The sequence below is a fragment of the Halobaculum sp. EA56 genome, from assembly GCF_051195075.1.
In the GTDB taxonomy this organism is placed as follows: Archaea; Halobacteriota; Halobacteria; order Halobacteriales; family Haloferacaceae; genus Halobaculum.
The window spans coordinates 52,859-107,161 of record NZ_JBNTJX010000007.1; the positions used below are offsets into that span (position 1 = coordinate 52,859).

The 54,303-nt window shown below is 74.1% G+C and carries 57 protein-coding genes (1 of these 57 running past the window's edge); 28 read left to right on the forward strand and 29 right to left on the reverse strand.

Annotated features, from left to right (window positions below; genetic code table 11):
• Nucleotides 1-168: 168 nt before the first annotated feature.
• The 3 genes from ACQUQ1_RS13065 to ACQUQ1_RS13075 all read left to right on the forward strand — a co-directional run bounded on the left by ACQUQ1_RS13065 (nt 169) and on the right by ACQUQ1_RS13075 (nt 3,522).
• Nucleotides 169-1,065 (forward strand): DUF2797 domain-containing protein, encoded by an 897-nt coding sequence (locus ACQUQ1_RS13065; protein ID WP_435064742.1) that lies wholly within the window; start codon nt 169-171, stop codon nt 1,063-1,065.
• Nucleotides 1,066-1,156: 91 nt separating this feature from the next.
• On the forward strand, nt 1,157-2,743 hold the full coding sequence (locus ACQUQ1_RS13070; RefSeq protein ID WP_435064743.1) for a methyl-accepting chemotaxis protein: 1,587 nt from the start codon (nt 1,157-1,159) through the stop codon (nt 2,741-2,743).
• Nucleotides 2,740-3,522 carry a bacteriorhodopsin gene (locus ACQUQ1_RS13075; RefSeq protein WP_435064744.1) on the forward strand — a complete coding sequence of 261 codons (783 nt, stop codon included), beginning with the start codon at nt 2,740-2,742 and terminating at the stop codon, nt 3,520-3,522. Before ACQUQ1_RS13070 ends, ACQUQ1_RS13075 begins: the two co-directional genes overlap by 4 nt.
• A gap of 52 nt (nt 3,523-3,574) precedes the next feature.
• Here ACQUQ1_RS13075 and ACQUQ1_RS13080 read toward each other — a convergent pair whose 3' ends face one another.
• From ACQUQ1_RS13080 to ACQUQ1_RS13090, 3 genes are all read right to left on the reverse strand, one after another.
• Nucleotides 3,575-5,314 carry a MutS-related protein gene (locus ACQUQ1_RS13080; RefSeq protein WP_435064745.1) on the reverse strand — a complete coding sequence of 580 codons (1,740 nt, stop codon included), beginning with the start codon at nt 5,312-5,314 and terminating at the stop codon, nt 3,575-3,577.
• A gap of 58 nt (nt 5,315-5,372) precedes the next feature.
• Nucleotides 5,373-5,663 carry a UPF0058 family protein gene (locus tag ACQUQ1_RS13085; RefSeq protein ID WP_435064746.1) on the reverse strand — a complete coding sequence of 97 codons (291 nt, stop codon included), beginning with the start codon at nt 5,661-5,663 and terminating at the stop codon, nt 5,373-5,375.
• A 154-nt stretch (nt 5,664-5,817) separates the two neighbouring features.
• Entirely contained in the window at nt 5,818-6,222 is a 405-nt protein-coding gene (locus tag ACQUQ1_RS13090) for a CopG family transcriptional regulator (RefSeq protein ID WP_435064747.1), read from the reverse strand.
• 218 nt (nt 6,223-6,440) lie between these two features.
• Here ACQUQ1_RS13090 and ACQUQ1_RS13095 point away from each other — a divergent pair, with 218 nt between their 5' ends.
• A complete protein-coding gene (locus tag ACQUQ1_RS13095; protein WP_435064748.1) occupies nt 6,441-7,862 on the forward strand; it encodes an MFS transporter in 1,422 nt (473 codons plus the stop codon).
• A gap of 57 nt (nt 7,863-7,919) precedes the next feature.
• On the opposite strand, the gene ACQUQ1_RS13100 is transcribed toward ACQUQ1_RS13095, so the two are convergent.
• The 5 genes from ACQUQ1_RS13100 to ACQUQ1_RS13120 form a co-directional block, all read right to left on the reverse strand.
• Nucleotides 7,920-9,080: an acyl-CoA dehydrogenase family protein gene (locus tag ACQUQ1_RS13100; protein ID WP_435064749.1), complete on the reverse strand. Its 1,161-nt coding sequence runs from the start codon at nt 9,078-9,080 to the stop codon at nt 7,920-7,922.
• 91 nt (nt 9,081-9,171) lie between these two features.
• On the reverse strand, nt 9,172-11,040 hold the full coding sequence (locus ACQUQ1_RS13105) for a class I adenylate-forming enzyme family protein (RefSeq protein ID WP_435064750.1): 1,869 nt from the start codon (nt 11,038-11,040) through the stop codon (nt 9,172-9,174).
• An 83-nt stretch (nt 11,041-11,123) separates the two neighbouring features.
• Nucleotides 11,124-13,331, reverse strand: a complete 2,208-nt coding sequence (locus ACQUQ1_RS13110; protein ID WP_435064751.1) for a DUF4350 domain-containing protein — start codon at nt 13,329-13,331, stop codon at nt 11,124-11,126.
• A gap of 96 nt (nt 13,332-13,427) precedes the next feature.
• The gene (mce, locus tag ACQUQ1_RS13115) at nt 13,428-13,814 is read right to left on the reverse strand and encodes a methylmalonyl-CoA epimerase (RefSeq protein WP_435064752.1); all 387 of its coding nucleotides are present in this window, start codon (nt 13,812-13,814) and stop codon (nt 13,428-13,430) included.
• Nucleotides 13,815-13,853: 39 nt separating this feature from the next.
• Nucleotides 13,854-15,533 (reverse strand): acyl-CoA mutase large subunit family protein, encoded by a 1,680-nt coding sequence (locus ACQUQ1_RS13120; RefSeq protein WP_435064753.1) that lies wholly within the window; start codon nt 15,531-15,533, stop codon nt 13,854-13,856.
• 122 nt (nt 15,534-15,655) lie between these two features.
• Here ACQUQ1_RS13120 and ACQUQ1_RS13125 point away from each other — a divergent pair, with 122 nt between their 5' ends.
• Nucleotides 15,656-16,117, forward strand: coding sequence for a CopD family protein (locus ACQUQ1_RS13125; RefSeq protein WP_435064754.1), 462 nt, complete (start codon nt 15,656-15,658; stop codon nt 16,115-16,117).
• 66 nt (nt 16,118-16,183) lie between these two features.
• Here the strand turns inward: ACQUQ1_RS13125 and ACQUQ1_RS13130 are convergent, their stop codons facing one another.
• Nucleotides 16,184-16,858 carry a DNA methyltransferase gene (locus tag ACQUQ1_RS13130; RefSeq protein WP_435064755.1) on the reverse strand — a complete coding sequence of 225 codons (675 nt, stop codon included), beginning with the start codon at nt 16,856-16,858 and terminating at the stop codon, nt 16,184-16,186.
• Between the two features lie 125 nt (nt 16,859-16,983).
• Here ACQUQ1_RS13130 and ACQUQ1_RS13135 point away from each other — a divergent pair, with 125 nt between their 5' ends.
• Nucleotides 16,984-17,643, forward strand: coding sequence for an O-methyltransferase (locus tag ACQUQ1_RS13135; RefSeq protein WP_435064756.1), 660 nt, complete (start codon nt 16,984-16,986; stop codon nt 17,641-17,643).
• A 202-nt stretch (nt 17,644-17,845) separates the two neighbouring features.
• Here ACQUQ1_RS13135 and ACQUQ1_RS13140 read toward each other — a convergent pair whose 3' ends face one another.
• Both ACQUQ1_RS13140 and ACQUQ1_RS13145 read right to left on the reverse strand, forming a co-directional pair.
• Complete coding sequence (locus tag ACQUQ1_RS13140; protein ID WP_435064757.1) at nt 17,846-18,604, reverse strand: 2-keto-4-pentenoate hydratase; 759 nt, start codon at nt 18,602-18,604, stop codon at nt 17,846-17,848.
• Complete coding sequence (locus ACQUQ1_RS13145; RefSeq protein ID WP_435064758.1) at nt 18,601-19,395, reverse strand: creatininase family protein; 795 nt, start codon at nt 19,393-19,395, stop codon at nt 18,601-18,603. Before ACQUQ1_RS13145 ends, ACQUQ1_RS13140 begins: the two co-directional genes overlap by 4 nt.
• A gap of 114 nt (nt 19,396-19,509) precedes the next feature.
• On the opposite strand from ACQUQ1_RS13145, the gene ACQUQ1_RS13150 reads away from it, so the two are divergent.
• The 5 genes from ACQUQ1_RS13150 (at nt 19,510) to ACQUQ1_RS13170 (ending at nt 22,275) form a co-directional block, all read left to right on the forward strand.
• Nucleotides 19,510-19,914: a nascent polypeptide-associated complex protein gene (locus ACQUQ1_RS13150; RefSeq protein ID WP_435064759.1), complete on the forward strand. Its 405-nt coding sequence runs from the start codon at nt 19,510-19,512 to the stop codon at nt 19,912-19,914.
• Nucleotides 19,911-20,654, forward strand: coding sequence for a methyltransferase domain-containing protein (locus ACQUQ1_RS13155; protein ID WP_435064760.1), 744 nt, complete (start codon nt 19,911-19,913; stop codon nt 20,652-20,654). Before ACQUQ1_RS13150 ends, ACQUQ1_RS13155 begins: the two co-directional genes overlap by 4 nt.
• Nucleotides 20,655-20,711: 57 nt before the next feature.
• Nucleotides 20,712-21,554: a transcriptional regulator TbsP domain-containing protein gene (locus tag ACQUQ1_RS13160; RefSeq protein WP_435064761.1), complete on the forward strand. Its 843-nt coding sequence runs from the start codon at nt 20,712-20,714 to the stop codon at nt 21,552-21,554.
• 72 nt (nt 21,555-21,626) lie between these two features.
• Entirely contained in the window at nt 21,627-21,860 is a 234-nt protein-coding gene (locus ACQUQ1_RS13165; protein WP_435064762.1) for a hypothetical protein, read from the forward strand.
• A gap of 7 nt (nt 21,861-21,867) precedes the next feature.
• Nucleotides 21,868-22,275: a hypothetical protein gene (locus tag ACQUQ1_RS13170; protein ID WP_435064763.1), complete on the forward strand. Its 408-nt coding sequence runs from the start codon at nt 21,868-21,870 to the stop codon at nt 22,273-22,275.
• An 85-nt stretch (nt 22,276-22,360) separates the two neighbouring features.
• Here ACQUQ1_RS13170 and ACQUQ1_RS13175 read toward each other — a convergent pair whose 3' ends face one another.
• Entirely contained in the window at nt 22,361-22,963 is a 603-nt protein-coding gene (locus ACQUQ1_RS13175; RefSeq protein WP_435064764.1) for a DUF6517 family protein, read from the reverse strand.
• A 214-nt stretch (nt 22,964-23,177) separates the two neighbouring features.
• On the opposite strand from ACQUQ1_RS13175, the gene ACQUQ1_RS13180 reads away from it, so the two are divergent.
• The 4 genes from ACQUQ1_RS13180 to ACQUQ1_RS13195 all read left to right on the forward strand — a co-directional run bounded on the left by ACQUQ1_RS13180 (nt 23,178) and on the right by ACQUQ1_RS13195 (nt 26,034).
• Nucleotides 23,178-23,717, forward strand: a complete 540-nt coding sequence (locus ACQUQ1_RS13180; RefSeq protein WP_435064765.1) for a transcription factor — start codon at nt 23,178-23,180, stop codon at nt 23,715-23,717.
• Nucleotides 23,718-24,389, forward strand: a complete 672-nt coding sequence (locus ACQUQ1_RS13185; RefSeq protein WP_435064766.1) for a DUF2110 family protein — start codon at nt 23,718-23,720, stop codon at nt 24,387-24,389.
• 14 nt (nt 24,390-24,403) lie between these two features.
• Entirely contained in the window at nt 24,404-25,222 is an 819-nt protein-coding gene (locus tag ACQUQ1_RS13190; RefSeq protein ID WP_435064767.1) for a DUF5803 family protein, read from the forward strand.
• A gap of 86 nt (nt 25,223-25,308) precedes the next feature.
• Entirely contained in the window at nt 25,309-26,034 is a 726-nt protein-coding gene (locus ACQUQ1_RS13195) for an HAD-IIB family hydrolase (protein WP_435064768.1), read from the forward strand.
• 58 nt (nt 26,035-26,092) lie between these two features.
• On the opposite strand, the gene cutA is transcribed toward ACQUQ1_RS13195, so the two are convergent.
• The 3 genes from cutA to ACQUQ1_RS13210 all read right to left on the reverse strand — a co-directional run bounded on the left by cutA (nt 26,093) and on the right by ACQUQ1_RS13210 (nt 27,361).
• Nucleotides 26,093-26,428 (reverse strand): divalent-cation tolerance protein CutA, encoded by a 336-nt coding sequence (cutA, locus tag ACQUQ1_RS13200; RefSeq protein WP_435064769.1) that lies wholly within the window; start codon nt 26,426-26,428, stop codon nt 26,093-26,095.
• 10 nt (nt 26,429-26,438) lie between these two features.
• A complete protein-coding gene (locus ACQUQ1_RS13205) occupies nt 26,439-26,642 on the reverse strand; it encodes an HEWD family protein (RefSeq protein ID WP_435064770.1) in 204 nt (67 codons plus the stop codon).
• A gap of 107 nt (nt 26,643-26,749) precedes the next feature.
• Nucleotides 26,750-27,361 (reverse strand): GNAT family N-acetyltransferase, encoded by a 612-nt coding sequence (locus ACQUQ1_RS13210; RefSeq protein WP_435064771.1) that lies wholly within the window; start codon nt 27,359-27,361, stop codon nt 26,750-26,752.
• Between the two features lie 100 nt (nt 27,362-27,461).
• On the opposite strand from ACQUQ1_RS13210, the gene ACQUQ1_RS13215 reads away from it, so the two are divergent.
• Nucleotides 27,462-28,016: a class I SAM-dependent methyltransferase gene (locus ACQUQ1_RS13215; RefSeq protein ID WP_435064772.1), complete on the forward strand. Its 555-nt coding sequence runs from the start codon at nt 27,462-27,464 to the stop codon at nt 28,014-28,016.
• Between the two features lie 48 nt (nt 28,017-28,064).
• On the opposite strand, the gene ACQUQ1_RS13220 is transcribed toward ACQUQ1_RS13215, so the two are convergent.
• The 7 genes from ACQUQ1_RS13220 to ACQUQ1_RS13250 all read right to left on the reverse strand — a co-directional run bounded on the left by ACQUQ1_RS13220 (nt 28,065) and on the right by ACQUQ1_RS13250 (nt 35,886).
• Nucleotides 28,065-30,563 carry an ATP-dependent DNA helicase gene (locus tag ACQUQ1_RS13220; protein ID WP_435064773.1) on the reverse strand — a complete coding sequence of 833 codons (2,499 nt, stop codon included), beginning with the start codon at nt 30,561-30,563 and terminating at the stop codon, nt 28,065-28,067.
• Between the two features lie 86 nt (nt 30,564-30,649).
• Nucleotides 30,650-31,039 carry a hypothetical protein gene (locus ACQUQ1_RS13225; RefSeq protein WP_435064774.1) on the reverse strand — a complete coding sequence of 130 codons (390 nt, stop codon included), beginning with the start codon at nt 31,037-31,039 and terminating at the stop codon, nt 30,650-30,652.
• A 25-nt stretch (nt 31,040-31,064) separates the two neighbouring features.
• Nucleotides 31,065-31,742 carry a hypothetical protein gene (locus ACQUQ1_RS13230; protein ID WP_435064775.1) on the reverse strand — a complete coding sequence of 226 codons (678 nt, stop codon included), beginning with the start codon at nt 31,740-31,742 and terminating at the stop codon, nt 31,065-31,067.
• A gap of 65 nt (nt 31,743-31,807) precedes the next feature.
• Nucleotides 31,808-33,091 (reverse strand): S8 family serine peptidase, encoded by a 1,284-nt coding sequence (locus ACQUQ1_RS13235; protein ID WP_435064776.1) that lies wholly within the window; start codon nt 33,089-33,091, stop codon nt 31,808-31,810.
• A gap of 9 nt (nt 33,092-33,100) precedes the next feature.
• Nucleotides 33,101-33,898 (reverse strand): ArsR/SmtB family transcription factor, encoded by a 798-nt coding sequence (locus ACQUQ1_RS13240; protein ID WP_435064777.1) that lies wholly within the window; start codon nt 33,896-33,898, stop codon nt 33,101-33,103.
• Between the two features lie 154 nt (nt 33,899-34,052).
• Nucleotides 34,053-35,327, reverse strand: a complete 1,275-nt coding sequence (locus ACQUQ1_RS13245; RefSeq protein ID WP_435064778.1) for an MFS transporter — start codon at nt 35,325-35,327, stop codon at nt 34,053-34,055.
• 91 nt (nt 35,328-35,418) lie between these two features.
• Complete coding sequence (locus ACQUQ1_RS13250) at nt 35,419-35,886, reverse strand: GNAT family N-acetyltransferase (protein ID WP_435064779.1); 468 nt, start codon at nt 35,884-35,886, stop codon at nt 35,419-35,421.
• A gap of 153 nt (nt 35,887-36,039) precedes the next feature.
• On the opposite strand from ACQUQ1_RS13250, the gene ACQUQ1_RS13255 reads away from it, so the two are divergent.
• Both ACQUQ1_RS13255 and ACQUQ1_RS13260 read left to right on the forward strand, forming a co-directional pair.
• The gene (locus ACQUQ1_RS13255) at nt 36,040-37,110 is read left to right on the forward strand and encodes a glycosyltransferase family 4 protein (RefSeq protein WP_435064780.1); all 1,071 of its coding nucleotides are present in this window, start codon (nt 36,040-36,042) and stop codon (nt 37,108-37,110) included.
• 72 nt (nt 37,111-37,182) lie between these two features.
• Entirely contained in the window at nt 37,183-38,304 is a 1,122-nt protein-coding gene (locus tag ACQUQ1_RS13260) for a glycosyltransferase (protein ID WP_435064781.1), read from the forward strand.
• Nucleotides 38,305-38,525: 221 nt separating this feature from the next.
• Here ACQUQ1_RS13260 and ACQUQ1_RS13265 read toward each other — a convergent pair whose 3' ends face one another.
• A complete protein-coding gene (locus tag ACQUQ1_RS13265; RefSeq protein WP_435064782.1) occupies nt 38,526-38,939 on the reverse strand; it encodes a hypothetical protein in 414 nt (137 codons plus the stop codon).
• 89 nt (nt 38,940-39,028) lie between these two features.
• On the opposite strand from ACQUQ1_RS13265, the gene ACQUQ1_RS13270 reads away from it, so the two are divergent.
• The 3 genes from ACQUQ1_RS13270 (at nt 39,029) to ACQUQ1_RS13280 (ending at nt 41,897) form a co-directional block, all read left to right on the forward strand.
• The gene (locus tag ACQUQ1_RS13270; RefSeq protein WP_435064783.1) at nt 39,029-40,432 is read left to right on the forward strand and encodes a CRTAC1 family protein; all 1,404 of its coding nucleotides are present in this window, start codon (nt 39,029-39,031) and stop codon (nt 40,430-40,432) included.
• A 63-nt stretch (nt 40,433-40,495) separates the two neighbouring features.
• A complete protein-coding gene (locus ACQUQ1_RS13275) occupies nt 40,496-41,581 on the forward strand; it encodes an AIR synthase-related protein (RefSeq protein ID WP_435064784.1) in 1,086 nt (361 codons plus the stop codon).
• Nucleotides 41,582-41,660: 79 nt separating this feature from the next.
• Nucleotides 41,661-41,897 carry a hypothetical protein gene (locus ACQUQ1_RS13280; protein ID WP_435064785.1) on the forward strand — a complete coding sequence of 79 codons (237 nt, stop codon included), beginning with the start codon at nt 41,661-41,663 and terminating at the stop codon, nt 41,895-41,897.
• Between the two features lie 54 nt (nt 41,898-41,951).
• On the opposite strand, the gene ACQUQ1_RS13285 is transcribed toward ACQUQ1_RS13280, so the two are convergent.
• Nucleotides 41,952-43,004: an alpha/beta hydrolase gene (locus ACQUQ1_RS13285; protein ID WP_435064786.1), complete on the reverse strand. Its 1,053-nt coding sequence runs from the start codon at nt 43,002-43,004 to the stop codon at nt 41,952-41,954.
• A gap of 25 nt (nt 43,005-43,029) precedes the next feature.
• On the opposite strand from ACQUQ1_RS13285, the gene ACQUQ1_RS13290 reads away from it, so the two are divergent.
• Both ACQUQ1_RS13290 and ACQUQ1_RS13295 read left to right on the forward strand, forming a co-directional pair.
• Entirely contained in the window at nt 43,030-44,469 is a 1,440-nt protein-coding gene (locus ACQUQ1_RS13290) for an MFS transporter (protein ID WP_435064787.1), read from the forward strand.
• Nucleotides 44,470-44,517: 48 nt separating this feature from the next.
• Entirely contained in the window at nt 44,518-45,900 is a 1,383-nt protein-coding gene (locus ACQUQ1_RS13295; protein WP_435064788.1) for a kynureninase, read from the forward strand.
• Between the two features lie 71 nt (nt 45,901-45,971).
• On the opposite strand, the gene ACQUQ1_RS13300 is transcribed toward ACQUQ1_RS13295, so the two are convergent.
• Entirely contained in the window at nt 45,972-46,097 is a 126-nt protein-coding gene (locus tag ACQUQ1_RS13300; RefSeq protein ID WP_435064789.1) for a hypothetical protein, read from the reverse strand.
• A 91-nt stretch (nt 46,098-46,188) separates the two neighbouring features.
• Here ACQUQ1_RS13300 and ACQUQ1_RS13305 point away from each other — a divergent pair, with 91 nt between their 5' ends.
• Nucleotides 46,189-46,365: an AN1-type zinc finger domain-containing protein gene (locus ACQUQ1_RS13305; RefSeq protein WP_435064790.1), complete on the forward strand. Its 177-nt coding sequence runs from the start codon at nt 46,189-46,191 to the stop codon at nt 46,363-46,365.
• Nucleotides 46,366-46,407: 42 nt separating this feature from the next.
• Here ACQUQ1_RS13305 and ACQUQ1_RS13310 read toward each other — a convergent pair whose 3' ends face one another.
• The 4 genes from ACQUQ1_RS13310 to ACQUQ1_RS13325 all read right to left on the reverse strand — a co-directional run bounded on the left by ACQUQ1_RS13310 (nt 46,408) and on the right by ACQUQ1_RS13325 (nt 50,849).
• Nucleotides 46,408-47,286, reverse strand: a complete 879-nt coding sequence (locus ACQUQ1_RS13310) for an SDR family oxidoreductase (RefSeq protein WP_435064876.1) — start codon at nt 47,284-47,286, stop codon at nt 46,408-46,410.
• Between the two features lie 136 nt (nt 47,287-47,422).
• Entirely contained in the window at nt 47,423-49,060 is a 1,638-nt protein-coding gene (locus ACQUQ1_RS13315) for a lipopolysaccharide biosynthesis protein (protein ID WP_435064791.1), read from the reverse strand.
• A 129-nt stretch (nt 49,061-49,189) separates the two neighbouring features.
• Entirely contained in the window at nt 49,190-50,098 is a 909-nt protein-coding gene (locus ACQUQ1_RS13320) for a diacylglycerol/lipid kinase family protein (RefSeq protein WP_435064792.1), read from the reverse strand.
• Between the two features lie 145 nt (nt 50,099-50,243).
• The gene (locus ACQUQ1_RS13325) at nt 50,244-50,849 is read right to left on the reverse strand and encodes a class I SAM-dependent methyltransferase (RefSeq protein ID WP_435064793.1); all 606 of its coding nucleotides are present in this window, start codon (nt 50,847-50,849) and stop codon (nt 50,244-50,246) included.
• Nucleotides 50,850-50,965: 116 nt separating this feature from the next.
• Between ACQUQ1_RS13325 and ACQUQ1_RS13330 the strand changes: the two genes are divergently transcribed.
• The 4 genes from ACQUQ1_RS13330 to ACQUQ1_RS13345 all read left to right on the forward strand — a co-directional run.
• A complete protein-coding gene (locus ACQUQ1_RS13330) occupies nt 50,966-51,424 on the forward strand; it encodes a metalloprotease family protein (RefSeq protein ID WP_435064794.1) in 459 nt (152 codons plus the stop codon).
• A 68-nt stretch (nt 51,425-51,492) separates the two neighbouring features.
• On the forward strand, nt 51,493-52,917 hold the full coding sequence (locus ACQUQ1_RS13335) for an MATE family efflux transporter (RefSeq protein WP_435064795.1): 1,425 nt from the start codon (nt 51,493-51,495) through the stop codon (nt 52,915-52,917).
• 96 nt (nt 52,918-53,013) lie between these two features.
• Complete coding sequence (locus ACQUQ1_RS13340; protein ID WP_435064796.1) at nt 53,014-53,658, forward strand: hypothetical protein; 645 nt, start codon at nt 53,014-53,016, stop codon at nt 53,656-53,658.
• An 85-nt stretch (nt 53,659-53,743) separates the two neighbouring features.
• Nucleotides 53,744-54,303, forward strand: partial view of a 3-hydroxyacyl-CoA dehydrogenase family protein gene (locus ACQUQ1_RS13345; protein WP_435064797.1) — the 5' portion only. The gene runs 376 nt beyond the window's last position; 560 of the gene's 936 nt are visible here — the first part of the coding sequence; the start codon lies at nt 53,744-53,746; its stop codon lies off the right edge, out of view.

The following is a 54,303-nucleotide window of genomic DNA, read 5'->3' on the forward strand; positions in this document are numbered from 1 at the left end:
CCACACAGTTAAAATTCTATCGAATTTTCTCTAAAATTACTCCTCCAGATTTCGGTTGAACGTGATACGAGTCGTAGTTAGCCACGCGGGTCGACGGCGACGCCGTCCGCCCCGGCGACCTCGGCCCGAGAGGACACCGCTTTATTCGCGGGGCGGCTACGAGTCCGCGTGCAGGTCGTGGGGTACGAGACGCCGGCCGGCGCGCTGTTCGTGAGCGACGGCGCGCCGGATCCGGACGCCCCGCCCGGAACCGCGACCGGGGAGGTCGACCGGGTCGCGCTCGACCCCGGGACGGAGCTGTCGTGGCGCCTCGGCGACCGACGCTGTGCGGGCGTGGTCCACGAGGACGGCCACGTCGCCTGCGGGAACGAGGCGGCCCCCTACTGCGAGGACCACCGCTCGACGTGGGTCTGTGCGCGCTGTACCGGGACGTGCCTGAAGGACGAGATGGACTGCCTCGACGACCACGCGGTGTACGTCGCGGCGTTCGCGCCGGACACGTTCAAGGTGGGCGTGACCAGGGAGTACCGCCTCGACACCCGCCTGCGCGAGCAGGGGGCCGACCGCGCGGTCCACCTCCGGACCGTCGAGAACGGCCGGATCGCCCGGGAGAGAGAGGCCGCCATCGCGGCCCACGGGCTGGACCGCGTCGCCGGGAACGGAACGGGCGACGCGGCGGACGACGGCGCCGACCCCGGCGGCCGCGCCGGCGGGCCCGGCGGCGAGGGTCGCGCGCCCGACGACGGGGGCCTCACCGACCGGGTCCGCGTCCCCACGAAGGTCGCCGGCCTCGCCGAGTCGGTCGACGAGGACGCCTGGGAGCGGCTCCTCGCCGGCGTCGACTACGAGGCGTCGTTCGCGTTCGACTACGGCCTCGACCTCGCGGAGCGGCCGGTGGCCGAGACGCTCGCCTCCGGCACCGTCGTCGGGACGAAGGGACGGGTCCTCGTGCTGGAGAACGGCGGGACGACGTACGCCGTCGACATGCGCGACCTGGTCGGCTACGAGCTCCGGGAGGGCGAGGTCGACCGCGACCTCCAGTCGAGCCTCGGCGCCTTCGGGTGAGCCGCCCCGGGATCGCCGGACCGCCCCGAGATTCAGTATCGATATTTCGCGACCAGCCTTCATACGTCTGTACGCCTTGCGGCTGTGTGAGATGGTCCAAGTGCTTCGACGGAGTTTCGCGGCGAAGCTCCTGGTCGGCTTCGCGCTCACGACGGGCGCGGTCGTCGGCTACGGGCTCGTGACGCGCAACGTCGTCGGGACGATACTGATGGCGACGGCCGGACAGGTGGTGCTCGGCGCGTACCTCGGGACGAACACGGTCGTCTCGATGCGGACGCTGGAGGAACAGACGGAGGCGATCGCCGACGGCGACCTCGACGTGACCGTGCGCACCTCGCGGGTCGACGAGCTGGGCCGGGTGTACAGCTCCGTCGACCGGATGCGCCGCTCGCTGGCACAGCGGATCGAGGACGCCGACGCCGCGCGCGCCGAGGCCGAGGCCGCCGAGGAGCGCGCCCAGTCGCTGGCGGAGGACTACCAGCGGACGGCGACCGAGTACGCCGAGACGATGCGGGCCGTCGCCGACGGCGACCTCCGCCGGCGGGTCGAGGTCGACCACGAGCACGAGGCGATGGAGACGGTCGGCGAGGCGTTCAACGACGCCGTCGACGAGCTGGAGGCCGCGCTCGCGCGGGTTGACACGTTCGCGACGGACGTGGCCGACGGCGCCGCGGACGTCCGCACCGCCGCCGAGCGGATCGACGACCGCACCGAGGACGTGCTCGCGGCGACCGACGACATCGACGCCGCCACCGACGAACAGCGCGCGACGGCGCGGGCGGGCGCCGAGGAGACGGCCGACCTCTCGGCGACCGCCGAGGAGGTGGCCGCGACGACCGAGTCGCTCGTGGAGACGACCGACGAGGCCGCCGCCGCCTCCACGGACGCGCGGGCGGCCGCCGGCGACGCCATCGAGACGATGGGCGAGGTGGACGAGACGATGGGCGAGGCGGTCGACCGGATCGAGACGCTGGACGAGGCGACCGCCGAGATCACCGAGGCGGCCGAGCTCATCCGCGACATCGCCGAGCAGACGAACATGCTCGCGCTCAACGCGAGCATCGAGGCCGCCCGCGCCGGCGGCGACGGCGGCGCCGAGGGCGACGGCTTCGCGGTCGTCGCCGAGGAGGTCAAGGGGCTCGCCGAGGACACCGGCGACCGCGCGGACGCCATCGCCGAGATGATCGACGACGTGCGCACCGAGACCGAGCGCGCCGTCGAGGCGATCCGGGCGACGAGCGAGCAGGTGAGCGACGGCTCCGCCACCGTCGCGGAGGCGGTCGACCGCCTCGACGACATCGCGGAGGCGGTCGAGGACCTCGACCGGGGGGTCGGGGAGATCAGCGACGCGACCGCCGAGCAGGCGGAGGCCGCCGCCGGCGTCTCCGAGACCATCGACGACCTCGCGGAGAACAGCGACCGGACCGCCGACCGCGCGGCCGAGGCCGACGCCGCCGCCAGCGAGCAGTCGGCCGCCGTCGACGCGGTCGTCGAGGAGTCGGAGGCGTTCCGCGAGCGCTCGGCCGGGCTGATAGACGTGCTCTCGGAGTTCGAGGTGCGCGAGTCGGCCGCCGGCGGGACGCCGGCGGGCGCCGGGTCCGGCGGCCGAGGAGGGGCGGGCAGGACGGCGATGAGCGACGGCGGGGACGCCGTCGGCGACGGGGGTGAGGGCCGGTGATCGGAGACCTCCTCTCGCCGTCGGTCGGCGGCGTCGACTCCGCGGTCTACGGCGTCGGCACGCTCGGGATGCTGGTCGGCGTCGTCGTCGTGACCTGGCTGCTGCGCGACGACGCCCTCGACGCCGAGGCCGGTCGCTTCCGGTACCTGATGGTGATCCCGGCGTTCGCGGCGCTATCGTACGCGGCGATGACGGCGGGTATCGGCGTCTTCAGCGTCAACGGCTACGAGGTCGAAGGGGCGCGCTACCTCGACTGGCTCGTCACGACGCCCGTCCTCGTCGGCTACGCCGGTCACGTCGTCGACGTCGACCGCTCGGTGGTTCTGGGCGCCGTCGGCCTCGACGCGACGATGATCCTCACGGGCTTCGTCGCCACCACCACCGCCGGAACGCTCCGGTGGGGCGCGTTCGCGGTCTCGTCGCTGGCGTTCCTGGTCATGCTGTACGTCCTGTTCGTCCAGTACCCCCGGCGGGCGAACACGACGACGCCGGAGCGGAAGCGGCTGTTCCTCCGGCTCCGCAATCAGGTCGGCGTCCTCTGGCTGCTGTACCCCGTCATCTGGCTGGCGAGCCCCGTCGGGTTCGGCCTCGTCTCGACGCTCGGGACGGCGATGCTGGTGACGTTCATGGACGTGGCGGCGAAGGTGCCGTACACGTGGGTCGTTCACGAGCACCGCGGGATCTTCCGGTTCGACCGGGAGGCGACCTCCGACGACCACGACGCCGGCGGGCTCGGCGACCGGGCCGGACGCGACGCCCCCGCCGCGACAGCGGACTGACGCCTCCTGCCGGACGCGACGTCCCCGCCGCGACCGGACCGGCCGGTTCGACTTACTCCTCGCCGACGGTCCACTCGGCGTCCGAGAGCGTCCGCTGGACGGCCTCCTCGCCGACGGCGGCCGCCAGCTCCTCGAAGCCCTGGCGGACCGCGCGGTCCGAGGCGTTCGCGACGAGCCGCGAGACGATGAACTCCGGGGTGGACTTGCCGACGACGCCGAAGCGCGGCTGGTAGTCGACCAGCAGCTCCAGGTCGTTGGTGAGCCCCTCGGCGAAGATGCCGTCGACGCGGGCGGCCTCCGGCAGCGGCGACAGGTCCGCCGCGAGGTGGGTGACGTACACGCCGACGGCGCCGCGGTCGACCGTCAGCTCCACGAGCCCGTTGAGCAGGTCCGCCGCGCGCCCGGGCTCGGTGATCGCCTCGAACTCGTCGACGAGCATCAGCGTCCGGCCGCCGCCGACCAGCGGGGGGACGACCGACTTCAGCGTCGACTCCAGCACGCCGGCGTTGAAGGAGGCGTGCCGACGGTGGAACACGACGGTGTCGAAGCGGCCGACCTGGGCGGCCTCGGCCGGGACGGGCAGCCCCATCGACGCGAGGATCACGACCTGACACACCGTCTCCAGGAGCGTCGTCTTCCCGCCGGAGTTCGCCCCCGTCAGCACCGCCACGCGGTCGCCCGCGGGCGCCTCGACGTCCAGGGAGTGGTCGCCGACGCCGTAGGTGACCGGCTGGACCTCCCCCGAGAGGAAGAGGTTTCGCGCGCCCGCGACGGCGACGCCGTCGCCCGCGAGGTCGGGGCGCGAGAGGTCGTGGGCGACGGCGAAGCGCGCCAGCGAGAGGAGGAACGCGATGTCGCCGACCGCCGAGACGACGGCCTCGACGTCGGCGCCGCCCGCCTCGACGTCGGCCTCCAGTTCGGCGCGCACCTCGGCGGCGCGCTCGTCGGCCTCGGCCTCCAGTTCGTCCGCGAGCGTGCGCAGCGTCGACCCGACGAAGTCCGCGGAGTCGACGGCGCCGTCGGGCGCGGCGGCCTCGACCCGGCCGCGGGTCAGCCCCGTCTCCTCTGCGACGTACTCGACGACCGCCGAACGGAACGCGTCCGCGTCGCGGGCGCCCCGCTCGCGCACCGTCTCCACCACGTCGAACGCCGAGTCCGCGAGGTCGCGGGCGGCGGACGCGCGCTCGCGCAGGCGGTCGAGGCGGTCGTCGGCCCCCTCGGCGACGCCGTCGCCCGACAACGCCGCGAGCGCGTCGGCCGCCTCCCGGAGGGCGCCCTCGTCGACGCCGTCGAGGGCGGCGAAGGTGCCGCCGCGCAGGCCGGCCGCCCGGAGCGCGAGCGCGCACTCGAGGGCCGCGCGGTCGGTGCCGCCGGCCCCGTCGTACTCGGCGAACGCCGCCAGCACCGCCTCGCGGTCCGACTCGCTCAGGCCCGCCCAGGCGCCACGGGCCTCCAGCACGTCGTCGAGGCGCTCCTCCCTGCGCTCGTCGGTCGCCAGCGGGGTGAGCACGCGCACCCGGTCGGCTGCGTGGTCGGTGACGGCGTAGCCCGCGGCGATGTCGAGCAGGTCGTCGTACACGTCCCTGGCGTCGGGCGTGCCGAAGAGGTCCATCGCCTCCGTCCCGTTGGCCCGGCGGAGCACGCGGGTCGCGCGCCCCCGGGGGACGCCCGCGTCGACGAGCGCGCGCACGTCCGCGGACTCGATGGCGGCGATCGCGGCCTCCTCGCCGAGGGACTCGCGGAGCGTCCCGGCCGTCTTCGGGCCGACGCCCCAGTACTGCTCCAGTCGCATACCGATCTCTGCGGACGGGGGGATGTAGACGGTACCGGTCGCGGCCGCCCGGGCGCGGTCACTCGGACGACGGGCCCGGCGGCGGCTCCTCGACTGCCGCCGGCGACGCCCCAGACGGGGCGGCGTCCCCGGACCCCGCGGCGTCGTGCCCGGCGACCGCCGCGAGCGCGGTCGCGAGCGCGAGCACCGCCGCCTCGTGGTCCTCGCGGCCGGCTCGCATCGACATCGGCGTGACCCCGAGCGACTCGTACGCGTCGAGGGCGTCGCCCGGGAGGTCGCCGCGGGCGGAGAGGTAGCCGGCGGCCGTCCGAAGGAGCGCGTGGAGGTGGACCAGTTCGTTCTTCCGCATCCGCGGGAGCTAGGGGCGGACGGCGGCTAACCCTGTCGGCGAACACGTTCGCGCGCTCCCTCCGACGACCGGGGAATCCGAAGCCGTCGCTCGCGGGCGTTGTCGTCGGTCGGGGTACGGAAGCGGCGCGGCGTGGTCGCCCGGCGGATCGGCGTCAGGCGCCTGAGGCGGAGCCGCCCTCGGCGCGGTCGCGGTAGACGCGCAGCAGCTCCTCGAGGATCATGCCGGACCGGTCGGTGGTCTCGTAGTTCTCGTCGATGAACTGCTCGGCCTCCTCGAAGTCGTTGCGGAGGCCGAGCTGTCGGACCGTGATGACCGCGTTGAGGAAGTCGCGGCCGCCGTCGGCACCCAGGAGCACCGGCTCCTCCTGCAGGTCGAGCTCCTCGCGGATCTCGCCGTAGTTGAACGTCTCCGGCTCCCAGTCGTCGCTGACGAGCGCGAGCACGTACTCCGCCGAGAACCGGTAGAACTCGGACTTGCTCTCGAAGACGCCGTCCTCGACGAGCGTGTCGATCTCGTCGACGACCTTGTCCGGGTACCGAACGGTGTCCTTGGCCATTCCGAGTTCCTCCTTCGTCCGCTCGTTGTAACGAACTGTATAGAGTCTTTTGGTTACTTGACAGACTCGTCGCGGGGAACGACGGAGAGACGGCCTGAGATGGATGAATCTCGGGATCGATAGGGGGAGACGACATTCGTTCCCGAGGGAGAGCGGCCGGGAACGAACGGGCCGCCGGAACCGTGCGGTTCAGGTGACCCGTCGGCGAACGCCGGCGCGTGAGGCGCCCGTCGCTCGACGCCGTCCGCGGGTTCGACCGCGCGGTGTACGTGATCGCCGCCGGCCAGCTGATCAACGTCTTCGGCGGCGGCCTCGTCTACCCGTTCGCGACCGTCCACTTCCACCTGGAGGTGGGCATCGCCCTCTCGGTCGTGGGGCTCGGCCTCGGCGCCAAGAGCGTCGCGACCGCCGGCGGGACCGCCGCGGGCGGATTCCTCTCGGACGCGGTCGGGCGCAAGCCCGTGATGGTCGCCTCGATGGCGCTCGCGGCGGTGGCGCTCGCCGCGTTCGCGTTCGTCCCCGCGCTCGCCGGCCTCGTCCCCGCGGCCGTCCCGGCGACGACGGGTATCTCCGCCCTCGGCGTCGCGTTCGTCGGCGTCTGCGTCGCATCGGGGTTCGTCCGCGGGCTGTACACCCCCGCGAGCCACGCGATGACGGCCGACCTCACGGACCCGGACGAGCGCGACCGGGGGTACGCCCTGCTGAAGGTGGCGAACAACGTCGGCTTCGGCGCGGGGTTCGTCGTCGGCGGGGTGCTGTACTCGCTGGCGTCGGTCGCCGTCTTCGTCGCCGACGGCGCCACCTCGGCGGTCGTCGCGCTCGTCATCCTGCTGTTCGTGCCGCGGGTCGCGGACGACGACGGTGCCGACGCCGCCGAGGCGGGCGCCGACGTTTCGGGCGGGGAGGGAGACGACGCTCCGGACGACGGCGCCGCCCCGATCCCGCCGACGGGCGCGCTGGCGGCGTGGTGGCGCGCGGCGACCCGCCCACGGGTGCTCGCGCTCGCGGGCGTCAACGTCGGCTTCGCGGCCATGTACGCCCAGATGCAGACGACCGTCCCGGTCGTCGCCAAGGAGGGACTCGGCCTCACGGCCGCCCAACTCGGGACGCTGTACGTCGTCAACCCCCTGACGATCGTCCTGCTGCAGATCCCGCTCGTCGACGCCGTCGGCGGGTGGCGCCGCACGCGCGGGCTCGTCGTCTCGGCGTGCTTCTGGGCGGTGTCGATGCTGGCGGCGTGGGGCGCGGACCTCGCGTCGGTACCCGGGGGCGGCGGGCTCGCCGCGCCCGCGGCCCTGGTCGGAGTCGCGCTGGTCGGCGGGCACCTGTTCCTCCGGACCGTCGGCGAGATCCTGCACGCGCCGCTGGCGTCGGCGCTGATGTCGGACCTGGGCACGGCCGCCGAGCGCGGGACCCAGCTGTCGGTGCTGGAAGTCGCCAAGCGCCTGGGCATCGGCCTCGGGTCGTTCGTCGGCGGGCTGTTCTTCGACTACGGCCTCTCGGGGCTGCTGTGGCCGACGCTCGTCGCCGTCTGCGGGCTGGTCGTGGTCGGCCTGCTCGCGCTCGAGCGGACGGTGACCCCGCGGGAGAACGGCGCGCTCGGCGACGCGACCGAGGCCGTCGCCGGGGGCGACGACTGACCGGCCGGGCCGCCGTCGCCGTCCGACGCGACGGCGCTCCCCTCCCCTCGACCGCCCCTACTTCGACTGTCGGTACACCAGGTTCCGCTGGACCTCGTTGGCGCCCTCGTAGATCACCGGGATCCGCACGTCGCGGTACACCCGCGCGATGCGGCGCTCGGTGAGGATGGAGCGGCCGCCGTGCAGCTGCATCCCGCGCTCGGCGCAGTCGACCGCCGTCTCGGTGGACTTGAGCTTCGCCATCGCCGCCCACAGCCCGGCGTTCTCGCCCTCGTGGAGCTTCTCGGCGGCGCGCCAGTTGAGCGACCGGGCGGCCTCGAACTCCGTGCGCATGTCCGCCAGGTCGTGCTGGACCGACTGGAACTCCGAGACGGAGCGGTTGAACGCCTCCCGGTCGTGGACGAACGCCCACGCCTCCTCGATGGCGGCGGCGGCGAGGCCGATGCCGTGGCCCCCGACGACGACGCGGCCGTGGTTGAAGAAGTCCGCGAGCATGTAGAAGCCGCCGCCCTCTGCGCCGATCAGGTTCTCCTCGGGGACGAAGCACTCGTCGAGGACGATGTGGCCCTGTTTGGACGCGCGCATCCCCATCTTCTCGGGGATGTGCTCGGCCTCGTACCCCTCGGCGTCCGTCTCGACGATGAACAGCGAGTAGTTGGAGTAGCGGTCCTCGGCGTCGCCGGTCTTCGCGTAGACGGTGAGCCAGTCGCCCTCGACGGCGTTGCCGACCCAGTACTTCTCGCCGGTGAGCTCGTAGCCGCCCTCGACCTTCTCGGCCTCCGTCGTCATCCCGGCGAGGTCCGACCCCGTCTGCGGCTCGGAGACCGCGAGCCCCGAGATCTGCTCGCCCTCGGCGACGGGCCGGACGTACTCCTCGCACTGCTCGTCGGTGCCGTAGTCGTACACGAGTTCGTTGCCGAACGAGGCCAGCATCATCGTCAGCCCGATGCCGGCGTCGGCGCGGTAGAACTCCTCGGCGATGGCGAGCATCTGGAAGATGTCGAGCCCGCGGCCGCCGTACTCCTCGGGGATGTCCTGGCCGACGAGGCCGGCCTCCTGTCCCGCCTCGAGCACCTCCCAGGGGTAGTCGTCGGCGGCGAAGTGCTCCGCGGCGACGGGGGCGATGTGCTCCGCGGCGAACTCGCGTGCTTCCCGCTTGACGTCGCGCGCGTGCTCGGGCACCAGCGACTCGTCGAGCAGACCGAGGTCGGCGTTCATGATCGACGTACGGGAACCGCGGACCATAACCTCCGTGGAACCGCGGACCCGGGGATCCGCGTTTACTCGCGCCGTCGCGGTCGTGCGGGGGCTACGGCGAGTTCGCGTCCGCGTCGGACCGGTCGCCGTCGCCGCCGTCACGGTCGCCGTCCGCGTCGTCGACGGCGGACTCGTCGTCGGTATCGGGTCCGTCGTCGCTCCCGGGACCGGAATCGCCGTCCCCGTCGTCCGCCGCCGTCGCGTCCTCGGGGTCGCGGGCGTCGCCCGCCGGGTCGGCCTCGACGGGATCGGTTCCCGCGTCCGCGTCCGCGACGCGTTCGAGCCGGTCGCGCACCGCCGGCCTGCGGACGGTGCCCGAGTCGGTGCGCGGCAGTTCCTCCGCGAACGCGACCGTCCGCGGGAGCTTGAACCCCGCGAGCCGCTCGCGGCAGAACGCCTCCAGGGCCGCCGCCGAGAGCTCCGGGTCCGAGCGGACGACGAGCGCGGCGACGCGCTCGCCCCACTCGGGGTCGGGGACGCCCGCGACGGCCGCGTCGTCGACGCCGGGGTGCGCGCGGAGGACGGCCGCCACCTCGCCGGGGTCGACGTTCTCGCCGCCGGTGATGATCCGGTCGTCCACTCGGTTGAGGACGTACAGGTAGCCGTCCTCGTCGCGGTAGCCGACGTCGCCGGTCCGGAGCGCGCCGTCGGCGGTGAACGCGTCGTCGGTCGCCTCCGGATTCCCGTAGTACCCCTGCGCGATCGACGGCCCCGAAACGACCAGCTCGCCCGTCTCGCCCGGCGGGAGTTCCTCGCCGTCCGGGCCGGTGACGGTCACGTCCGTCCAGAACAGCGGGCGGCCGACGGTGCCGACGCGCTCGAACGCCTCGTCGGGCCGGGCGGTGGCGATCTGCGAGGCCGCCTCGGTCATCCCCCACGTCGGATGGACCGGCACGGAGTAGTCCCGACAGCGCTCGATGAGGGCGTCGGGCGCGGGCGCGCCGCCGAGCAGGACCGCCCGCAGACACCCGGGGAGCGTCCCGCGGGCGTCGAGCATCCGCGAGAGCATCGTCGGCACCAGCGAGACGCCCGCCACCCCGTACCGGCGGACGTCGTCGACGGCGCCGCCGGCGTCGAACTCCGACCGGAGGACGACGCTCGTGCCGTACAGCGCCGCCCGGTACAGCGGCATGATCCCCCCGGTGTGGTGCAGCGACAGCGTCGCGAGGTAGCGGTCGTCCGGGAGCACCCCGAGGCGGAACGCCGACGCGGTCGCCGACGCGAGGACGTTCCCGACCGTCAGCGTGACGAGCTTCGGGTCGCCGGTCGTCCCGGAGGTGAACAGCATGAGCAACGGGTCCGCCCGCCCCCACCGGACCGACGGCACCTCCCCGTCGGGCGCCGCGTCGATGCCGACCGCCCGGTCGTCCGCGGGGTCGTCCAGCGACACCACCGGCACCGGCCGCGGGGAGGCGTCGGGGTCGTCGTCGGCGACCCGGGCCGGCTCGAAGCCGTCGACCGACCGCCAGCCGGGTCGGTCGCCGTCGGCGTGCGAGTCGTCGCCGGCGTTCCCGCCGTCGTCGTCCCCGGCGGGTCGCTCGTCGGCGTCGTCCGCGTCGCCGGCGGGGTCGAGGGCCGCCGCGACGGCGAGCGCCTCGGTGTCGGCGCCGCACACGAGCGCCGTCGCGTCGGCGGCGGCGAGTTTCGGCGCGAGTTCGGTCGCGGTGAGGCGGTCCGAGCACGGGACCAGCCTGACGCCCAGGCGCATCGCGGCGTGGACCAGCGCCACGTAGCCGGCGCGGTTGCCGAGGACGACCGCGAGGTGGTCGCCGGGGACGATCCCCAGCCCCGACAGCCGGCCCGCCAGCGCCTCCGCGCGGGCGTCGAGATCCGCGTACGTCAGCGACTCCCCCGAGCCCGCCAGCACGAGCGCCTCGGCGTCGGGCGTGGCGGCGACCCGGTGGGAGAGCAGGTCGCGCATGCACCCCGGATCACCCTCGCCCCACTACGCTCTTTCCATCCGACCGACGCGGGCGAGTCGGACCCGGCCGGAGTCTCGGTCGCTCAGTCGTCCGACCCGGCCGCTCCGCCATCGGTGGCGTTCCCGTGCTCGCGCTCGTCGCCACCGGGGGCGCCGTGGCCGCCGCGAGGGCGCCGCCCCTTTCGTTCGCCCTCGCTCTCGCCTTCGTCCTCCCTCCCGCTTTCGCCCTCGTCCTCGCCCGCGTCTTCGTCTTCGCCCGCCTCGAACTCCGGCGGGTCGATGTCGGTATCGCTCGTCACGGGCAGGTCCGGCCGACCGGCGTTCGACCGGGGGTCGTCCACTACGCCGCTCCCGACGCGGATGTCGGCGTCCAGCGACGCCAGGAGGTCGTTCACCCGGGCCCGGTCGGCCGTCCGGTCGGCCAGCACGACGACCGCACCGCCCCCGCGGGCGTACCGACGCAGGGCCGCGAGCTCGTCGCCGTCGTACGCCTCGGTAGGGGCGGAGACGATGACGGCCCGCCCGCGGGCCAGCTCGCCCATCGAGAGGGTGTTGAACTGCGTGAACCCCACGTCGAGCCCCTCCAGATACCGCTGGAAGAACGCGGCGTCCTCGGCGCAGACGCTTTCCTCGGCGGCGAACTGGCCGTGACCGCCGTCGACGAGCACCTCGCCGGCCCGCTCGGTCAGCGCCCCGATGACGCCCGCGGTGAACTGGAAGTAGTCGTAGGCGCTCGGGTCGTCGACCGGGGTGTCCGCCTCGTCGTAGTCCTCGTCGACGGTCTGTGCGCCCACGAGCGCGACCCCGGCGTCCTCGTCGACGGCGGCCAGCGGCGCGCTCGGTCGCGACGCGGAGGAGGCGGCACGTGCGATCACCTCGCCGCCCTCGCCGGGGTCGACGGGGACCGCCTTCGGGAACAGCACGTCACGGACGCGCGAGGGTCGGGTCGGCGGGGCGGTGTCGACGTCGCTCTCTGCCCACACGCCCAGGCCTCGCTTGCGCGCGACCCGCTCGATCTCGACGAACGCGTCGTGTCTCGTCAGTCCGGAGTCGTACACGCGGGCGTACCCCTCGGCGACCGCGCGACGGTTGTACAGCGTGTCGCGCGCGCCGTCGCCGTCGGCGTCGTACCGGAGGTAACACAGCAGCCGACCGAAGTTCCCGCGGACGCCCTCCTCGGGGTCGAACGAGAGCCCGACGGTCGCGCCCGCGAGCTGGTCGACCGCCCACGCCTCGGCGGCCGCGCCCTTCGAGAGGAGGTATTCGAGCGAGTCGATCCCTTCCCACTCCGCGGGGAGCTCGGGACCGGCGGCGGTCTCGGGCGTGTCGATGCCGAGCAGGCGGACGGTGTCGAAGTAGTCCGGCACGCCGTCGCGCGGGATCCGCACGTCGACCGTGTCGCCGTCGGTGACCCGAACGACCTCCGCGGTGTACGTCCGGCTCGGGTCGATCTCGAAGCCGAGCCCCGGACGGTTCGCGAACAGGCCGGCGTAGTCGGCGTCGAACCGGTCGGTGGTCGGCACGAAGCCGACGCCCGCGTTGTTCGTCTCGTCGATCACCTGGTCGTCGTTGAACCGGAACCCGAGGTCGAGCGCGGCCGCGACCTCGTTGAGGTTCCCGGTCGCGTCGAAGTCGTTGAAGTCCGACTGGTGGAACACGAGCAGCCCGCCGCCGTTCGCGACGAACGTCGCCAGCGCGTCGCGCTCGGGAGCGCTGAACCCCTCGCTCGGCGAGGTGACGATCGCGGCGTCGGCCGTCGAGAGCGCGCCCGCGAAGTCGCCGTCTGCGCCCGTCGCCTCGACGGCGTACCCGTTCGACTCGGCGTACTGGATGAAGGCCGTGTGCTTTTCAGCGTCGTAGAACTGGCCGTGCGTCTCGTCGAACACGACCGTCCCCGAGCCCGCGACGCGGTCGAGGGCGTTCAACACGAACTCCTCGTTGCCGAAGGTGAAGTCGGTCCCGTTCTGGACGATCGGCGCGCCGAAGCCGACGACCCCGCCGTCGACGCCGACCAGCGGGATCGGGCGGTCATCGGGATAGTCCACGGCGGCCTCCGCGCCGCCGTTGCCGTCCTCGTTGACGTTCACGGCGGTCGACTCCGCGCGCACCGCGACGAACTCGGCGTCGGCGGCCGCCGGCGTTCCGTCCGCACCGAGCAGGCTCGCCGTCGAGTCGAAGACCAGTCGACCGATCCGATCGCTGTTCGTCGATTCCGCACGAGCGCCCGTCGACCCGACCGCGAGCGCCCCCGCGCCCGCGCCGACCGCGCCGAGGAAGTTGCGTCGTTGCACGGGCGGATCCGACGACGGCCGAGATATAATTCTGTCGTCGAGGTGCTACAAATAATGGCGGAGCGATCCCGTGACAAAACGTGTCATTCGAAGGGATCAGTGCTCGACGAACTCCACGAGCACGCCGCCGGTGTCCCGCGGGTGGCAGAAGGCGACCTCGTGGCCCCACGCGCCCGGCCGCGGCTCCTCGTCGATCAGGTCCACCCCGAGGTCGCGGGCGCGCTCCAGCGCCCCGCGGAGGTCGTCGGTCGCGAACGCGAGGTGGTGGATCCCGGGGCCGTTCCGGTCGAGGTAGTCCGCGATCGCTCCCTCCCCGTCGAGGGGTTCGAGCAGTTCGAGGTACGACCCGCCCACGTCGAGGAAGACGACGGCCATCCCGTCGAACTCCTCCTCGTGGGCGACCTCACAGTCGAGCAGGTCCGTGTACAGCGCGGCCAGTCCCGCGGCGTCGTCGGTGGCGACGCCGGCGTGGTCGACGTGCATGTCGGCCGCGTGCGCCGCCGGAGTGATAAAGCCGCTCGCCTACTGCCCCGGCTTGTACTCGCCGAACTCCTCGCGCATCACGTCGCAGATCTCCCCCACGGTCGCGTACGCCTTCACCGCGTCGACGATGTAGGGCATCACGTTCGCGTCGCCCCGACAGGCGTCCCGCAGCGCCGCAAGCGCGTCCTCGACGGCCTCCGAGTCGCGGTCCTCCCGGAGCGCCTGCACGCGGTCGATCTGCGCCTGTTCCTCCTCCTCGGAGACCTCCTCCAGGTCGACGTGGGCCTCCTCGTCCTCGACCTCGTACTCGTTGACGCCGACGATGACCCGCTCGCCCTCCTCGATCTCCCGCTGGCGCTCGAAGGCGGTGTCCTGGATCTGCCGCTGGACCCACTGGTTCTTCACCGCGTCGAGCATCCCGCCGCGACGGTCGACCTCCTCTAAGATCTCGAACGCCTCCTCCTCGATGCCGTCGGTGAGGCTCTCGACGTAGTAGCTGCCCGCGAGCGGGTCGATCGTGTCGGCGGCGCCGGACTCGTGGGCGAGGATCTGCTGGGTCCGCAGCGCCGTCCGCACCGACTGTTCGGTCGGCAGCGACAGCGCCTCGTCCTTCCCGTTGGTGTGGAGGCTCTGGGTGCCGCCGAGGACGGCCGCCAGCGCCTGGTAGCCGACGCGCACGACGTTGTTCTCGATCTGCTGGGCGGTGAGCGTCGAGCCCGCGGTCTGGGTGTGGAACTTCAGCTGCTTCGACTTGGGGTTCTCCGCGCCGAAGCGCTCCTCCATGATCTTCGCCCACATCCGGCGAGCGGCGCGGAACTTCGCGACCTCCTCGAGGATGTTGTTGTGGGCGTTGAAAAAGAACGAGAGCTGCGGGGCGAACTCGTCGACGTCGAGGCCCGCGTCGACGGCGGCCTGCACGTACTCGATGCCGTTGCCGAGGGTGAACGCGATCTCCTGGGCGGCCGTCGAGCCCGCCTCGCGGATGTGGTACCCCGAGATGGAGATGGTGTTGAACTTGGGGGTCTCCTCGGCACAGAAGGCGAAGATGTCGGTGATGAGCCGCATCGACGGCTCCGGCGGGTAGATGTAGAGGTTGCGCGCGATGTACTCCTTCATGATGTCGTTCTGGATGGTGCCCCGCAGCGCCGCGCGGTCGACGCCCTGGCGGTCGCCGACGGCGATGTACATCGCCAGCAGGACGGCCGCGGGCGCGTTGATCGTCATCGAGGTGGACACCTCGTCCAGCGGGATGCCGTCGAAGACGCGCTCGAAGTCCTCCAGGGAGTCGATGGCGACGCCGGACTTGCCGACCTCGCCGGCGGCCATGTCGGCGTCGGAGTCGTACCCCATCTGCGTGGGGAGGTCGAACGCCATCGACAGCCCCGATGAGCCCTGGTCGATGAGGTACTGGAAGCGCTCGTTCGTCTCGGCGGCCGTGCCCATCCCCGCGTACTGGCGCATCGTCCACAGCCGGCCGCGGTGCATCGTCGGGTAGACGCCGCGGGTGTACGGCTCCTCCCCGGGGAAGCCGATGTCCTCCTCGTAGTCGAGATCCGACACGTCGTCGGGGGTGTACAGCCGCTTCACCTCCTGCCCGCCGGTGTCGGTGGTGAACTCCTCCTCCCGCTCCCCGAAGCGGTCGAGCGTCGGCGAGAGGGTCTCCTCCTCCCACTCCCGCTTGCCCTCGCGGATGGCCTCGAGATCGTCGGGGTCGAACATGACCGATCCATCACGGGCCCGCGGCTTAAGCGGACTGGAGGTGACCCGACGCGGCGCGTTCCCTGGGCCCCGGTCGCCGCGTCGTATCGGGATTTATGTGGCTCCCGTCGCTGTGACTGTCCGTGCAACCGACACCGATGCAGGCCGCGCTCACCGCGGCGTACGTGTTCCACACGCTGTTCGCCGGCCTCTGGGTCGGCGCGGTCGTCCTCGTCGCCTGGAAGGTGATCCCGCCCGCGAAGGCCGGCGACGTGAGCCCGGAACTCCTGGAGAGCGTTACCTCCGGGCTGTCGACCATCACTCGCGTCGGCGCCCTCGTGTTCCTCGCGACCGGCGGCCACATGGCCGCGACCGTCTACGGCGCCGAGGGCCTGTTCGCCCCCCCACGCGGCCACGTCGTCCTCACGATGCTCGGACTCTGGGTCGTCATGACCGGCCTCGTCGAGGTCGGCGGGGGCAGGATCCGGTCGGCCCTCGAACAGAACAAGGTCCGAACCGCCGCCCGCGACGGCGATACCTTCCTCAAGGCGGCCGCGGCCGTCGGCCTCGTGCTGCTCGTCCTCGGGGGGTATCTCGCCGCGTGATCGCGGCCGCGCCCCCGGCGGTCCCGTCGTGACGGCGCCCCCGCGAGCCCGGGGTTCGCGCTCGACTTACGCCTCGCGCTCCTTCTCGAACACCAGGCAGTACGAGTGATCGAACCCGTAGCCGTAGTTCCCCGGGGTGCCGTCGTACCCGTCGCCCTCCCACTCGATCACGACCTCGCCGTCGAACCGGAACACGTCGCTCACGCGGTCGGCCACGTCGAACGCCAGCGGGGTGACGTGGTCGCCCTCGCGGACGTTCACCACGTCGACGAGAACGGTTCCGCCGGGTGCCAGCACCGAGCGCACGCCCCGGAACGCCGTCTCGACGTCGTCGAGGTACTCCCCGTAGGTGGTCTCGCCCGCGTAGTTCTCGAAGGGGTTCAGGTCGATGCTGTGGGTCATGAACGGCGGCGACGTGAAACAGCAGTCGCACGGGGGGAACCACGAGCCGTCGAGGTGGAGCGCGCTCCCCCGGCGGACCTCGCCCTCGTCGCCGAGGCGGTCGCGGATCGCGGCGACGCGCCCGGGTTCGAACTCGACGCCGAACGGGACGCGACCCATGCGCTCGGCCGCGGTCAGGGTCGTCCCGAACCCCGCGAACGGGTCCAGCACCCGGTCGCCGGGGACGGTGTACTCCTCGAGGAACCGCTCCACGAGCACGTCCGGCGTGCGGACCTCGTCCGAGTGGCCGGGAGGGAGGGGATCGCGGTGGCCGAACTCCAGCGTGAGATGGGTGTCCATCGCCTACCGCCCCGGCGAGAGCGAGCGTCATAACTCCCACGACGTCGGGGGCTCCCCGACCCCGGACGAGTTCCCGACGGGGACCCGGCGCAGGGATACAAGTCGCCGGACCGCGTGCGGCCGGCATGGTACTCCCGGAGGCGGTCTCACGGTTCGTTCGCGCGGGCGGCCCCGAGCACACCGCGGTGCAGGAGCGGATGGCGGCGTTCGCCCGCGAGCACGACTTCCCGAACATCGGCCCGGAGTCGGGCGCGGTCCTCCGCCTCCTCGCCCGGGTGACCGACGCCGACGCCGTCTTCGAGTTCGGTTCGGGGTTCGGGTACTCCGCCTCCTGGTTCCTCCGCGGCGGCGCCGACCGGGTGATCCTCACGGAGTTCGACGCCGACGAGCTCGACAAGGGCCGGGAGTTCATGGCCGACGCCGGACTCGCGGACCGCTGCGTCTTCGAGGGCGGCGACGCGATGGCGACGGTCGAACGGTACGACGGCCCGTTCGACGTGGTGCTCGTGGACCACCAGAAGGAGCGCTACGCCGACGCCCTCCGCGCCGTCCGCGGGAAGGTCCGCCCGGGCGGGGTCGTCGTCGCCGACAACACGATGCGCGGTCCCATCGACTTCGACGCGCTGCTGGCGTACCTGGAGGGCGACGCGGACGCGATCGGCGGCGAGAACGAACAGACCCGCGGCATCGCCGCGTACCTCGACGCCGTCCGCGCCGCCGACGACTTCGAGACCGCCCTCCTCCCGGTCGGCTCCGGGCTGGCGGTGAGCACGAAGGTCGCGTAGGGCGGATCGGCGGCTCGTCGGCTCCCGGCGAGGGTTCAAATACGGAGCCGGCACCAGCACCCGCGTGCGCTGAGAGCGGTCCCGTCGCGTGACGCGGGCGTGCGACACGCCGCGGCGGGAGCGAGGCCGGGGGCGCCGTGCGGGAGGTCGGGACGGGGACGGCCCGCACGACGGTCCGGACCGCGGGTGTCGCCTGTTCGCCCTACCGGACGCGGAGTTCGACGCCGCCGAGCGACGCGAACGTCGCCGTCGCGGTCTCCCCGGCGGCGACGGGAGCCGGCTCCGTCAGCGACCCGGTGGTGACGAGCGTGCCGGCCGGGAGGCCGCCGACCGCGTCCGCGAGCCACGCCAGCGCCGCGAGCGGGTGGCCGAGCGCGTCCGCGCCGACGCCCGAGTCGACCGGCTCGCCGTCGACGCGGAGCGTGACGGCCTCGTCCGCGAGCGCGATCCCCCCGGGAGCCACGTCCGCGCCGACGACGAGCCCGGCGTCGAGGCAGTTGTCCGCCACGGCCAGCGGCGCGTCGAACGCCCACCCCGTCCGGCTGTCGACCAGCTCCAGCGCCGGGACGACCGCGGCGAGCGCGTCGCGGGCGGCGCGCCTCGTCGCGTCGGCCGGGAGGGTCTCCCCCAGCCGGAACGCGATCTCGGGCTCGACGCGGAGGCCGACGAACTCCCCGGCGTCGACGGTCGCCGGCGAGGGACGGACGGTCCCGCCGAGCACCCGGCCGTACCCCGGCTCGTCGACCGCGAGGTCGCGCTGTACGCGCTCGTTCGTGAAGCCGATCTTGTAGCCGACCGGCTCCCCCCGGGCGCCCCGGAGCCGGTCGACGAGCCGCTCCTGGACCCGGTAGGCGTCGGCCGTCGAGTCGAGATCCGGCAGCGACCCCGGATCGACGGGCGTCGCCCCGCCGTGGACCGTCGCGAGCGTCGCCGCCAGGTCGTCCGCGGCGTCGGGGTTCATCGTCGGCTTCCCGGCCGCGGGTCGACGTGCGGTTTCGGCATGAGGTCCTCGAACGGCTGGTCGTCGAGCCACCCCAGCAGGCGGACGAGCCGGTCGCTTGCCGCCTCGAACAGCCGTTCGCCCTTCTCGGGCGTCGCGTCGGTCTGGTCGCCGAAGACGCCGTTCGCGGAGTTGTCCGGCGAGTCGTAGTACGTCCGGGCGCCGAACTGTCGGGTGTCCGACTCGGTGAGGTCGACCGTGCCGCCGTCACGGGCGTCGGCCAGTCGGTCCTCCCTGACCAGTTCCCCGGCGATGTGCATGATCATCGCCGTCTCCTTGGGGCCGCCGTGGGGGCCGTTGTGCGCGAACAGGTCGTCGACGAGGTCCGGGATCGACTCGTTCCACATCCACTCGACGGCGTAAGCCGTCTCGTCGCGCCGGAGGCGGCGGCCGACCTCCCTGAGGTGCCGTGTGTTGCCGCCGTGGGCGTTCACGTAGACGATCCGGTCGATCCCGTGGTACGTCAGGTTGCGCGAGAAGCTCTCGACGTAGTCGCGGAAGACGCCCGGCTCGACCCACATCGTGCCGTGGAACTGCCGGTGGTGCTCGGAGACGGCGATCCGCACCGGCGGCGTGCACAGGAAGCCCGTCCGCTCGGTGGCCTCGCGGGCGAGCGCCTCGGCGATGAGGTAGTCCGTCGCCAGCGGCAGGTGCGGGCCGTGCTGTTCGGTCGAGCCGAGCGGGACGACCGCGACCGACTCCTCGGCGACGTAGTCGCCCAGGTCCGGCCACGTCCGGTGAGAGAGGTACATGGGACCCGACAGGGCCGGAGGAGGGATGAAAGCGCGGGTGTCGGCGGTCGACCCGGGAGGGCGTCCAGCGGGCGCTTCGCCACGCTTTTGCTCGCCGCGGGCGTCGCTGCGCGTATGTTCGGAGGCGGCGGTATGAACCCGCGGAAGATGCAGCAGATGATGAAACAGATGGGCATCGACGTGACCGAGATCGACGCCGAGGAGGTCGTCATCCGGACGGCCGACGAGGAGCTCGTGTTCGACGGCGCACAGGTCACGCGCATGGACGCCCAGGGCCAGGAGACCTACCAGATCGTCGGCTCGCCGGAGACGCGCGCGCTCGGGTCCGGCGAGGAGTCCGCCGACGCGGAGGGGGCCGGCGACGTCGACGGCGACGACGGAAGCGCCGACTCGGGCGGGATCCCCGACGACGACGTGGAACTGGTGGCGACCCGCGCGGGCGTGAGCGAGGCGGACGCCCGCGAGGCGCTGGAGGCGGTTGACGGCGACCTCGCGGCGGCGATCTCCCGGCTGGAGTGAGCTCGTACCTCCTCGTCCACGCCGAGTCGGACCGCGAGTACCTCCGCGGCCCCGGCGAGGAACTCCAGACCGACCTCGGCGTGCTGGAGGTTCCGGAGGACGTGGAACACGGCCAGGTGCTGGAAACCCACCTCGGCGAGGCGTTCCACGTCCGGCGCCTGCGCGGCCCGGACCTCTTCAACCACTTCGAGCGCACCGGCGCGCCGATGATGCCCCGCGACATCGGCCTCGTGATCGGTCACACCGGCGCGCAGGCCGGCGACCGCGTGCTCGACGCGGGCACCGGGACGGGCGTCCTCTCGGGGTATCTCGGCCGCATCGGCGCCGAGGTGGTGACCTACGAGGTCGACGCCGAGTTCGCCGAGAACGCCCGCGAGAACATGGCGATGGGCGGCGTGAGCGACCGCGTCGACGTGCGCACGGGCGACCTGACCGAGCACCTCGACGACCTCGCCGCCGGCGAGCCGTTCGACCTGCTCACGCTCGACACCGCCGACGCCGCCGCGGTCGTCGAGCGCGCCCCCGACCTGCTCGTCCCGGGCGGCTACGTCGCCGCCTACACTCCGTTCGTGGAGGACGCCCGCGAGACCGAACTGACCGCCCGCGAGGCCGGGCTCGGAACCGTGGAGACCCTGGAGACGATCCAGCGCGAGCTAACGGTCGACGAACGCGGCACCCGCCCGAGCACCGCCGGCGTCGGCCACACCGGATACCTGCTGTTCGCCCGCCGTATCGACTGATAATACAACGAACGAGAATCCTGAAAATTGAAGTCGGGGTGTCACGGACCCCACACCATGTCAACTGGTTCGCCATCGGCGCTCGCCCGACGGGCGGTGGCCGACACGTCCGATCCCCTCGTCGTCGCGCCGCCCCTCCCGCTGGCGCGGGCGGTCGTCGACCGCCTCAGGGACGCCGGCGACGACGAGGGGGCGCACGTCGGGTGCGTCCGACTGCTGTGTACGGAGTCCGTCGCCGAGGCGACGTTCGACGACTTCCTCGCGGTCGCGGACGCCGCCGACGCCGTCGACCGGGGTCGGCTGGCCGTCAGAACCGCGGACGACCTCGACGCGAGCCTCACGCTCGCCGACGGGCGCGTCCACGCGCACCTCTCGCTGTTCCCCCAGGGGGACGACGCGTCCGGAGCCGCGGACGGCGGCTTCCGCGACGTAGCCGCCGCCGACGACTCGGTGTACGAGGCCGTGGCCGCGGCGTACGAGACGGAGTGGGAGGACGCCGACGGGTACGACTTCGAGACGCCCGGCCGCTCGACGCTGGTGGAGTCGTTCGGCGACCGCTGGCCCGAGGCGGTCGGGACGTTGGCCGGACTGTTCGAGGCGGCCGAGTCGCTCCCGGCCGACGACCCGCTCGGGCCGGTCACCGCCTGCACGCTCGTGGCCGCCCGGCACCGCGTCCTGACGATGCGCCTCGGCGAGTGGGCCGAGGAGGTCGGCTTCTCCAGCCGGACGGAGATCGCACGCGCGAAGGCGCGCCTCGTCGACGCCGGGCTCGTCGACACCGAGCGCGAGCCGGTCGGCGTCGGTCGGCCCCGCCACCGGCTCGTCGTCGCGGACGACCGGCTCGCGGACGCCGGGCCCGTGACCCTCCTCGAACGGGGCCGGGAGGCCCTCGGGTCGTGACCCGAAGGGACGGCCGACGGCCGTGAGCCGGGGACACCGATAAGGCGGTTCGAACCGTTGCCTCCGACAGTGATGAGCGCCGACGACACGAGGGACACCCACGGCGACGTGACGACGACGTGGCCGGACTTCGGTATCGCGCTGTACGAGCGGCTCACGGGTCGGGGCGCCGAGATCAGCTACACGTTCGACGACCTGGAGGTGGACGTGCCGAGCAAGGCCGGCGAGGACGCCGAGCACGCCCACTGGCGGCTGAACGGGACGCTCCGGATCGCCTCCAGCGAACACGGGGACGGCGAGGAGTGACGGCCGCGTGAGCGGCGACCCGACCGGCGGCCGGGACGAGGGGGAAACGGCACGGAGCGACCGCGACGTCCCGCCCGCCGAACGTATCGCCGTCGACGACCTCCGGATCGAGGCGGACCTGGACCTCGCGGTCGACGGCGACCCGGTCCGGGTCCGGTCGACCGGGGGCCGGATCGACGTGTTCGTCCGCCGGTTCGGCGTGCTCCCCCGGATCGACGAGCTTCGGCGGGCGCTCCCGTCGCCCGTCGGCGACGCGCTGGAGCGGGTGCCAGTCGGGGTCCACGTCGCCGGCGTGGAGGTGGCGCGGGTCGACCCCGGCGTCCCGTCGGGGCCGCTGTCGCGGCTGCTCGGCGTCGCGCCGGCGCGAGTCGACCTCCCGGGAGTCGCGCGGGCGCTGCTCCGCCGTCGCGAGTGAGTCCCTCCGGGGAGCGAGTCGCTCCCGCAACCGGGTCGCCGCCGCGGTCCGCGGGGATCGCCGGGTCGCGTCGACGGCCGGCCGCTCACCCCGTCTCGCGGATCAGCTCGTACAGCTCCTCGCGGAAGCGCTCCGGCTCGAGCGCCCGGGAGAGCGCGTCGCCCGTGGCGTCGTCGGGCGCCCGCCGGACCGCCGTCGGATACGCGCCGCCGGCGAGCAGGTACGCGTCGCCCGACGGTCGGACGGCGGCGCACCCGCGGGCGCGGACGTCGACGCCGTCGAGCCGACACAGCGCCTCGTACGTCGCGACGCGGGCGTCGGTTCCGATGCGGGCCGCGGCGCCGGCGTCGTCGACGGGGTCCGCGCGGCGGACGCCCTCGAAGCCCCGCTCGGCGAGCGTGTCGGCGAACCCGGCGTGTGCCCGGTCGGCGACGAGGCGGGTCAGCGGGCCGGACGGTTCTGTCGGCGGCGAGAGGGCGAGTCGGCTCGCGACGAAGAACCGCCAGAGGCGGTCCAGCCCGGTCTCCTCGCGGACGCGCTCGCGGAGCGCCTCGTCCTCGTAGACGACCGTGGCGGCCTCGACGGTCACGACCTTCGCGTCGAAGGCGACGCTCTCGCGGCGCTCGCGCTCGCGCCAGCCGCCGGCGGCGAGCGACTCCGTCGGCGGAGACGGGAACTGCGCCGACATGGCACGTTCCGGGGTGTCGCCGGCGAACGGTATAACTGTGCGTGCGGCTGTCGCGTGGCGTATCCACGGCCTCGTGTGCGAGCGCTTCGCGTGGAAGCGGCCGACGCCCGGCGCGCCGGCGGGACCGCGAACGGACCGGCCGTCCCCGAATCCGTCGGCCGCGGGACCGGGCGAGTCGGTGACTTTAACCGGCATCCACCCCCAGTTTCGACAAATGGCTTTTGAGGACCTCCTGGAAGACCCTGTTATCCAGAAGTACCTCCACGAGCTCGTCGGTCCGACGGGGATGCCCGTCGCCGCGGCCCCGCCGGACGGCGAGGTCACCGACGAGGAACTCGCGGAGGAGATGGGACTGGAGCTGAACGACGTGCGCCGGGCGCTGTTCATCCTCTACGAGAACGACCTGGCGTCGTACCGCCGGGTGCGCGACGAGGACTCGGGGTGGCTCACCTACCTGTGGACGTTCCACTACGAGAACATCCCCGAGAACCTGGAGGAGGAGATGCACCGCCTGCTGGAGGGGCTCGAGCGGCGCCGCGAGTACGAGTCCGACCACCAGTTCTACCTGTGTGAGGTGGACTCCATCCGCTTCGAGTTCGAGGAGGCGATGGAGTTCGGCTTCGAGTGCCCCGAGTGCGGCTCGCCGCTGGAGTCGATGGAGAACTCCCGCCTCGTCGAGGCGATGGAGTGGCGCATCGACCAGCTCCGCGACGAACTCAACGTCGAGCGCGACGAAGCCGAGGCGGAAGCGTAGATGGTCGTCCTCGCGACCAAGTGCTACGTCGGCGGCGACGCCCGCGACCGTGCGCTCGACGGCATGACCTCGCTCGTCGCCAACGACCTCGGCGACCTCGACGTGGAGTACGACGTCGGCGTCCGCCGCGACGACTTCGTCTCCGTCACCGTCTCCGGCGAGGACGAGACGGTCGCGCGCAACGTCCTCCGGGAGGAGTGGGGCGAGGTGACCGACCACTTCACCGACGGCGAGGCGTACGTCGGTACCCTCGAAGGCTGGGACGAGGACGGGTTCGTCCTCGACGCCGGCACGGAGATACGGGTCCCCGCTGACGGGATCGGCCTCGGCCCCGGCTCGCCGGGGCAGGTCCGCGACCGCTTCGGCCTCGTCCAGCACCTCCCGATGACGTTCGTCTACGACGCGGAGGCTGGCCACGAGCTTGCGGACGCGGAACGCGACCGGCTCTACGACTGGACGCGCGGACAGGGCCGCGTGAACGTCAACTCCGCGACCCGCGCGGAGGTGCGCGCCACCGTCAACCGCGCGGGCCACGCGAACGACATCGTCACCGTCGAGCGGCTCGGCCTGCTCGAACAGAGTATCGTCTGCCGGGAGAACACCGACGCGCCCGGCCTGCTCGCCTCGATCGGCGGGTACCTCCCCTCGGAACTGAAGGCCGTCGTCCCGTAACAGTCGACCACCCAATGACCGACCGGAGACGACTCCTCGCGCTCGCGGCGCTCGCCGGCATGCTCGCGCTGTCCGGGTGTACCGGCCTCCTCGGCGGCGGCTCCGTCTCCGAGGAGCGCCTGGACGCCGACCCCGCCGGGGGCGAGTACGACTGGAACGAGAGCGTCGAGTCCGACCTCGACGCGCACATCGTGATCCACGAGAACGCCACCTTCTCGGCCGTCTACGCGATCGAGGGCGGCGGGATCGAGCTGTTCCGCCGGGACGGCCTCGGCGGGACGAACCCGCTGGACGTGCGGGCCGTCCGCTACCGCTACCCCAACGGGACGGTGATCACCGGCTCCGAGCTCCGGGAGCGCGGCGCCGTCGAGCGGACGCGCGACGTCGTCCGGATCGACTTCCCCGGCGAGGGCGACGTCGACGGCGACCGGATCGCGTTCACCGCCGGGTCCACCCCGAAGCGCTTCGCCCTCCCGACGTACGTGACCGGGTCCTACGAGGTGGTGTTGCCGCCGAACCGCCGCGCCTCGCTGCCGGTGTTCGGCGACTTCAGCCCGAGGCCCGAGAGCACCACCGTCGACGACCGGAACCGCCTGCACGTCCGCTGGGACGACGTGCAGACCGACTCGGTGATCGTCCAGTTCTACCTCCCGCAGGACATCCGGATCTTCGGGGGCGTCTTCGCCCTGCTGGCGCTCGTCGGCGGCGGCGGCCTGCTGTACTACCGCCGCCAGATCGAGGCCCTGCGCGAGCAGCGCGAGGAGCTCGGCCTCGACGTGGACACCGACCCCGACGACCTCGGCGACGACGGGCCGCCGCCGGGGATGCGCTGAGGCGGTCACCGAACGGGGTCACACCACACCGCGACACACCGCGCCGAACCGACGCCCCTTTTCGCCCGCCCCCCGTCGGGTCCCCCATGCCGTCGGACGCCCCCGCGAGCCTCGAGATCCCCCCGGACGCCGACCTCCCGCCGCTGGCGCTGGACATCGACGGGACGCTGACGACGCCCGACGGTGCCGTCGATCCGCGGGTGTTCCGCGTGCTCCCCGAGTGGCCGGCGCCGGTCGTGCTCGCGACGGGGAAGTCGTTCCCGTACCCGGTCGCGCTGTGTCACTTCCTCGGGATCCCCGAGCGCGCGATCGCCGAGAACGGCGGCGTCGTCTGCGTCGACGAGACGGTCCGGATCGAGGGCGACGCCGAGCGCGTCGCCGCGGCCGCCGACGCCTTCCGCGAGCGCGGCGGCGACCTCGGCTGGGGCGCGGCCGACACGGTCAATCGCTGGCGCGAGACGGAGGTGGCGGCCCGCCTCAGTGCGGACGAGGAGCTCCTGCGCGCGGTCGCCGACGAGTTCGACCTGACGCTGCTCGACACCGGGTACGCGTACCACCTCACCGACCCCGACGTGAGCAAGGGTCGGGGGCTCCGGGAGGCGGCCGGGATCCTCGACGTCGAACCGGGGTCGTTCGTCGCCGTCGGCGACTCGATGAACGACGCCTCCACCTTCGAGGTCGCGGGAGAGAGCTACGCCCTCGCGAACGCGGACGACGTGGCGAAGGAGGCGGCCGATACCGTCGTCGACGAGGGGTACATGGACGGGACGACGGCGGTGCTGGCGGACCTGGCGGGGCGCGCGGAGAGCTAGTTCGAGAAACGGGGTCGCACCGCGGCGGCGTCGAGCGCCCGCGCAGCGGTGGCCCGGACTACTCCTCGCCCGACCCGCTCGCGTCGGCGGCCCCGGTCGCGTCCGCGATCCACTCGGCGAACGGGTCCGCGACCGCCGCCTCCTCGAACCGCTCGATACAGGGCGTCTCGTACGGGTGAAGCGCCGCGATCCGCGCCTCGGCCTCGGCGGCGCGTCCGTCGGTGGTCTTCGCGAGCAGGACTTCCTCGGGTTCGTCCGCGTGGACCTCGCCGTCCCAGCGGTACGTCGACCGGCAGGGGACGCGGTTGACGCAGGCGACGAGGCGCTCCTCGACGAGCGTCGCGGCGAGGTCGGCGGCCGCGCCCGGCGGCGCCGTGACGTACAGCGTCGGCACGGCGGCCCCCTCAGGCCTCGCCGCCCCGCGGGTCGGCGTCGACGTCCTCGAACGGGACGAACGAGCCGTTGATGTCCCACTCGTGGATGCAGTAGATCTCGCCGACCGCGTCGGCGTCGGCGACGACCCAGCTCTCGGTCTCCTCGTCGAACCGCTCCTCGCGGCCGCACCGCTCGCAGGTGCGCGCGGTCGGGCGACGGATCCGGACTGGCATACCGGACACTGCGCCGCGATCGGACTTAAACCCAGCCGTGGCCGGGACCGGACCGGACGCCCCGGTCGTCGCGGTCGCCGCGCCGGGTTCCCCCGGCGTGCGCGCCCTCACCCGGCGCCGCCACCGGCGTCCGCGAGGTCGGCCAGGTCCGCGGCGACGATCCGCTCCTCGCGCTCCTCGCCGCCGAGGGAGGTGGTCTGCCGGCCGACCGTCTCGAAGCCGAGGGAGTCGTAGAAGGACCGCCCGACCTCGTTGTCCGCGAGCACGACCGCCGAGAGCCGGTCGTGGTCCGCGAGGAACCGGCGCGCCGTCGCGCGGACGAGCGCGGTCCCGACGCCCTCCCCCCACGCGTCCGGGCGGACGTAGATGCGCCGGAGGACGACGTTGCCGGCGCCCGCGGAGTAGCCGGCGTGGGCGAACCCGAGCAGCCGGTCGTCGGTGTCGGCGTCGGTGCCCTCGTCGGCGTCGCCGGCGTCGTCGTCCCCGCCGTCGGTCCCGGCCCCGCCCGCGTCGGTCGCCCCGGAGGCGTCCGCCTCGGCGACGAGGAAGGCGCCGTCGCCCGCGATGTCGCGCCGGAGGCCCGCCGGGTCGTACCACTCGTCGACGGTGGCGTCGATGGCGTCCGCCGAGAGGAACCCGCCGTAGGCGGCGTGCCACGACTCGCGGGCGACTGCGGCGACGGCCTCGGCGTCCTCGGGGTCGGCCTCGCGCACGTGCACACGCGGGAGTTCGACCCCCGCCGACAAAACCGACGGGGGTTCCCGGGGGCGCTCCCCGGTGGGCGGGAGTGTTTAGCCGGTCCGGACCGAACGGCGGCCGATGGGCTTTCACACCTACGACGTGGAGCGCGCCGACGCGCTGGAGGACCCCGACCGCTTCCGGTACTGCTCGGCCGAGGAGCTGCTCGCGGCGCTGGCGGTCCCCGGGGACGCCGTCGTCGCCGACCTCGGCTCGGGCACGGGCTTCTACACGGACGTGGTCGCGCCGCACGTCGGCACCTGCTACGCCGTCGACGTCCAGCCGGAGATGCACGACCTGTACCGCGAGAAGGGCGTCCCCGAGACGGTGGAGACGGTGACGGCCGGGGTCGAGGACCTCCCGTTCGGGGACGGCGCCCTCGACGCCGCCCTCTCGACGATGACGTACCACGAGTACGCGGGCGAGGCGGCGCTGTCGGAACTCGCGCGCGTCGTCCGCCCCGGCGGCCGGGTCGTCACCGTCGACTGGAGCAGACACGGCCCCGGCGAGGCCGGCCCGCCCCGCGACGAGCGCTTCGTCGTCGGCGACGCCGCGACCGCCTTCGGCGACGCGGGCTTCGTCGTGGAGCGGGCGGAGTCGCGCCGGGAGACGTTCCTGTGCGTCGCGCGGCGGTAGGCGAGAGCGGAATCGGGGCGTGGCGTCGACCCCGCCCGGCGGGCCGGACTACCCGTGCTCCTCCCAGAAGCGCTCCAGCCCGAACCGGAGCATGTCGGGGCTCACGGGGCGGAACTCCTCGCGCTCGTAGGCGGGGAGGTACTCCCGCACCGCGTTCCAGGACTCGCGGGCGTAGCGCGCGTCGACGAGACAGCGCACCCCGACCTCCTCCGGCCCCCGAATGACGCGGCCGATCGCCTGGCGCGCCTTCCGCACCGCGGGCACCGTCAGCGCCGTCTCGAACCCGCGTCCGAACTCGCGATCGTACGCCGTCTTCACCGCGCGCGTTCGCGGCGACGACGTGTCGATGATCGGGACGCCACAGACGACCGCCGCCGCGAGACGGTCGCCCTCGTAGTCGACGCCCTCGGTCAGGGTGCCCCGGATGCTCGTGACGAGCACCTTCGCGTCGCCGTCGAAGAAGTCGGCCTTCAGCGCCTCCGTGACCGCGTCGTCGCTGGACTCGTCCAGGAGGACCGGCTTGTCGACGCGGTCGTCGGCCTCCAGTTCGCCGGCCATCCACTCGGCCTCGCCGTAGCTGGGCATCCCGACGAGGACGTTCCCGGGCGTCGTCGCGGCGACCTCGGCGGCGGCGTCGACGTGCGCCCGGCGGGTCCCGTTGTCCTCGCTCGCTCGCGGGTCGCTTCCCTCCCCGCTCGCATTCGAGGTGCTTCGCACCTCGCTCGGCGGCCCGCGGTTCGAGTACGTGAACTTCGGCGCGTCCACCGCGAAGGAGGCGCGGTTCTCCTCGGGGAAGCCCAGCCCGTAGGTGCGCTCCTCGACCGGCCGGCCCTCGGATTCGAGGTAGTTGAGGCCGGTCACCTCGCGGAACACGTCGAGCGGGGCGAGCGTCGCGGACATGAGGACGCCGCCGCCGAACTCGGCGAGTCGCTCGCCGATGGCGTCCGCGGGCACGCAGTTGTGCAGCGCGAGCCGCGCGTTGTAGGCGCGCCGCCAGGAGTCCGGCGGCTCCGTCTCGTCCCACGTGCGCAGGAGCTCCAGCTCCCGGAAGTACGTCTCGTGGTCGCAGCGGTACCAGGCGTTGAGCGTCCGGCCCACTCCGGGCGCCGCTCGCTGTCTGTCCTCCTCCTCGGCCTCGTCGAGGATCCTGGCGACGACGGCCCCGACCTGCTCGGCGCGCGCCCACACCTGCTCGCCGTAGCCGGCGTCGCGGGCCCACTCGGTGATCTCGTCGACGCCGGGCTCCTCGGGGTCGCGCAGGGGGATCTCCTCGTCCCGGAGGTCCGTCGGGTCCTCGCGCCAGCCGCGGCGCTCGGCGTCGAGGAAGCCCTCGACGCGGCGGTCCAGTTCCTCGCGGAGGTCGCGCAGGAACTCGACGAGCAGCTCCACCTCGTCGAGGCTCACCTCGGCGTCGGCGAGCTCGCCGCGCACCAGGTCCGCGTCGGTGGTGCCCTCGACGCGCCGCCCGGACTCCTCGAACCTGACCGGCTGGAGCACCCGCGTCAGCTCGTTCTCGGCGTCCCGGAGGCTCGCGTCGGCGACGCCGTCGGAGACGAGGTCGCGCACGCGGGGTTCGAGCATGTGCGCCTCGTCGCAGACGACGAACGTGGCGTCGTCCACGAGCGCGCCCGTGAAGCCGCCCACCGTCGTCGGGTCGAACGCGTGGTAGTAGTTGCCGATCACGACCTCCACCTCCGGGAGGAGCGCGCCCATCACCGAGTGCGGGCAGGTGCCGTGACCGGCCGACAGCCGCACCAGCTCCTCGGCGTCGATCAGCCCGCGGTCGGCGAAGTCGAACGGCACCGCCTCCGCGGGGTCGCCGTCCTCGGGCAGGTCGTCGAGGTACTGCGCGTAGAAGGGGCAGTACTCCACGCCGTCCCGCGTTGCGCTGCTCGCGGTTCCACCGCTCGCGTTCGGGTCGCTTCGCGCCCCGCTTCCCCCGTGCTCCGGCATCTCGGGGAGGTACGGGGTGGGCTCGCCGGCGGTTTCGAGGTAGTCGGCGCCGTCGGCGCCGGTGTCGGCCAGCCCCGTCTGCGCCCGGCGGGCCCGCTCGGCGAGCGCGCCGGCGGTCGTCTCGCCGCCGTCGGCGTCGCCGACGAGGTCGCGGGTGCGCTCGCGCAGGCCCTCGCAGCGGTCGTACACGTTCGTCGCGTCGACCCCGCCGCGGTTCTCGCGGGCGTACGGGCACACGTCCGCCTTTCCGACGAGCGTCAGTCCCGAGACGGGGCGCCAGTCGTCGGGCAGCCCCTCGTTGATCGTGCGGAGGTCGGCCTCGAACTGGCGGAGCTGTTGCTTGACGCTCGTGAGGACGAGCACGCGCTCGAAGCCGCTGTCCGGGTCGCGCACGAGGTCGATGCCGGCGGTCAGCGCCAGCATCGTCTTCCCGGTGCCGCAGGCGCCCTCCAGCGCCAGGTACCCCCCGTCGTCGGCGACGGCGCGGGCGGCCTCGACGCCGTCGGCCTGCTCGGGGTACGGCTCGGCGTGCCCGAACACGGTTTGCCACGGCTCGTCCGTCGCCTCGCTCACGGTGTGGTCGGCGGTTGCCACGGGTTTCAGTCCGTCGATGGTCCCGTTCCCGTACCTGAACCTTCGTGCCGTGTGGCGGGTCGCCCGCCGCGGCGCCGGACCGGCCGCTACAGCAGGCTCTCCCCGAGGACGACCACCGCGAGGTTGTTCGCGAACACCGCGAGCCCGGCGGCGACGAGCAGCCCCAGCCACGCCTCGATGAGCAGGCCGTAGTACGGGCGGAGCCGCGGCGGCGTCGCCCGGTACGTCTCCATCAGCCCGCGGAACACCAGCGCGGCGAGGACGACGGCGCCGAGGTTGATCCCCACGATCACGGGGAGCGGGCGCGAGAGCGCCCACCGGGTCAGCGGGTTCGCCTCCGCGCCGGCGCCGACGACGGCCGCCGCGTACAGCGTGGTGAGAAGGTCGACCGTCACGAGCAGGAACAGCGCGACCGCGGCCCAGCCCCAGTACTCCTCGACGCGCTCTGCGACGACCGGGTCGCGCCTCCCCGACACGGCCTCCGAGGGGACCGGCGGCGACCTAACGGTTTCGTCGGCCGCCCCCGGCGCCGAGCGAGCGGACCAGCGAGACGGCCTCCGCCCGGGCGTCCGGGTCCGGGTCGAACGAGCGCGTCGTCGTCACGTCCGCCTCCACCGCGGCGTCGACGGCGGCCGACAGCGACCCGGTCGGGAACGCGGCGCCGGCCATGAGGAACGTATCCCGCCACGGCCGGACCGCCGCGAGCACCGTCACCGGCACCTCGACGGTCCCCCCGGTCGCCTCCTCGATGACGGCCGTCGCGTCGACCGGGTAGTCGGCGCGGATCTCGAACAGGCAGCCCTCGCAGTCGTCGAAGGCGAACCGGCGCGTCGGCCCGGCGTCGAGGTCGCGCAGGCCGAAGTCGCGCAGGTCCGCGAGGAACTCCCCGCGGGCGCGGTTCGCGGCGACCCCGACGACCGACGCCGGCGACACGGGCGCCCGGTCGAAGCCGGGCCGGACGTGACACCGGGTGCAGAAGAACGCCCGGGCGGCGCGGTCGGCCCGCTCGGACGGGAGCGCCTCGGCGACGGCGGGGTCGTCGTAGAAGCGGGTCCGCACCGCGACGGTGACGAACCGCGAGTCGAACCCGACGGCCGTCTCCTCGCCGGCGAACTCGTAGCCCGCGGCCGTCAGCGCCGACTCCGGCGCGGGCGGCGGCGGGACGCGTCCCTCGGACACGTCGGGGACCCGGGGCGCCGGCGACAAAAGCGGGACGGCGCCGGAACCGGCCGGAGGGCCAGCCCTCACGGACCGGCGTACACCACGGGGCCGTCGTCGGACTGGTTGGCCGTCCGGGTCCGGCCGGCGGCGGCGACGGCCGCGTCGGGGTCGACGCGACCGTCGTCGGCGGTCCGCTCCAGGAGGCGCTCGGCCTCGGCGGGGGTGAGGCCGTCCCCGCCGGCCGCGGCCGTCATCTCGGCGACGACGCTCGCGACCGCGGGGGCGGCCGCGGAGGTGCCCCGGAGGCTGGTGCCGTCGTCGAGACGGACCGTCCCCGGCGCGCGCACGTCGGTGTCGGCCGCCGAGTACGACGCGAGGCCGCCGTCGGCCGAGAGGGCGCCGACGGAGATGACGCCCGGGGCGGTCGCCGGCGCCACCGCGCTCCCGTTCGCGCCGGCGGCGCCGAGCGTGTGGCGCGCGGCGAACAGGTCGACCGGCCCGTCGCCGGGGTCGCGGGCGTACACCGCGACGTAGTAGTTGCCGCGGGGGAGCACCGCGTCGATGGCCTCGGCGTGACCCGACTCGCGGGTCGACTTCGCCACCACCCCGTCCTCGCCGTCGGGCACGTCGCGGTAGAGGTAGAGGTCGTAGTCCGCGGAGCCCTCCCAGTAGAGCCGGAGCGTCACGCGCCCGGCGATCAAGCCGCTTCCGAGGCGGTTCCCCTCGGTGCCGTCCCCGTCGAACGCGATCCACCCGGTCCCGTCGGCGGTCCCGCGCCAGTGGCGCCGCGCGGTGTTGCCGCCGGAGGTGACGAAGACGACGCCGGCGGCGGCGGCCCGCTCGGCGGCGCCGGCGATCCGCGCCATCCCGTCGGCGGTCCGCGGGTAGTAGCTGCCGGCGTCGACGATCACGTCCACGTCGTTGGCGACGAGCCACCGGACCGCGCGGTCGTACTCGGCGGGCGTCGGCTCGTAGCCGACCGACGCGAGGTACAGCGAGGCGTCGCCGGTGCGCTCTGCCACGACGCTCGCGACCGCGGTGCCGTGGTCGCCGGCGACGAGGCCGAACCGGGGCGATCCGACGCTGTATCGGTCCGCGACCCTCCCGTCGAGGGACGCGGCGCTCCCGAAGGAACTGCCTATCACGCCGACGCGAACGGTGTCGGTCCCCCCGCGGTCGGCCACCGCGTCGGCGCCGGGTCCCGGCCCGCTCGGGGCCGCCCCGCCGAACAGCCCGGGGCCGACGGCCCTGGGCGGGACGGTCCCGTCGCCGGCGAGGGCGCCGCCCCGAACGTCGGCTCCGACGAGGCCGGCGCCGGCGCTGGCGACCACCACCACGAGCGCGAGCAGGATCGGGGCGCGGGTCACCGTCGACCCCTACCGCCCGCGGAGGCGGTCGACGGCGACGACGGTCGCGAGCACGAGCAGCCCGCCCGCGAGGAACGCCACGCCGGGCGGGAGGGTCCCGAGCGCCGAGCCGGCCGAGCCGCCGACGGCGTCGCCGATCCGGGGAGCCGTCTCCGGGCCCGACAGCGTCGCGACGCCCGTGCCGAACAGCGACTGCACGAGGACGCTCGCGCCCGCAAGAACGGCGACGGCCCCGAGGAGGCCGCGGAGGGAGTCCAGCAGCGAGGAACGGTCCGAGCCCCCGCCGACGGCGACGACGACCCGGTCGTCGGCGGGGCCGTAGACGGTCATCTCGCGGCCCTTCACCGAGTAGCGCGTGTCCGTCGCCTCGATCAGCCCGGCGTCGACGAGCTTCGAGACGTGGTGGCGGACGTTCTGGACGGAGGTGTCGGCGCTGTCGGCGAGTTCCGAGGCCGTCTTCGGCTCGTCGTGGACCGTCGAGAGGATGGTTCGTGCCGTCTCCGGGGCCAGCGCGCCGATCACGTCGTCGGCGCTCTCGTCGTCTATCCAGCAGACGCGGATCCCCCCGTCGCCCTCCCCGTCCTCGGGGGCGCCGTCGCGGCCCGTGGCGACCCCGTCGTCCCGGTCCCGCTCGGATCGCTCCCGACCGGCGGCCGACGCCCCCGGCGCGTCGCGTTCGGCGGCCGCCCCGCCGTCGGCGCGGGGATCGGACGCCGACTCCGGACCGCCGTCGGCGCCGGCGGACCCGTCGCCGTCGTCGGAGTCCGGGTCGGGATCGTCGGCCTCCGACGGGAGCGTACCTGACATACCCACGAGTATTATATACACGACCAAAACTGTTCGGACCGTCTCCGCGACGGATCGACGGTCGAGACGGCGGTTCGCCGACGGGTCCACACCGCGGCGGCGGGACCGTCCCGACACGGGGACGACCGGCGCGCGAGCCCTCCCGTCCCGCCCGTCAGGCGTCCCCCCGTCGTTCCCCCGGCGGGGTCGGAAACCGGCCGACCGCGTAGAGAACGCCGGTCACGACCAGGAGGAGCGCGACGGCCGCGGCGAACAGCCGGAACACCTGGTCGAAGGCGACGCCGGCGTCGGTGAGCGCGCCGACGACGCCGGAGCCGTTCGCCTCGAAGAGCAGCGACGCGCCCGAGAAGACGGCGTAGGCGCTGGCACGGTCGGCCGGCGGGAGCGTCGACAGCATGTACGTGTCCACCGCGGGGAACAGCGCGTGGGCGGCGTAGCCGATGACCGCCGAGACGAGCGCGAACGCCGCGAGCGACCCGGCGAACGTGAGCGCCACCAGCGACGCGAGGAAGGCGCCGTTGAGCGCGAGGAGGTACGGCACCTTCGGGAGGCGGTCGGCCAGGCGGCCGCCGAGCCAGAACGCGGGGACGCCCGCGGCGAACGCGACGGTGAGCAGCAGGTTGGCGTTCGCGGACGTCAGCCCCTTCGAGAGCAGGTAGCTCACGTAGAAGTTGAACACGCCCTGCCAGGCGAAGCCGGCGACCGCGACCAGCGACATCCCCGCGAGCACGATGCGCCAGTGCGACAGCGCCGCCCGGAAGTCGCGGCTCTCCCCGTTGGGCGAGAGCGGGGGGTCGGCTCCCTCGTCGGCGGCGTCGCCGTCGTCGCCCTCGTCGACCCCGTCGCCACCCGACCCGCCGATACGCGTGCCCGACCCGGACCCGGTCCGCCGGAGGACGATCACCAGCGACGCCGTGGAGACGCCGGCGCCGACGGCCAGCGCGGCGAACACGAGGCGCCAGTCGCCGAGGCCCGCCACGACCGCGAGGACGACGGCGGGCGCGACGACGCTGGCGACCTGGCTGGCGGTGCCGTGGATCCCGACGGCCCGGCCGACGGCGTCGGGATAGAGCGTCCCGACCAGCGGGATAGCGGCGACAAAGTACCCCCCGGTGGCGAGGCCGACGGCGAACGCGCCCGCCCGGAGCGCCAGCAGCGACTGCGCCGTGGCGACGAACGCGGAGGCGACCGCGAGCGCGACCCCCGTGGCGAGCACGACGCGCTCGCGGGCGACCCGCGTGAGCACCCACCCGACCGGGATGCGCGGCGCGGCGGTCCCGAGCCACACGAGCGACGTGACCGAGCCGACGGCCGCCGCCGACAGCCCGAGGTCCTGCTGGAACTCGGGGACCAGCGGGGCGAACGCGACCCGGCCGAAGTTGACGAGGAAGACGAGGCCGCAGAGGGTGGTGAACAGGCGTGTCGTCACGTGATCGGGTGGAGGTTCGCGCGGCGGGGGTCAAGCGTTGCGGAAGCGGGGATCGGCCCGGTCGGCCCGTGCCCCGGTTCCGTTCCCCGACTCACTCCAACGGCCGTGCGTAGTCCACCTGCTTCGGCCGGAACCCCGCGTCGCGGTAGAACCGGCGGGCGCCCTCGTTCTCCCACTCGCAGGCGACCTTCAGGTGGTCGCACCCGCGCTCGCGGGCCAGCCCCTTCACGCGGTCGACGACCGCCGTGCCGTGGCCCCGGCCCCGGTGTTCCTCGTCGATCGCGACGTTCACGATCCGGAGGTACCGCGAGTGCGTCCGCGAGGGGTGGCGGCCCTCCCGGAGCGTCAGGAACCCGATCGTCTCGCCGTCGTGGACGACGAGGTAGTCGGTCACCTCGTCGTCCGCGAGGTGGGCGCGGAAGCCGTCGTCGGGGACCGCCTCGACGTCCGCGTACGCGAGTTCGTTCAGTTCGGAGTGCTCCGCCATCGCCGTCGCGAGGTCGTACCAGCGCTCGACCAATGCATCGAGGTCGGCGGCGGTGGCCTCAACCAGTTCCATGCGGGCGGGCACGACCGCGGGCCGTTTCAGCGTTCGCCGGGCGTGCGGGGAGTCGCCACGCCTCACGCCCCACGCATCCCCGGGTCGCCGGACCCGCCGGGACGGATCCAGCACGCTCAAACCCCGCACCCCCGAACCCGGGAGCCACAGACCGTGCGCGTCCTCGACTACCTCGAACTCTCGTCGCAACTCGACCGCGCGGGCATCGGCACCGCCCACGACCAGCAGGTCGCGGCGCTGGAGCGCGCCCGCGAGGCCGGCGCCGACGTGGAGGTGATCACCTCTCCGTGGCCCGACGGCGACCCCCTCGACGGGCTGTCCGCGGGCCTGCGCGGCCGGGGGTTCCTCGCCGACGTGGACGTGGTCCACCTGAACCTCATCGGCCCCGCGAGCGTCGCGCTCGCGCGCTACGCGAGGCGGACCGACACCCCGCTGGTGCTCCACTGCCACGTCACCAGCGAGGACTTCCGCGAGAGCTTCCGGGGCTCGAACGCCGTCGCCCCCGCGCTCCGGCGGTACCTCCGGTGGTTCTACTCGCAGGCGGACCTCGTGCTCGCGCCCTCCGAGTACACGAAACGACGGTTGCTCGATTACCCCGTCGACGCGCCGATCCGGGCGATGTCGAACGGCGTCGACCGCGACTCGGTCGCCGGCCACGAGTCCTACCGCCGGGAGTACCGCGAGCGGTTCGACCTCGACGGCGTCGTGATGTTCGCGGTCGGCTCCGTCTTCGAGCGCAAGGGGCTCACCGACTTCTGCCGGGTGGCGGAACGGACCGACCACGACTTCGCGTGGTTCGGCACCGTCGACTCCGGCCCGCAGGCCTCGCGGACCGTGAGGCGGTGGACGGGCGACCCGCCGGAGAACGTCACCTTCACCGGCTGGGTCGACGACAAGCCGGGCGCGTTCGGCGCCGGCGACGTGTTCTTCTTCCCGACCAAGGAGGAGAACCAGGGCATCGTCGTGCTGGAGGCGATGGCCTGCGGCAAGCCGTGCGTCCTCCGGGACATCCCCGTGTTCCGCGAGTACTTCGAGGACGGCCACGACTGCCTGCTGTGCTCCTCGCGCGAGGAGTTCGTCGAGGCGCTGGACCGCCTCGCCGCCGACCCGGGCCTGCGCGAACGGCTCGGAGAGAACGCCCGCGGGACGGCCGCCGAGCACTCGCTGGAGCGCGTCGGCGAGGAACTCGTCGAGACGTACGAGGGGCTCCTCGGGTCGCAGTGAGCGCCGACGCGGCCCGCGTGACGGGACTCGAAGACGCAAGGCATTAGCGGGCGCTCCGGGAACGGCGGACGAATGCAGACCGTCGCCGCGTTCACCGACACGTACCTGCCCACGGTGAACGGCGTCACGTACACGCTGGAGTCGTGGCGGACGCGGTGGCGGGCCCGCGGCGGCCGGATGGACGTGGTGTTCCCCGGCGCCCCCGACTACGAGCCCGGCGACGGCGAGTACGCCACCCGAAGCGTCGGATTCCCGTTCTACGACGGCTTCTGGATGGGGCTGCCGGGCGTCCCGGACGCCGTCCGCGACGCGGACGTGGTCCACGCCCACACCCCGTTCGCGCTCGGGCTGTCGGGGTGGTACCTCGCGCGCCGGATCGACGCGCCGCTGGTCGCCTCCTACCACACCCCGACCGCCGAGTACGCCGACTACCTCGCGGCCGGGCCGGCCGCCGCCGTCGTCGAGGGGGCCGCCCGCCGCTACGAGCGCCGGTACATGAACGCCGCCGACGCGGTGGTCGTCCCGAGCGAGCCGGCCGGCGAACACCTCCGCAACATCGGCGTCCGCTCGCGGATCGAGGTGGTCCCAAACGGCGTCGACACCGAGTTCTTCGCCCGGCCGGACGACGACGCGCTCGCCGCCTTCCGCGAGGAGTACGACCTCCCCGGCCCGGACGACGGCCCGCTCGTGGGCTACACCGGCCGCCACGGCTTCGAGAAGGAACTGGAGGAGATCCCGCCGGCCGTCGCCGCCGCGGACGCGGACGCGACGCTCGTGTTCGGCGGCGACGGCCCCGCCCGCGACGCCGCCGAGGCCGCCTGCGCCGACGCCGGCGTCGACGCGCGCTTCCTCGGGTTCCTCCCCCGGGAGGACCTCCCCGCCTTCTACGCCTGCCTCGACGCGTTCCTGTTCCCCTCGCCCGTCGAGACGCAGGGGCTCGTCGCGCTGGAGGCGAACGCCTGCGGCACGCCCGTCGTCGGCGTCAACGCCGGCGCGCTCGCCGACACCGTCGTCGAGGGCGAGACGGGCTACCGCTTCCCGCGGGGCGAAACCGCCGCCTTCGCCGACGCCATCGACCGGACGCTCGCCGAGCGCGGGGCGCTCTCGGAGCACTGTCTCGACCGTCGCCAGCGGATGAGCGTCGAGCACGCGGTCGACCGGCTGGAGGAAGTGTACGGCGCGGTGACCGAGTAGCCGAACGGGGTCCGGTGGAATCGAGCGCCCGGTGCGCTCACGGGTCGGTGCGCTCGGTCGGCCTCGCTGTTCTTCCGGGCGGCTCGCCCGCACGCTCGCCGCCGTGGGCCGGGACCTCCCTCGCTTCGCTCGCTCGGTCCCGCTAGTCTTCCGGGCGGAGCGGCACGAAGACCGCTCCGCCGTTCGGCCGAGACCTCCCTCGCTTCGCTCGCTCGGTCTCGCTAGTCCTCCAGCGCCTGCGCGATCCGCTGGAGCTGTCGGGTCGCGTCGCGGACCTCGTCCCGGAGCTGTCGCACCTCCCGCACCAGTTCCTCGTTGCCGACGGACTCCTCCTCGGCGCCGGGGCCGCCCATCCCGGGGCCGCCGCCGCCCATGCCGCCGGGGCCGCCGCCGCCCATCATGCCGCCCATCATCTGCGCGAAGGGGTTGCCGCCGCCGCCCATGCCGCCGGGACCGCCGCCGCCCATCATCTCCTCGGGGGAGGGCGCGCCGCCCTCGCCCTCCTCGCGCTCCTGCTCGCGTCGCTCGCGGATCTCCTCGACCCGCTCCCGGAACGACTTCTCCTCCCCGTCGTCGCCCTCGGCGTCCCCGTTCTGTCCGTCGGTACCGGCGTCCTGACTCTCGTCGTCCGTCATGGCTCGCGGTTCGGCCCCGCGTCCGAAAAGCGTTGTTCCTCGGGGGGCGGAACCGAGCGCTCTTATACGGGGGACACGGATGGGGTCGCGTGTTCGCGGACCGGTCCGACGACGTCGCCGCCGACGACCCCCACCGGGGCTACGGGGTCGCCGTCACGCCCGGGACGAGCGGGCCGTGCGCGCTCGTCACCGGGTTCGGGCCGGGGAACCGCCTGCTCGCCTGGCGCGACGGCGCCCTCCACGACGTGGCCACGCCCGCCGTCGCCGACGAGGGGCGCCACGCCATCGGCGTGGTCGCCGCCGACCTCGACGCCGACGGCGACGAGGAGCTGTACGTCCACAACACCGACTCCTACGAGGGCGACTCGCGGGACACCGACCTGCTACTCGACCCGGTTGACTTCCGCCCGGACCACTCGGACGTGCGCTGGCGCGACCTGTTCGGCCTGGGCGTCAACGCCGACCGCGGCAACTTCCGGGCCGGTCGCTCGGTCGCCGCGCTCGACCGCTACGGCACCGGCCGCTACGGCGCGTTCGTCGCCAGCTACGGCGCGCCCTCCCGCTTCTACGAGCTGGGCGACGACGGCCAGCTCTCGGACATGGCCGAGGCCGTGGGGCTGGAGCTGGACGCGTGCGCCCGGTCGCTGTACGCCGGACCGCTGGTGAGCGACCGGATGGACCTGTTCGTCGGGGTCGAGCGCGGCCCGAACCGCCTGTTCCGCAACGAGTCGGGCCACTTCACCGAGGTCGCCGGCGACGTGGGACTGGCCGACCCCGGGACGAACGCGCGTGGCGTGACGATGGCCGACGGCGACGTGGCCGTCGCCGGGTGGGAGACGCCGGGACGGCTGTTCGCGCGGACGGGGACGGACGCCCGCTCGCCGGGGCCGGAGTCCGCCCCGCCGTGGTTCGAGGACGCCGCCCCCGCCGACTTCGCGGAGGCGGTCCGGACCCGGACGCTCGTCACGGCCGACTTCGACAACGACGGCCGCGAGGAGCTGTTCTGCAACGCCATGGGCGACGTCAACCGACTGTTCCGCAAGACCGACGCCGGCTGGCGCGCGCTCGACCCCGGCGCGGCCGCCGAGCCGCGCGGCCTCGGCACCGGCGCCGCGGTCGCCGACTTCGACGGCGACGGCGCGCTCGAACTGCTCGTCGTCCACGGGGAACTCGCCGAACAACCCCTGTCGCTGTACGCCGTCGAGGGCGCCGCCGACACCGACTGGCTCCGGGTGCGCCCGACCACCCAGTACGGCGCGCCCGCCCGGGGTGCGGCCGTCACGCTCGAAACCGGGTCGTGGACGCGCACGAAGGTGGTGTGCGCCGGCTCGGGGTACCTCTGTCAGATGGAGCCGGTGGCGCACTTCGGCCTCGGCGACGAGCACCCCGAGCGCGTGGCGATCCGCTGGCCTGACGGCCGCGAGGCGACGCTGGACCGCCCCGCCGCCCGGACGGAGCACGAGGTCGCCCACCCGATGGCGCCCCGGTTCTGAGGGCGACGACCCCGCCCCGGTTCTGACGCAACCGATTTGGCCCGCCCGGGCGGAGAGCGATCTGTGACCGACGACCCTGCCTCCCGCCGGGGGAAGATCGACCGCGACGCCTTCGAGTCCGTCGTCCGGCCGAACCTCGGCGCCGACCGCGGCGACGTCCGCCTCGGCCCGGCCCACGGCGTCGACTTCGGCGTCCTCGACGTGGCCGGGCGGGCCGTCGTCTGTGCGACCGACCCGATATCCATGCTCCCCGAGCTGGGCGCCGAGACGGCCGGCCGCTTCGCGCTCTCGTTCGCCCTCGGCGACGTTGCCGTCTCCGGGATCGCCCCCTCGCACTTCTGTCCCTCCTTCGCGCTCCCGGGCGACCTGCCCGACGACACCTTCGCCGACTTCTGGGCCGCCGTGACCGCCGAGTGCGAGGCGCTCGGCGTCGCCGTCCCGACGGGCCATACCGCCCGCTACCCGGGCGCGTCGCTCCCGTGGGTCGGCGCCGCGACCGTGCTGGGCGTCGGCGACCCGGACGAGGTGATCCGGCCCGACGGCGCCCGTCCCGGCGACCGGCTGCTCGTCACGAAGGGACCCGGGATCGAGACGGCGGGCCTGTTCGCGTCGTTGTTCCCGGACGCGCTCGCCGAGCGGGGGCTCGACGAGGCGACGATCGCGGCCGCCGCCGACCTGATCGAGGAGACGAGCGTCGTCCGCGACGCGCTCGCGGCGGCGGAGGCGGGGCGGGGAGAAGCGGCCGAACGGGGAGGGACCGGGGAGCCGCCGGCGGATGCGGGCGTCACCGCGATGCACGACGCGACCGAGGGCGGCCTCCGGGGCGCGCTCTGCGAGACGGCCGAGGCGGCGGGCGTCCGGATCGACGTGGAGTCGGCGGCCGTCCCGACGGCCGACGCCGCGCTGGCGACGTGCGAGGCCCTCGACCTCGACCCCTGGGCGTGCACCACCTCGGGGACGCTGTTGCTCGCGGTCGATCCCGCCGCGGTCGACCGGGTCGTCGCGGCGCTCTCGGACCGCGGGACCGCGGTCGGCGTCGCCGGAACCGTCCGAGAGGGGACGGGCGTGTTCGTCGACGGCGAGCGCGTCGAGCCCCCCGCCGAGGACGCCTCGTGGGCGGCCTACGAGCGGCTGTCCGGTCGGGAGTAGTCACCCGTAGCGACTCCCCGCCCGCCCGCGCCCGCGACGGCCGGAACACACTTGTCGCCGGGCCGCGGCGTCGGCGACGATGACCGGATCGGAGCCCGAACGGTCGGTCCGTCGCGGGGTCGCCGTCCTGCTGGTGCCGCTGTCGCTGCTGCTCCTCCAGGTGCAGGTCGTCACGGGCAACCTGGCCGGCGTCGTCGAGTCGCCGCTCCCCGGAATCTCGCGGGCGGTCGGGGTCGTCCTCCTCGTCGCCGCCGGCCTCTACCTCGTCGTCAGCGTCGGCCGGCAGGTCGCCGCCGCGGCCGACACGCCGTTCTGAGACCGGGAGACTGGAACGCGACCGTCGGCGTGCGTCGTCGCTGTCGGCGGGGGTTCACTCGCCGTCGCCGCCGCCCGCCGCCTCCAGCCGCTCGCGCGTCGCCGCCGCGAGGTCGTCGAACGCCGCGTCGGCCGCCGGGACCTCGTCGGCCAGCGAGCAGAAGCCGTGACACATGCCCTCGTAGTCGAGGTGATCGACGGGGACGCCGACCTCCCGGAGGCGGTCGGCGTAGGCGGCGCCGTCGTCCCGGAGCGGGTCGCGCCCGGCGGTGACGACGACCGCGGGCGCGGTCCCCGCGAGGTCGACGTCCCGCGCCCGGAGCGGCGCGGCGTGCGGGTTGGCCGCGTCCACGTCCGAGCGGAGGTACTCGCGCCAGAAGCGGCGCACGTCCGCGCGCGTCAGGAGCGGCCCGTCGGCGTTCGCCCCGTAGGAGTCGGTGGAGAAGTCGCGGTCGGTGATCGGGTACAGGAGCGTCTGGACCGCGGGAGCCTCCCCGTCGGGCGCCGCCAGCGACGCGGCGGCCGCGAGCGTGCCGCCGGCGGAGGAGCCCGCGACCCCGACGACGCCGGTGCCGCCGAACTCGCCCGCGTGCTCGCGAGTCCACCGGAGGGCGCGGATCGCGTCGTCGACGGCGGCGGGGAAGGGGTGCTCGGGCGCGAGGCGGTAGTCGACGGAGACGACGACCGCCCCGACGCGGCGGCACAGCCGTCGCGCGAGGTCGTCGGCCGAGTCGAGCGTACCGAGGCACCAGCCGCCGCCGTGGAAGAACACGAGCGTCGGCGCCGGCGTCGACTCCGGGCGGTACACCCGGAGCGGGAGGTCGTCGCCGTCCGGGCCGTCGATCGCGAGGTCGAGGGTGGAGCCCACGGGGAGGTCGGCGTCCGAGGAGAACAGATCGTCCTCGATCCGGCGGGCGCTCCCCACCGAGAGGGCGTGCCACGGCGGCACGCCGAGCGACTCGATGTCCGCGACGACCGCGCGGAGGTCCGGGTCGAGGCCGGCGAGCGGGCCGTCCGCGTCCGAGGGATCGGACGGCCGGCCCGCGTCGAGAGCGGGGTCGGCACCGGCGTCGTCGTCCGCGTCGGCGTCCGGGTCGGGATCGGTCATGCCCCTCCCGTCGACCGCGGACGGTATGAACCCCACGCGGTCCCCGCGCCTCGGTCGCGCACGCGCCCGCCGACCGCCGGCCGCCCCCGCCGGAACCGTGTGGCTCTTGCGGGCCGGCCTCCGCAGGCCGGACGTGTCGCTCTCGCTGCGGGGGCTGGTCGGCGCGGACGCGGACGTGCTCGCGGACCGGGACTTCCGCCTGCTGCTGCTCGCGTCGCTCGTCTCGCCGATGGGCGCCTCGGTCGTCTCGCCGGTCGTGGAGTCGCTGGCGGGGCCGTACGGCGTCACGGCGACGGAGGCGGCGCTGCTGCTGTCGGCGTTCACCGCGCCCGGCATCGTCTGCATCCCGCTGTCGGGCGTGTTCGCGGACCGCTACGGCCGCAAGCCGGTGCTCGCCTCGGGGCTCGCGCTGTTCGGCCTCGCGGGCGTCGCGCTGACGCTGACGACCGACTTCCGGGTCGCGCTCGCCCTCCGGGCGCTTCAGGGGGTCGGCTACACCGGCATCGGCCCGATCCTGATCACGGCGACGGGCGACCTGTTCTCGGGCGCCCGCGAGTCGACCGCCCAGGGCGTGCGCTTCACCGTCGTCGGAGTCTCCCTCACGGTGTTCCCGTTCCTCGCGGGGCTGCTCGTCGCGTTCGCGTGGCAGTACCCGTTCGCGCTGTACGCGGCCGCCCTCCCGGTCGCCGCGGCCGTCTGGCTGCTGTTCGAGGAGTCGGCCGACCTCGACGGGGCGGACGGCGGCGACGACGCCGGCGGCGACCGGGACGGCCCGGACCCGGCGGCCGGGGACGCCGAGGAGGCCCCCGACGGGCCCGCCCAGGGAGGCGTCCGCGCGCTCCTCGCGCTCGCGTCCCGGCCGCGGGTCGCCGCGACCCTGCTCGGGCGGGCGGCGCCCGGGTTCCTCTGGTTCGCGTTCCTCACGTACAACTCGATCGTGATCGTGCGCCTGCTCGGCGGGTCGCCGGGCGCCGCGGGCGCGCTCGTCGCGGTGGCGTCCGTCTCCAGCGCCGTCGCGACGACGCAGACCGGGCGGCTCACCGCCCGGTTCGGCCGGCCGCTCCCGACGTTCGCGGCGCTGGTCGTCGGCGCCGTCGGCCTCGCGGGCCTGGCGCTCGCGCCGTCGGTCCCGGTCGCGCTCGCCGCCGGGGTGCCCGTCGGCGCCGGCTTCTCCGTCTCGCTGACGCTGTACCGCTCGGCGATCACCGGCCTCGCGGACGACGACCTCCGCGGCGGGCTCGTCAGCATCGGCGAGTCCGTCGGCCGGGTCGGCTCCACGGGCGCCCCCGTCGCGATGGGCGCGGCCGTCGGCCTCCTGACCGGTCCGCTCGGCTACGACGCCGCCGTCCGGGCCGTCTCGGTCGTGGTCGCCGCGGGCGTCGTCGTCGCCGGCGGGGCGCTGCTGCTCGTGGGCGACATGGGGGTCGACCGGGAGACCGAGGCCGTCGCCGCGGGCGACGACTGACCGGCCGGGGACGCCAATCCCTATCACGACGCGCCCGAATGGCGGTCCATGACCGACACGGGCGACGGGTCCCCTCACTGCATCGCGGACGCGCGCGAACGCGACGCCGCCGACCCCCTCCGCGACTACCGCGATCACTTCTCCGTCCCGGAGGGCGAGCGCTACATGGACGGCAACTCCCTCGGTCTCGCGCCGGACGCGGCCCTCGCCGCGCTGGAGCGCGTCGTCGGCGAGTGGGAGGAACTCGCCATCCGCGGGTGGGAGGACGCCGACCCGGAGTGGTTCCGGTACGGCGAGCACCTCGGCGACCTCCTCGCGCCGCTGGTGGGCGCGAACGGGTCGGAGGTCGTCGTCGCCAACTCCACCACCGTCAACGTCCACACCCTGATCGGGACGTTCCTCGACGCCCTCCCCGGCACCCCCGCAGGCCCCGACCCCGCGGCCGAGGCGCCCGCGGTGCTGGTGAACGACCTCGATTTCCCGACCGACCACTACTCCATCCGCGCGCAGCTCCGCCAGCGGGGGATCGATCCCGACCGGAAGCTCGTCGCCGTCGAGTCGAGGGACGGGCGGACGGTCGACGAGGCGGACGTCGAGGCGGCGCTCCGCGAGCGCGACGACGTCGGGATCGTGTTCATGCCCTCGGTGCTGTACCGGTCCGGACAGCTGCTGGACGTCGACCGGATAACCGCGGCCGCGCACGAACGCGGCGCGCTCGCGGGCTTCGACTGCGCCCACTCGGTCGGCGCGGTGCCGCACGACCTCCGGAACGCGGGCGGGGTGGACCGCGACGGCGACGCGGACTCGGCCGGCGACGCGCCGCTCGGCCCGGGCGCGGACTTCGCGGTGTGGTGTTCGTACAAGTACCTCAACGCCGGCCCCGGCGCGACCGCGGGGCTGTACGTCCACGAGCGCCACCACGGGACGACGCCCGCGCTCGCGGGCTGGTGGGGCAACGACAAGTCGACCCAGTTCGAGCTGCGCCCCACCTACACCCCCGCCGACTCCGCCGGCGCCTGGCAGATCGGCACCGTCCCGATGCTCTCCTCGGCGCCGATCGAGGGCGCGGTCGGGCTGATCCGCGAGGCGGGGATCGAGCGCGTCCGCGAGAAGTCGCTCGCGCTCACCGACTACCTGATCGCGCTCGTCGACGACCGCCTCGGCGACGACTTTTCCGTGGGTACCCCCCGCGAGCGCGGGCGGCGCGGCGGGCACGTCGCGATCGAGCACCCGGAGGGGTACCGCGTGAGCGAGGCGCTGCGCGACCGCGACGTGGTCGTCGACTTCCGGCCGCCGAACGTCGTCCGCGTGTGTCCGGCGCCGCTGTACACCCGGTTCGAGGACGTCTGGCACGTCGTGGAGACGGCCCGGGAGGTCGTCGAGACGGACGCGCACCTGGCGTACGAGCCCCGCGGCGGTGGCGTCACCTGAGCCGGCCGTCCGTCGACGTCGGGATCACCCGAGCCGGCCGTCCTCCTGCGACACCGGTCCTCCGCCGTGGGTCACTCGCCCAGATACCGGAGCGCGGCGCCCACGAGCAGCGTCAGTCCGCCCAGGATGAACGTCCCGGGGAGCGGGAGCACGAACAGGCCGAGCCCGACAAGCACCACGATCGTCGAGATGCGCACGCCGCTAACTTCGTCGGCGAGACCCAAGGACCCGTCGGCCGTGCGTGAGCTTATGCGACCCGAGCGCGTAGACCGTGCTAGGTGGTAGCGAATGACGACCTGCGATCGGTGCGGAGCGGCGCTGGAGGCCCCCCGGCGATGTTCCTACTGCGACGGGGTGCTGTGCAGCGAACACCGGCTCCCGGAGCGCCACGACTGTCCGGGGGTCTCCGGGTGGGGCTCCCTCGGCGGCCGCTTCGACAGCGGGTTCGACGGCCTGTCGGAGTAGCTCGCCCCGCCCGGCCGCGAGCGGGATCGGTGAGCGACGCGGTCACTCCCGCTCGTACTCGGGCGCGAACATCCGTGCCGAGGTGGGCGCCGGGTCGCCCTTGGTGACGTTGTACGCCGAGAGGTCGGCGTCGCTCGCCCCGGCCGCGCGCAGGAGGTCCTCGTCGTACGCGGAGTGGCCCGTGTACTCCGCCGGGTCCCGCGCCAGGATCGCGAGGACCGCGTCGGCGAGCACGTGCGGGGTGCGCCAGTCGTCCTCGGTGCCGAGCCCGAAGTAGCGCGTCGCTCGGGTGTCCACCGCCGTGACCGGCCAGAACGTGTTGCAGCCGATCCCGTCGGCGGCGAGTTCCTCCGCCAGCGAGAGCGTGACGAACGACATCCCGAGCTTCGACCACGCGTAGGCGGCCTTTCCGGGCGCGCGGTCGACCGTCACCGGCGGCGCGTTCGCGAGGATCCACCCGCCCCCCTGCTCGCGCAGGTGCGGGAGGAACGCCCGCGAGACGAGGTAGGTGCCGCGCACGTTCACGTCCGTCAGGAGGTCGAACCGCTTCGCCGGCAGGTCCGCCACGTTCGCCAGCTGGATCGCGCTGGCGTTGTTGATCACGACGTCGACCTCGCCGAACTCGTCGATGGCCTCCTCGGCGGCCGCCTCGACGGCGTCCTCGTCGCGCACGTCCAACTGGATCGCGTGGGCGTCGACGCCGCGCTCGCGACACTGCTCGGCCGTCCGGTGGATCGTGCCCGGGAGGTCGCCGCCGGGCTCGACGGTCTTGCCCGTCGAGACGACGTTGCAGCCGTGCTCGGCGAGCGTGAGCGCGATCCGCTTGCCGATGCCGCGGGTGGTGCCGGTGACGAACGCCGTCGACCCCGAGAGGTCGGGGGCGTCGAACGGCGGGTCGGCGTGCTCGGGGCCGGCGGGCATCGCGGGGTCGGCGTCCACGTCGGCGTCGATGTCGGCGTCGTCGGAGGCCATACTCCCCGTGCGGGTGGGGGCGCCGTGTAAGTACCGGCGGGAGGTGCGCCGGCGAGCGCGGCGCCGCGGGCGAGGAGTCCCCGACTCACACCGCGTCGGCGACCCGCTCACGCACGGCCGCCAGCGCCAGCCGGTAGCGCTCGACGAGCGTCCCGAGGAGGCGCCGCTCCGCAGGGGAGAACCCCAGCGCCCGGAGGACGACGACGTACCCCGCGAGGCCGACGGCCGTGCCGACGACGGCGCCGGGGAACCGCGGGAGCGCCGCACGCGCCGCCAGCGCGATGGCGGCGAACGGGACCGCCGCCGCGAGCGGTCGCAGGTGCGCCCGGGTGAACGGCTGGAGCCCCTCGACGCGGTACAGCACCGCCACCTCGAGGCCGTTGTTCACCCCGAGCATGAGCAGGTAGCTGGCGACGAGCCCCGGGAGCCCGAACTCGACGACGAGCGGGACCGCCGTGACCGCGAGGAACAGCGTGATCGCGGTGTTGACGACGAGCAGGGCGCGCTGGTGGTCGGTCATCGTCAGGAGGATGCCGACGCTCCCGGCGGCACACGCGAGAAACTGCGCGAGGACGAACCCCGGCAAGAGCGGCGCGTAGCGCACGAACGTCGGGCCGAACAGCGCCATCAGCGCCTCGCGGTAGACGACCGCCGGGACCGACAGGGCGGCGACCCCCACGAGCACCAGCCGGCTCGTGACGTGGTAGAGCCGCGAGAGCGACTCGCGGTGGCCCGCCTCGTGGAGCGCGGCGGCGACGGGGGGGATGAACTGGTTCACGCCGATGAGCGGGAGCCGCACCAGCCCGCCGACGAGGACGCCGACGGCGAAGACGCCGCCGGCGGCGTCCGAGAGGAACACCGCGATGAGCGGGTAGAAGCCGAGCCGCTGGGTCGTCGTGGCGATGGCGCCGAGGAACAGCGGCAGCGAGAAGCGGACGTAGCGGCGGGCGACCGCGGCCGTCCCGGCGCCGCGGAACCGGGGGCGGAAGCCGCGGGCGCGGGCGAGCCAGACCGCGCCGGCGCCGGCGACGACCCCCACGCCGACGGTGACGCCGACGGCGACGGGGAACAGGTCGGCGAACACGAGCGCGCCGGCGGCGCCGACGGCGAGCTGGACCAGCGGGAACGCGACCCGCTGGAGGACGTTCAGCGCGGCCACCTCCTCGGCGGCGCGCATGATCCCGGCGACGGCGAACAGCGACGTGGTGAGCGGCAGGCCGGCGCCGAACACCCGGAGGTACAGCACGAACCGCGACCCGCGGCCGGTGAACCCGGCGATGGCGGGCGCAGCGAGCGCCAGCGCCGCGCCGAGGACCGCCGTGACCCCGACGAGGAGGACGACCGCCACCGTCGCGACGGCGTCGCGCTCGGCGTCGTCGGCGGCGTTCGGGAGGAAGCGGCTCAGCCCCGAGCCGAAGCCCCCGGCGACGCCCCGGAGGAACCGGGCGATGCGCCGGGCGAGCACGAACAGCCCGTACGGTCCGGCGGCGAACGCGTTCGTCAGCGTCGCGGCGAACGCCACCGTCAGCGCCTGCTGGAGGAGGATGCTCGGGACCGAGACGACGGCGCCGTGGGCGACCCGTTCGAGCGCGTCCGCGAGGCGCGCCTCGGCGGGGTCCGCCGGCTCCGCGTGGGTCGCCCCGACGTCGCCCGCGTCGGCGGCGTCGGCGGCGGGGTCCCAGTCGCCCGCGTCGCTGTCGCTCGATCCGTCGCCGGAGGGCATCCACTTCGGCCGAGCGCGGAGGCGGTGAAAAGTCCGACGGAGGCGTGCGAACCGGCGACGGGCGGCGACCGCCCCCCACGCGGATCGGGCTCCGACCGTTCCTCGCGGGAGTCTCCTCCCCCAGGCCCGCTACTCCGGGTGCGGCTCGTACCCCTCGCCCACCCGAACGTCGAGCGCGCCCGAGCGCACGCGGAAGTCCAGGCGCTCGTGGGTCGACACCTCGCCGTCGCGACTGAACGTGATCGGGCCGTCGTCGCTGGCGACGTGGAGTTCGCCCGCGCGGAAGTGCGTGACGCCGTCGCTCCCCTCCCCGAGCAGGCGGTGGCGCGCCGCCTCGACCGCCAGCCCCGGCGCGGGCATGGTCTCGGCGACCACGACGTCGAACCGGCCGTCCTCCATGTCCGCCTGCCCGCCCTCCTCGACGAACTTCCGCGCGTTGCCGACGAGCACGCACAGCGCCTCGCCGGCCCAGGACGCCTCCGGCGACTCCAGGCGCACGTCCAGGCCGTCGAACGCGACGGTCTCGCGCGCGCCCGAGAGCAGGAACGCGAGCGTGCCGAACCGCCCCTTCAGGTCGTCGGAGGTGCTCGTGCTGGCGTCGGCGGGGAGGCCGGCGATACACGAGACGAGGAACGGCTCCGTCGACTCGCCGTCGGCGCCCTCGGCCACGCCGACGTCGAGCGCGCGCGCCTCCCCGGTGTCGGAGAGTTCGATGCCGTGCTCCAGCGAGTCGATCCCCAGGTTCCCCGCGAGGAGGTTCGCCGTCCCCGCCGGCAGCACCGCGAGCGTCACGTCGCCGAGCGCGTCCGCGCGGACCAGCCCCCGGAGCGCGTCGTTCACCGTGCCGTCGCCGCCGCAGACGGCGAGCGTGGAGGCGCCCTCCCGTCCGGCCTCGGCGGCCAGGTCGACGGTGTGGGCGGCGCTCTGGGTCTCGGTGACCGCGAAGCCGCGCGCCTCCATCGCCCGGCGTACGTACTCGGCGTGGTCGCCGGTGCCGCTGTGGGGGTTGACGAGACAGCGGCGGGAACCGATCTGCATGGCCGGCCGAACGCCGTCGGCGCACTTCAACCCCGCGCGGGGCGGCCGGCGGGACCGCGGCGGCGACGCCGGTCGTCCTCGGGGTCGACGCCCCGGACGACCGCGCGAGCGGTCCGCCCAGTCGGTCGGAGCGGCCGGTCCGCGGTCAGTCGGCGCGCCGGAACACGCGGACCGTATCGTACCCCAGCGTCTCGACGGCGACCTGGTCGAACCCGCGCGACTCGAACACGGTCCCCCAGTCGTGGCGGTACAGCGGGAGGCCGTCGTCGACCTCGACGATGCCGCCCTCCGCGTCGCCCTCCAGCTCGACCGTCACGAGCAGGTCGCCGGCGACGCGGGCGACCTCGTCGAAGGTCTCGGACATCTCCGCGGGGTGGACGTGCTGGAGCGTCTCGACCGAGTAGACCGCGTCGAAGGCGCCGTCCGCGAACCCGGGGAGCACGTCGGCGATGGCGCCGGCGTGGAAGGTCCCGGCGGCGGCGAGGTCGGGGTACTCCTCGCGGAGCACGTCGAACGCCTCCGGGTTGATGTCGACGCCCGCGAGGTCGGCGAAGCCCTCGTCGTGGAGGTGCGCGAGGTGGCGGCCGGAGCCGCAGCCGAGTTCGAGCACGCGCGCGTCGCCTCCGACGGCGCCGCCGAGGCGGTCGGCGACGACCTCGCTCACCTCGTTGGGGCCGTAGTGCGCGTAGTACCGCGGGGAGAACTCCCCGGTGCGGTCCGCCCAGGCGTCGCGGAGGTCGTCGGCGTTCACGGTCGCGAGTGGGGACGGCCACGGAGAACCCTTGCGGCCGGCCGCGCGGGCGTCGAGTCCGGCCGGGGGCCGTCAGGGCGGGCAACGCCTTTGGCCGTCGGCCGCCTCGGTCCGGTGTGTCCCGCATCGGACGCGTCCTCCTCGCGGTCGCGGTGCTCCCGCACGAGGCCGCGCACGCGGCCGTCGCCCGGCTGTTCGGGCTCGACGCCGAGGTGGAACTCCTCCCCGCGTGGGGCGGGTCGGGGCGGCCGCTCGGCCGGTTCGACGCGCGCGTGCCCGAGGCGACGCCGACGGCGGTCGTCCGGGCCGTCGCGCTCGCCCCGCTGGCGTACGTCGGCGCGGCCGCCGCGCTCGACGCCGTGCTCCCCGCCGAGTCGGGGCTGCGCTTCCTCGCCATCGCGCCGCTGGCGTACTGGGCGGCGCTCTCGAACGGCGACCTCGCGGTGGCGGCCGACCCCGAGACGGTCCGCGAGCGCGGGCGGTTCGTCGTCGCCGACGAGGGGTGGAGCGGCCCGACCGCGGACGCCCTGACCGTGCTCACGACGGGCGCGGTGGCGGGACTGTTGCTGGCGTAGCCGACTCTTTCCGGCGAGGGGCGCCCCCGAACGGAACCGATTAGCCGCGGGCGTCCCTCCGACCGGGCGTGTCACGGCTCCGTCGCGTCGGCTCGGCGCTGGCCCGCGCGCTCGCCGGCGCGGGCGTCATCGACGAGGAGCGCCTCCGGGCGACGACGGATCTCGCGTGGCCGCGCATCGTCACCGGCTTCGCCATCATGTCCAAGCGGACGGTCGACCTGGCGCTCGTGGGGCTCGTCATCGGACCGACGGCGGTGGCGGGGCTGACGCTCGCGAACGCCTTCTGGATGCTCGCGAAGTTCGTCGCCATCGGCCTCGCCGGCGGGACCGTCGCGCTCGTCTCGCAGAACTACGGCGGCGGCGACGACGACCGCGCGGCCGCGGTGGTCCGCCTGAGCGTCGTGCTCGCGGGGGCGCTCGCGGTCCCGACGGTCGCGCTGTACGCCCTCGCGGCCGACCCGCTGATCGGGCTCCTCGGCGACGACCCGGACAGCGTCCGGCACGGCGCCGTCTACCTCGCGGTCGTCGCGCCCGGGCTCCTGTTCGAGTTCCTGAACCTGATCGCCAGCCGGACGTACGCGGGCGTCGGCGACACGCTCACCCCGATGGTCGTGCGCGCCGGCGGCGCGCTCGCCAACATCGCGCTGTCGGCGACGTTCGTCCTCGGGTTCGACATGGGCGTCGCCGGCGCGGCGCTCGGTACCGCGCTGGCGACGGCGCTGGTGACGGTCGTCTTCTCGTGGGGGATGACCGGCCGGACCTACCTCCGCGGGCGCGGCGCCAGCCCCGTCCCGCTGACGCTCTCTCGGCCGTTCGTCGACGTCGACCTCCTCCGACAGATCGGCCGGGTGTCGTCCCCGCTGGTCGCCCGTCGGGCCGCTCAGGGGCTCGTGGTGTTCCCCCTGTTGGCCATCGCGGCGACGTTCGGCCCGGTCGCGGTCGCCGCCGTCGGCGTCGGCCGGCAGGTGCGCGAGCTGGTCGGGAGCTTCTCGTGGGGCTTCTCCATCGCCGCTTCGACCCTGGTCGGCCAGGAACTCGGCCGCGGCGCCGAGGCGGAGGCGGAGGCGTACGGCGCGGGCATCACCCGGCTGTCGGCCCTCGTGTACGTCGTCGCCGCCGCGGCGGTGTTCGCGTTCGCCGCGCCCATCGCGGGCGTGTTCGTGGACGACCCCGCGAACCTGTCGCTGTCGGCGGACTTCGTCCGCGTCGCCGCGGTGTCGGTCGTCGCGCTCGGCGTCGACGGGTCCGTGTCGGGGGCGCTCCGGGGCGCCGGCGACACCCGGGTCCCGTTCCTCGCGACGCTCGCGGGCGCGTACCTCGCGGCGCTCCCGCTGGCGTGGCTCGGCACCGTTCTCCCCGCGCTGGGGGTCGCGGGCCTCCTGCTCGCGCTGGTCGCCGAGACGGTCGTCCCGATGGCGGTGAACCTCCGGCGGTTCCGCTCGAACCGCTGGAAGGCGGTGAGCCGCGAGTACCGGCCGAGCGCGGGCGACTGAAGCGACGCCGGGATCCGGAGCGACCCGGGAATTGACGTCGGTAAATTGACAAGAGCGTGTATATACCGCTATGGTCGTCCGTTCAAACCCTCGATCATGCCGATTGTTAGCACGCAACAGTGGGGATCGCTGGAGGAGCGGAGCGCGACCGCGTTCCTGATCGCCGCGGCGATGTTCCTCGTCGACGCGGCGCTCGTCGGGGGCGTGATCGTCGCGGCCGGCGACCGCTTGATGCTGCTGGGGCAGGCGTTCGTCGCCGCCGGCTGGGTCGCCGGGTTCGTGGGACTGCTCGGGTTGTATCCCGAACTCGCCGACCGGAGTCGGCGGTTGGCACGGACGGGGCTGGTCTTCGTCGCCGTCGGGCTGGTGGTGTTCGTGGTCATGGGGGTCGCGTCGCTCGTCTACTTCACGGGGATCCTGAGCGGCGACCTCTCGGCGCTGGTCCCGGTCCTCCTCCCCGGAGTCGTCATCGGGAGCGTCCTCGGGTTCCTCACGTTCGGCGCGGCCAGCCTCCGGAGCGGCGCGCACTCGCGCGGCGTGGGCGTCCTGCTCGTGGTGCTCGGACTCTTCCCCGTCGTGAACATCCTCACCGGGGCCGCCGGGGTGCAGTCCATGGTCGCGACCCTCGTGATCGTGCTCGGGCTGTCGCTGGTCAACGCGGCCGTCGGCTACCGCCTCCGGAGCGAACGCGACTCGACCGAACGTGTGGAAGCGGGCCGGCCGGGGGAACCCGCCGCCTGAGCGGCGCCGCGGCCGTGGCGGTGTCGCCCGCGCCCGTTCCGGCGGCACCACCCACCCTTATGCCCGCCCGCGGCGCCTCCCCCCTATGCGAGTCACGGTACTGGGCGCGGGGACGATGGGCGCGGGCATCGCGCACGCGGCCGCGACCGCCGGCCACGACGTCGCGCTCCGGGACGTCGAGGAGTCGTACGTCGAGGAGGGCGTCGCGAGCATCGAGTCGACGCTCGCGGAGGGCGTCGAGCGCGGGAAGGTGACCGAGGCGGAGCGCGAGGCCGCCCTCGACCGGATCACGGGCACCACGTCGCTGTCGGAGGCGGCCGCCGGCGCCGACCTCGTGGTCGAGGCCGTGCCGGAGGACGCCGACCTCAAGAAAGACGTGCTGAGCGAGGTCGAAGCGCACGTCGCCGGCGACGCGGTGCTCGCGTCGAACACCTCCGCGCTGTCGGTGACGGAGCTGGCGAGCGCGCTCGACCGCCCGGAGCGCCTGCTGGGGCTCCACTTCTTCAACCCCGTCCACCTGATGGGCCTGGTCGAGGTGGTCGTCGCCGAGCGGACCGCCGAGGAGGCGCTGGAGACGGCCCGCGCGTTCGTCGACTCGCTGGACAAGACGACGGTGGAGGTGCGCGACTCGCCGGGGTTCGCCTC

What these genes read in the sequence shown, in the direction of transcription:
- ACQUQ1_RS13080 (WP_435064745.1), bottom strand. Translation starts at nt 5,314, where the DNA reads ATGCGACTGGAGCAGTACTGGGGCGTCGGCCCGAAGACGGCCGGGACG.
- ACQUQ1_RS13310 (WP_435064876.1), bottom strand. Translation starts at nt 47,286, where the DNA reads ATGCCCGCCGGCCCCGAGCACGCCGACCCGCCGTTCGACGCCCCCGAC.
- ACQUQ1_RS13130 (WP_435064755.1), bottom strand. Translation starts at nt 16,858, where the DNA reads ATGGACACCCATCTCACGCTGGAGTTCGGCCACCGCGATCCCCTCCCT.
- ACQUQ1_RS13195 (WP_435064768.1), top strand. Translation starts at nt 25,309, where the DNA reads ATGCCGTCGGACGCCCCCGCGAGCCTCGAGATCCCCCCGGACGCCGAC.
- ACQUQ1_RS13180 (WP_435064765.1), top strand. Translation starts at nt 23,178, where the DNA reads ATGGCTTTTGAGGACCTCCTGGAAGACCCTGTTATCCAGAAGTACCTC.
- ACQUQ1_RS13280 (WP_435064785.1), top strand. Translation starts at nt 41,661, where the DNA reads ATGACCGGATCGGAGCCCGAACGGTCGGTCCGTCGCGGGGTCGCCGTC.
- ACQUQ1_RS13305 (WP_435064790.1), top strand. Translation starts at nt 46,189, where the DNA reads ATGACGACCTGCGATCGGTGCGGAGCGGCGCTGGAGGCCCCCCGGCGA.
- ACQUQ1_RS13070 (WP_435064743.1), top strand. Translation starts at nt 1,157, where the DNA reads ATGGTCCAAGTGCTTCGACGGAGTTTCGCGGCGAAGCTCCTGGTCGGC.
- ACQUQ1_RS13150 (WP_435064759.1), top strand. Translation starts at nt 19,510, where the DNA reads ATGTTCGGAGGCGGCGGTATGAACCCGCGGAAGATGCAGCAGATGATG.
- mce (WP_435064752.1), bottom strand. Translation starts at nt 13,814, where the DNA reads ATGCACGTCGACCACGCCGGCGTCGCCACCGACGACGCCGCGGGACTG.
- ACQUQ1_RS13190 (WP_435064767.1), top strand. Translation starts at nt 24,404, where the DNA reads ATGACCGACCGGAGACGACTCCTCGCGCTCGCGGCGCTCGCCGGCATG.
- ACQUQ1_RS13240 (WP_435064777.1), bottom strand. Translation starts at nt 33,898, where the DNA reads ATGTCAGGTACGCTCCCGTCGGAGGCCGACGATCCCGACCCGGACTCC.
- ACQUQ1_RS13265 (WP_435064782.1), bottom strand. Translation starts at nt 38,939, where the DNA reads ATGACGGACGACGAGAGTCAGGACGCCGGTACCGACGGACAGAACGGG.
- ACQUQ1_RS13260 (WP_435064781.1), top strand. Translation starts at nt 37,183, where the DNA reads ATGCAGACCGTCGCCGCGTTCACCGACACGTACCTGCCCACGGTGAAC.
- ACQUQ1_RS13165 (WP_435064762.1), top strand. Translation starts at nt 21,627, where the DNA reads ATGAGCGCCGACGACACGAGGGACACCCACGGCGACGTGACGACGACG.
- ACQUQ1_RS13205 (WP_435064770.1), bottom strand. Translation starts at nt 26,642, where the DNA reads ATGCCAGTCCGGATCCGTCGCCCGACCGCGCGCACCTGCGAGCGGTGC.
- ACQUQ1_RS13135 (WP_435064756.1), top strand. Translation starts at nt 16,984, where the DNA reads ATGGTACTCCCGGAGGCGGTCTCACGGTTCGTTCGCGCGGGCGGCCCC.
- ACQUQ1_RS13100 (WP_435064749.1), bottom strand. Translation starts at nt 9,080, where the DNA reads ATGAACGCCGACCTCGGTCTGCTCGACGAGTCGCTGGTGCCCGAGCAC.
- ACQUQ1_RS13295 (WP_435064788.1), top strand. Translation starts at nt 44,518, where the DNA reads ATGACCGACACGGGCGACGGGTCCCCTCACTGCATCGCGGACGCGCGC.
- ACQUQ1_RS13185 (WP_435064766.1), top strand. Translation starts at nt 23,718, where the DNA reads ATGGTCGTCCTCGCGACCAAGTGCTACGTCGGCGGCGACGCCCGCGAC.
- ACQUQ1_RS13160 (WP_435064761.1), top strand. Translation starts at nt 20,712, where the DNA reads ATGTCAACTGGTTCGCCATCGGCGCTCGCCCGACGGGCGGTGGCCGAC.
- ACQUQ1_RS13085 (WP_435064746.1), bottom strand. Translation starts at nt 5,663, where the DNA reads ATGCGGAAGAACGAACTGGTCCACCTCCACGCGCTCCTTCGGACGGCC.
- ACQUQ1_RS13175 (WP_435064764.1), bottom strand. Translation starts at nt 22,963, where the DNA reads ATGTCGGCGCAGTTCCCGTCTCCGCCGACGGAGTCGCTCGCCGCCGGC.
- ACQUQ1_RS13090 (WP_435064747.1), bottom strand. Translation starts at nt 6,222, where the DNA reads ATGGCCAAGGACACCGTTCGGTACCCGGACAAGGTCGTCGACGAGATC.
- ACQUQ1_RS13320 (WP_435064792.1), bottom strand. Translation starts at nt 50,098, where the DNA reads ATGCAGATCGGTTCCCGCCGCTGTCTCGTCAACCCCCACAGCGGCACC.
- ACQUQ1_RS13215 (WP_435064772.1), top strand. Translation starts at nt 27,462, where the DNA reads ATGGGCTTTCACACCTACGACGTGGAGCGCGCCGACGCGCTGGAGGAC.
- ACQUQ1_RS13105 (WP_435064750.1), bottom strand. Translation starts at nt 11,040, where the DNA reads ATGCGCGACCTGCTCTCCCACCGGGTCGCCGCCACGCCCGACGCCGAG.
- ACQUQ1_RS13290 (WP_435064787.1), top strand. Translation starts at nt 43,030, where the DNA reads ATGAACCCCACGCGGTCCCCGCGCCTCGGTCGCGCACGCGCCCGCCGA.
- ACQUQ1_RS13120 (WP_435064753.1), bottom strand. Translation starts at nt 15,533, where the DNA reads ATGTTCGACCCCGACGATCTCGAGGCCATCCGCGAGGGCAAGCGGGAG.
- ACQUQ1_RS13285 (WP_435064786.1), bottom strand. Translation starts at nt 43,004, where the DNA reads ATGACCGATCCCGACCCGGACGCCGACGCGGACGACGACGCCGGTGCC.
- ACQUQ1_RS13250 (WP_435064779.1), bottom strand. Translation starts at nt 35,886, where the DNA reads ATGGAACTGGTTGAGGCCACCGCCGCCGACCTCGATGCATTGGTCGAG.
- ACQUQ1_RS13140 (WP_435064757.1), bottom strand. Translation starts at nt 18,604, where the DNA reads ATGAACCCCGACGCCGCGGACGACCTGGCGGCGACGCTCGCGACGGTC.
- ACQUQ1_RS13315 (WP_435064791.1), bottom strand. Translation starts at nt 49,060, where the DNA reads ATGCCCTCCGGCGACGGATCGAGCGACAGCGACGCGGGCGACTGGGAC.
- ACQUQ1_RS13145 (WP_435064758.1), bottom strand. Translation starts at nt 19,395, where the DNA reads ATGTACCTCTCTCACCGGACGTGGCCGGACCTGGGCGACTACGTCGCC.
- ACQUQ1_RS13340 (WP_435064796.1), top strand. Translation starts at nt 53,014, where the DNA reads ATGCCGATTGTTAGCACGCAACAGTGGGGATCGCTGGAGGAGCGGAGC.